This is a genomic window from Lactovum odontotermitis, assembly GCF_054658595.1.
Window position 1 is genome coordinate 57,672 of record NZ_BAAGGQ010000007.1, and the last position, 57,671, is coordinate 115,342.

Consider the following 57,671-nt stretch of genomic DNA (forward strand, 5'->3'; position numbering starts at 1 on the left):
TTCAGCAGAAAGTACAACCGACCATCCAGGCACGACAGGACCAACTGGTCCAACAGGCCCGACAGGCGCAACCGGACCTGCAGGACAAACCGGTTCAGACGGACACTCGCCAATCCTCAGCAACGGCCGCTGGTACGTTTGGGACAATAACAGCCACTCTTACATTGACAGCGGCAGCTCAACCGGAGCTCCCGGAAAGAACGGCACCGACGGTCTCAACGGAACCAATGGCAAAAACGGGACAAACGGCCTGACACCTTTCATCGGTGCTGACGGCTACTGGTGGATTGGCGGTAAAAACACCGGCGTACGCGCCTCTGTCGAACCTGTCACTACCAGCTATACACCGAACTCAACCCCTACTAAAGGAGCACCATCAGCCGCAAGAGGAGCCGTTCTCCCTCGCACCAGCGATTCGGAGAACAGCACAGCCCTTCTTGCAGGCAGCGCACTTCTCGCAGGAGCCGCCAGCCTAGCTGCTGTACGGCGCCGCAAGAGAAAATCTGAGTAAAATCAAGCAGTCAAACAAAGAGAGAGAATCAACAATTGATTCTCCCTCTTTTTTAGTCTTTAGTGACATAGCTCGATTTTAAATAATTATTTAGAAAAAAAGCCGACATTGGCTTTTTTATTAATCTTTCTTAGTCGCTACTTTAGCAACCTGTTTCACACCAACGTGATCGTAGTGCTTATGTCCGCCTGAACGGTGATTACGCTTACCTGATTTTTTTGACTTATAGGCCATGTCTGAACTCCCTTCCAACTAGAATTTCTAATCTATTATAACGTATTTTTCCCTAGCTTTCAAGTTACACGACGAGAAAAAATATCCGCCAAAAAACCCCAAGCAAAAATTGCTTGAGGCCAGTAAAAATTATATTTTGTCAGAAATCAATCCGCAAAAGAGAACTTCAGCGTCATATGCTTACTGCCAGAGATAACCATTTGCCCCAGCAGAGCAGTCTGCGCCTCCATCGCAACATCTGACAGCTTCTGGTTGACAGCCAGCAGGTCAGCAGAAGCACCCTCAGCATCTGCAGCATTCTGGATTTCATGGAATTTAGAGAAAGTCGCCAACTCAGAGTTACGGAAAGCATCCACATAGCGCTGGAAGTCAGTGTCGCCCAAAAGCCCGCAAGTCGCAGAAAGCCAGTAATACTTAGTCGCATCGTACTCAGTCGTCGTATCGCGGAAAGCAGCCGGCGTATCATCAACATTAGCATAGAACGGCACCACATAATTGAAAGTATTTGCACCCATACCCATCCAGTGAATACCAGCCAGCTCCTCCGGCACATCATTACGGATTTCCAGAATATGTGTGTTCATGTTGCGGTTCAGACCAATCGGACGAATCAAGTGCTTCTCCGCGTCAGTATTAGTCGTGCCATAAGGGTCAAATTCAGTATTCTCAAAGTGGCTTGACAAGACAAATTTCACATCTTCAACCGAAATCTTCCGGTTCGCCTGGCAGATGAAAGGCAAATCCTGGTCCATGAAATCATATTCAAACTCAGTTTCAGGCGTGAAGAATTTCTGACCGTACCAGGCGCGAGGATTGTTGTAAATCGTGTCCTTAATGGAACTTGAACCAAAAATATGACGCAGATTATAGCCCTCAAAATCAGGATTCAGATGATTTTCATTGATTAAAGTCTCCAAATCTTCCGAGCACATCGTGTCATCCGAGTCAAAGTCAAAATCATCAATATTCATACGGTTCGGCGCAACAACATAAGCATCGTCAGGAATACGCACAGCTGCCCAGTGATGACCGCCAATCGTCTCCAGCCACCAGACCTCATCATGGTCTGAAAAGGCAATCCCGTTCGGCTCATAAGTGCCGTAAGTCGTCAGCAAGTCGCCCAGACGCTGCACACCCTCACGTGCCGTATGAACATAAGGCAGCGTCACGGTCACAAGATCTTCTTCGCCGATACCGCCCTCGACATAAGGGTCCAGCCCCTGAATCCGCGGATTGGTCGTAATCGTCTCCGTCGCAGACATCGCCACATTACTGCTGTTGATGCCGGCCGCAGCCCAGATACCATTCTCAGTATTCGCATCAGGAATCGACGTATAACGCTGAGGAGTATCAGGCAGCTTGATTTCACAGCCGGAGATAACAGCCTTGTAGTCGCGCGGCTGCTCTTCAGGCTTAATCACGACAAAACGCTGCGGATTCAAAGTATCCGAGCCGTCTTCATTTCGGCTAATCAGCGTCGCACCGTTCAGGGTCGCAAGTTTGCCGGCAAGTATAGTAGTACACGAGCTAGCACGATAGTTTTTTGACATAATCCAAAATCTCCTTTTTATTATTCAGCAATTTATTGTTGACAATTTCATTTTCGATTTGGGACAAAACTAGCCCCAGACCAGGCCCCGGCTGAAAACCAAGAGCCAGCAGGTCAGCACCCTTTACGACAATCTCTGATTTATCGTGAATCTGGAGCCGCTTGTCCAAAAGCGTCGGCAGCAGCAAATCAAGCTTCACCCCTTCGCCCGTTTTCAAATCATCCGCAAGTTCTGCGACATCCAGACCATAAGAATAAATCTTCTCCAGGTCCCAGACATCCTCCCGATAGGCCGAAACAATATTCATCACTAACTTAGAAAAATCGTTAGAAACCTTCCAACTCTTCAAATCAAAATGCGGAAACTGCAGCATCAGCCAAGCCCAAGCCTGCGCCGAACACTTGAAGCTGAATCGCTCAATCAAGCCGCTGGCATCCACCTTCTCAAAACCAGGCAAATACCTCCAGACTTCAGTTTCATTCAAATAAAGCAGCCCTTTTCGCCAATTTTCAGCAACCAGCAGCCTATCAAGCTCCGTAAAAATCCGCTCAATCGAAATCTTTTCAAGTAGAAAAGCATGCGAAGCCATCGCCGCCAAAGTCGCCTCTTCAATCGTAAAGTCAAGCTCAGCCGCAAAACGCAGCCCCCGCATCACCCGCAGCGCATCCTCATTAAAACGCTCTTCTGCTTTGCCAACCGCCCGCAGCGTCCGATTTTCCAAATCCGACAAACCATCAAACCTGTCAATAATCTCGCCGTCAGCCAGCATCGCAAACGCATTAATCGTAAAATCGCGCCGCAGCAAATCCTCCGTCAAATCCGACACAAACTCAACCTTATCCGGCCGCCGAAAATCAGTATACTTACTCTCCGAGCGAAAAGTCGTCACCTCATACTGAGCGCCCTCAGCCAGGACCAGCACCGTTCCATGCTCAATTCCCACATCAATCGTCCGCTTAAAAATCTGCTTAATCTCCGCCGGATAGGCACTCGTTGCAATATCCACATCATGAATCGGCCGCTTAAGAAGCGCATCCCGGACCGAGCCGCCGACAAAATAAGCTTCAAAACCAGCTTGATGAATTTTCTCTAAAATTGGACGTGCTTCATTAAATTCCGTCGGCAGACTTTCAAGTTTCATTAAAACAATTATACCAAAAATCCGCCGAAGCGGATTCATTCAAAGATTAAAAATTACTCATTTACACACATTTACTAATGTTCTGTGCAAATATTATGCCTCAAGGCCTCTAAAAATTTCCGGACTCACTGCATAAGCCACAGAGCCAAGTCCCAGATGTGTGGCAATCACTGCGCCGAAATCAACAATTTCTACATTGGGATAGCCCTGCTCAATCGCATAATCATAGAGTTCCTGAGCCTTTTCATCTGCACGTACCTGAATGACAAAAATCTTATGCTTTTCCGGGTCTGAGTTTTCCAGCAATAACTCTTTCATACGCGCCATGGACTTTTTAACAGTGCGCACTTTTTCAAAAAGCTCGACCTTTCCGTTAGTGGAAAAAGTCAGGACAGGTTTTATATCAAGCCAAGTCCCAAGAACTGCGGAGCCATTTGACAAACGCCCGGACTTTGAAAGCCACTTCAAACTGTCAACCAGCATATAAGCCGCATCATTATCACGCTGCTTCTCAAAATTGGCATAGACGTCCTCAAAACTCAAATTGCGGACCGCCCCCTCCAAAGCCGTTTCTACCATATAACCCAGAGGACTGGAGGTAATGAAAGTCTCTGGAAAACAGACTTTCATCTTCTCAAATTCATCCTGCAGATAAAAAGCATTGTCGTGAAAGCCGGAGATCCCGGCAGACAAAAATAAGCCCAGAACATGGGTGTATCCTTGAACCTCAAGATGCTTCAGAAGCTCTTCCAGCTCAATCAGACTCGGCTGAGCGGACTTAGGCACATCCTTGGCACTTGCCATGAGGTCGTAAAAAACATCCGAGCTGAGCTCCTTAGATGAATAAGTCACGTCATCAATCGTCAGCGGAATATCCAAAATATGCAGATTATCAAAGCGCCTATACTTGTCTGAAATCGCGGCCGAACTATCTGTTATAACGGCTAACTTCATCCTAAAACTCCAATTTTAGCCCCGGCTCATCCAATGCAACCTCTGTGATTTCATAGGTCAGGCGCTTCAATAGCTCAAACAAGGGTGAAGCCAACTCCTGCATATCTTCCTGGCTCAAGTCTTCCTGACTCTCGATGAGACGGCCGTTGACCTGGCTGACTTGGCTTAAAGCACTTGAAAGAACAAACTTCTCAAGCACAATTAGTGCACTCAAATTAATCTGAACAAAAGACTTATTGGCAGCCTCATCTGTATTCAGAATATGCAGCTGAACATTAATCCGGGTCTCGGGAGTCCCGTGTTCACGCTCAAAGTCAAAGTTACGCGCGTCATAATGATAAAAACTTACAAGTTCTTTTTCTCGCAGAATGTCCATAATTTCCTCTATCCTATCTCTTGCTTCAGGCCGCCTCAATCAGACTCTTCAAACAAATCATCTGCGCAAAGCGCCCTTTTACACTTATAATCTATTATACCAGTTCTGAGAAAATTCTGCTAGTCTTGCGCAGGATTTTTCTGTATTTCACATAGAATTTTTTGCGCCTCGTCGCTTAATTCCTGGTTTTCCAGCATATCCGGCCGCCGCTGCCAGGTCTTCTTCAGACTTTCTGTCAAGCGCCACTTACGAATATTCTCGTGGTGGCCGCTCATCAGAACTTCCGGCACCTTCATGCCTCTGAAGTCCTCAGGCCGTGTGTACTGCGGATATTCCAGCAATCCGGAGCTAAACGAATCATCCAGATGACTTTCTTCACGTCCCAGCACCTCAGGAATCAGCCGCACCGCAGCATCAATCATGACGCTGGCGGCCAGTTCTCCGCCGGTCAGGACATAATCGCCCAGCGAGATTTCATCCGTTACCAGAGTCTTAATCCGCTCGTCAAAGCCCTCATAATGGCCGCAAATGAAAATCAGCTGCTCTTCCTGTGACAGCTCCTCTGCTTTAGCCTGGTCGAATTTAATACCGGCAGGGTCAAGCAGAATCACACGCGGCGGTTTTTTCCCGGACTGCGGAATCGATGCAAAACAGTCAAAAATAGGCTGCGCCATGAGGAGCATGCCTTGACCGCCGCCATAGGGCATATCGTCCACATGCCGCTGCTTATTGTCCGCAAACTCGCGAAAGTCGTGCGGATGAATCTCAACCAGACCGCGTTCCTGGGCCTTGCCAATCATCGACTGATTCAGCGGAGCAAACATTTCCGGAAAAATAGTTAAAATATCAATACGCATAAATATAAAAAATCTCCATCAAAATCAATCATCTAGTCCCTCAGGTATCTCAACATTCACACGCTTTCCAGCCAAATCAACCGACAGCACAACCAAAGGAATGTAGGGCAGCAGCAAGTCCGGCTTGTTCTCGCGCTTGACCACCCAGACATCATTGGCGCCCGGCTGCAGAATCTCAGAAATCACGCCGATTTTTTCAGCGGCTGTGACGTCATAGACATCAAGGCCGATAATGTCATGATAATAAAACTCATTCTCAGACAGGTCAGACAGGTTTTCTTCAGCGACTTTCAGCGTATAATCGCGGATTTTCTCGACTTGAGCGATGTTATCAAAGCCGGCGAACTTGATAATCCACAGATTTTTCGACGCCCGGGCGCGCGTGACCTTCAGATTTTCGACAAATTCTCCCGCTGTGTCAAACAAGGCCAGAATAGAGCCCTTTTTGAAGCGCTCTTCAGGAAAATCGGTAAATGACTTGACACGGACTTCTCCCTGCAAACCTTGTGTGTTCACGATGACGCCGACTCGGTAAAATCTGTTAAATTCACTTTCACTCATAACAGCCATTATATCATATCGCCCTGTTTTAAAAAGGCTGCGACTTTCGCAAGGAACTGCTCTCTCACATTGTCCGCATGCAAAAGATGATAGCCGTGCGGGATTTCCTCGTACTGAAGTTTCCCGCTTGCCTTGCCCGAAGCCGCAAATTCGCGGATGGCCGCAATCGAGACAATGTGGTCTTCCTGGGCACCCAGAAGCAGCGTAGGCACAGAAAGTTTATCCGCATTTGCCAGTGCAAATTCACCAGCGTCCGCAATTTGTCCGTAAAGGCGCATGGACAGGCGAGTATGGAACAATCCGTCATTGACCACCTGCTTGACCAGCTCCTGGTCATGGATGACGTACTGCATTTTCAGACCGGTCGGAACGGCGAGTTTAGCTGACAATCTTCCAAGAATTTTAGCAGCCGCAGTCACAATTTTTGCCGGCGGTTCTGCCAGACGCAGCCAGGGACTTTCAATGACAGCGCGTGAATACATCAGCTCAGCCGAATCAGCATTCCTCAGTAAAATGTTCAGTGCAATATTCCCGCCCATTGAATGGCCAAACAAGACAATCGGAAGTTCTGTGTATTTTTCTGCAATCAGTCCGCGAATTTCCAGCACATCGGAAATCCAGTTTTCATAGGAATCCGTCACACCCTGAAGCTTTTTATTTTTTGCAGCAAACTCGCCGAAGCCGCGCTGGTCATGAATGACACAGATACAGCCCATTTCTGTCAGGCTTGGAATCAGGGCCTGGTATTGGCCAATGTGCTCACCGAAGCCGTGGACGAGCTGAATCACACATTTTGCCTGGGCTTTCTCCGGCTGATAAACTGCGACACGGATTTTTTCTCCGTCTGACATGAGCTGCGTGAAAGTTTTCTCCTTCATTCGTCAATCCTCCTTAAAGCGCGCAACTGAGCCTGCAGCTCTGTATCTGCCGGATAATCGTGCGCCAGTTTTTCCAAAATCTCCGCCCGCCGTTCTTCTTTATCGGCCAAGCCAAGCACGGTCTCAAATTTCTCCAAGTTTTTCTCGGAGCGCCGCAGCAAATCTGAAACCGCTTGCTTGGTCGCACCGGTTGACTCGGCAATTTCCGTCAGCGAAAAATCCTCGGAATAATAGAGCTGGAGGGCTTCGCGCTGTTTGTCATTCAAGAGGCCGCCGTAAAAATCAATCAGAACATTGATGCGGTTCGTTTTTTCTATGGTCATATCCTTGATTATAGCAGATTTATGGTAAAATAAAACTAATGAAAAGACTTAAGCGCATTTGGAAGACTTTGCTGCTGCTGACTCTGTTTTATGCACTCGTCACTGTCTTCGTAGTTGTGTTCGCAAACCGGCAGACGCTGCAGCTTGACACCAGCCGTGTGCTTGCCCGCGCGCAAAACGTTGAGGAGGACCTGAAAACGAACCCTCAACTGACTTTTGACGATTCCGTGAAAGAAATTTCACTTTCCAGCGATTCAAAAGCTGCAAAGTCCATCAAGAAAGGCGCTTCCTATGTGCGCTCAGTTGACGGAGACCAGCTCACTGTCACGATTCCCGTTGTAACAAACGGGCAGATTGACTCTTTCTTATCAGTGACCGACAGTCTGACCTCTACTTCTCACACGACTTTTCTCGTCATCGGCATGGGTCTCCTCTTCTGGCTTTTCTCGATTTACCGCTTCATTCAGCGCTCTATCAGAATGCATACTTATACAAAAAATACAGTGGCAAAAATCAAGAACATTGAGCGCTCGCCTTTGACCCAGTCCTACCTGATAACGAGCGATGACGATGCTGTAAGCATTGCACTGAACCATCTGGGCGAAAACATCCAGCAGAGCATTTTGTCCAATCAGGAAGCCAAAGAAAATCTGTACGAATTCATCGAATTTTTCCAGTTTCCGATTTTCGTTTATGACGGCCGCGGCGCGATTCACCGGTCAAATGCCGCCTTTCAGAATGAGTTTTCAGACAGTAAGAGCATAGATGTCTTCAGCCTCTATCCAGAATTCCTGAATTTCCTGGTCGAGAAAATGGTTCGACCCGATATTCAGGACAAAACCTTCTACTTTGACCGGATTAATTCCTACTACCAGGTCCAGTTTAACCCGCTGGAAATGATTTCCAACCGTTATCTGGTAGCCATGAACGACGTCACGAGTTATCACCAGATTTCGCAGGCCCACGTTGACTTTACGGCGAACGTTTCCTTGGCAATAAAAGCTCCGCTTGAGCGAATTGAGCTACTCTCAGCCGAGATAAACCCGGACGAAATCAGACAAAAAATCACGCAAGAAACTGACTGGCTCGACGAGCTGGTCGACGACACGCTAGTCTTAACACAGCCAACGGTCAAAGTAACAAAAAGCCATATCCAGGCTGACCAGCTGATTCAGAGCATTTTACTCGACCTGCAGCCGACAATTATGCGCAAAAACCTGCAAATCGACCTGCAGCTTGAGGCCGTCAACTTCAAAAGTGATGAAAAGAAAATCCGCATCATCTTCAAGAAACTAATTGGTAATGCCCTCAGCTATACGCCAGCCGGCGGAAAAGTGTCAATTTTACTGAAAAACGGCCCGGAACATCTGACTTTCACAGTGACAGACTCAGGCCCAGGCCTAACTGACATTCAAAAGACACAGATTTTCGAGCGCTTCTATCGGACGGACGTTGATAAAACCACCGTCGCAGGTACCGGACTTGGCCTGGCTATTGTCAAGAAAAACGTCAAAGACCTCAAGGGACATGTCCATGTCAGCAGCCTGCTGGGACACGGCTCAACATTTACCGTAACATTTTAGAAGATATCAAAAAAGGGAACATTTGTCTCCCTTTTTACGTACAGCTTATCTCTCAAGATAGAATTCAAAGCGCTCGCCCGCATATGATGAAAGCACGAACTCAAAAGGTGTCTCATCTTTGAGGTAAGAAACCTGATTGACCGTCAGAATCGCTGCGCCGTGCTTGATTTCCAGATAGCGCGACAATTCCTGACTCGCATTCTTGCTGGAAATCGTCTGCTCGCTGCGGCCGATAACCTTGCCGTTCGCCTCTAACGTTGCAAAAAAGTGCTTTGTAATCTCGTCTTTCTTGAAACCTTCCACTAGCTCAGCCGGAACACAGGCAACCTCAAAGCAGATTGGAAGCCCGTCCGCATAACGAATACGCTCCATACGGATGATTCGAGCATTGTGCTCAAGATGCAGCTTCTCACGCTCCATCTCGTTGGCAAACACCTTCAGATAGCTGATAATCTTGCTGCTCGGCTTTTTCCCCTGGGATTTGGCAATCTCAGTGAATGAAATCGTCCCGCGCATGCGCTCGCGCACCCGCTGACCAACCACAAAAGTACCAGCGCCGACACGGCGCTCTAAAATCCCCTCATCACATAGGGCTGTCACAGCCTGACGAAGCGTGGTACGAGTGACATTAAACTTCTCGGCAAGCACACGTTCGCTCGGCAGTCGCTTCCCTACTTGATAGACTTTTTTTTCAATGTCTGCTTTTATCGCATCATGAATTTGGGTATAAAGCGGCGTTATCATAAGTCTTTCCTTTTAATTTTTTATAGCTCTTTCTCAAGCATAGATTTGACCGGTTCAAAGCTTTTCCGGTGAATCGGTGTCACACCCAGCTCTGCCAGCGCCGCCAAATGCTTCGCTGTCCCATAGCCGGCATTCTGAGCAAAATCATAACCCGGGTACTTCTTGTCATAGTCTGCCATCAGCCTATCCCGCGTGACCTTTGCCACAATAGAAGCCGCCGCAATACTGAGCGACTTCGCATCCCCTTTAATGATTGAGCTTTGGGCAATAGGCAAATCCAGTTTCATCGCGTCAATCAGCAAGTACTCCGGGCTGATTTCAAGCAGTGCGACAGCCTGCATCATTGCCTGTCGAGAAGCCTGATAAATATTGATATCGTCAATCGTTTCCGTACTACAAGAACCGATGCCAATCGCCAGAGCCTGCTGCTGCACCGCTTCAAAAATTTCCTGGTGATGTTTCTTGGGAATCTGCTTGCTGTCATTCAAGTGCGGAATTTTGCAGTTTTCAGGGAGAATCACTGCTGCTGCAACAACAGGACCTGCCAGCGGACCGCGCCCGACCTCGTCAATTCCGGCAATGTAATGGACACCCTGTGCATAAAGAGATTTTTCATAGCTCAGCATCTGCTCAAGCCGGGCATCTTCAGCAATTTCAGCTCGCAGCTGCTTCTGCCGCTGTTTTACGGCTGTCTGCACGCCGACACGTTCATCCTGCGCAAGCTCTGTGAATCTGGGTGAAGTCAGATTGGTCAGCTGAGCCAGTTCTGCTTTGATATTCTTAATTGTCTGCGTCATTTGTTTTTGCTTCTTCAATCTGGTCTAAACAGAATCGTCCGAGCTTGCCATTGCGGACGTCGTTGATAAATCGTGTGTAAAAACGCTCGTAGGCGTCACGGAAGCCCATTTTAGCTGTGAGTTCTACAATGTAGTCGGGAATAGACGTATCTGGCAGCTGTCCATAAAGCTTCTCTAAACGCTCAGGATGGTGCTTTGCGAAAAACTCTAAGCCGAAAATTGTCACGTCGTCCTGCGGGTAGATGTCGTCTTTGATTGCGCCCGTCAGCGCCAGCTTCAGCCCGACCGTCTGGTCTTCGAACTTCGGCCAGAGAATTCCCGGCGTGTCAATGATTTCGAGCTCCTTGTTCGAGCGAATCCACTGCTGAGCCCGCGTCACGCCTGCCTTGTTGCCGGTTTTAGCCGAACTTTTTCCGGCCAGCGTATTCAGCAGCGTCGACTTGCCGGAGTTGGGAATGCCGATGACCATGGTCCTGAGCACAGTGTTTTGAATGCCGCGCTCAGTGTTGCGCTTGATTTTGTCAGCCAAGAGCTCCTTGGCAGCTTTCAGTACGCGCTTTGACGTGATTTGCTCTTTGCTGTTGGCAGCCAGCGCATGGCCGAAATAGCTGAGCCAGTCGGTAGTATTCTCAGCCAAATCTGATTTATTCAAAATGAGCAGACGAGGTTTGTCGCCCACAATTTTTTCCAGCATCGGATTACGCGAAGACAGCGGCAGACGTGCGTCTACGACTTCAATCACAAAATCGACAAATTTGAGCTTTTCCTGAACTTGAGTGCGGGCTTTGGCCATGTGGCCCGGGAACCATTGGATTGTCGGCAAATTGAAACTCCTTTCGCTAAATTAAATAGTATTTGCACCAGATTTCATGTTTTGTCCATTATACCATAATCGAAAAGCAATCTTTTTAAACAATTATTCATTTTTGTGCTGAAACATTTCCCGATTTTCTGCGTATTAATATATAAGGCAGAAAAATCCCGCTGTAAATGAAAGCTCTAGCCCCGAAGACTAGAGCTCAGCTCCACAAGATGAATCATTCAATCCACAGACTTCAGCGCTCCCAGCATATCCACATGCTTCAGCTGGAAATGCACCAGAATACTCAGCAGGAAAGTGGTCGCAAGCGTGATTGCAGCGGACAGCAGATAGTTGCTCCAGAGCAGATTCGGATTACACATAACATTATCGGGCATCAAGCTGGTAATGATGAAATGGTGCAGATAAGCGCCCAGAGCGTAGCCGCAAAGTATCCCAATAAAGGACAGGAAAATCGTCTCACGGTAAATATAGAAGGTCACCTCCCGGTCGTAGAAGCCCAGCACCTTGATTGTCGAAAGTTCGCGGATTCTTTCGGAAATGTTAATGTTTGTCAGATTATAAATAACCACAACTGCAAGCATAATAGCGCAGAAAATCAAAATAACCATGACAGAGTTAATGCCGTGTAAGAACGTGTCAACCGTGCTTTTCAGCTCATTGTTCTGGACAATTCCGACCACCGTGTCGTTTTTCATCAGTTTGGCCGACATTTTCTGAACGTTTTGTTTGCTATCGTCCTTAAGCTCAACCAGATGCGCATTCACCTTGGAGTTCTGTTTGAAGTCCTGGCGGTAAGTGCTATGATTCATGAAGACGTAATGTCCCATATACATTTCTGTGATTCCAGAGATCTTCAAGCGAACACTCTTCTTTTCACTGCTTTTTAGCGTGATACTGCTTCCGACCTTGGCATGAAGCAGATTGGCCAGTTTTTCCGAGATGATGACTGCATGCTTAGCAAGACTTAGTTTTTTGCCGGAAGCTCTTTCACGCAGACTGATATAATCGCTAAAAGCCGCGTCATTCTGCGGCACAATCAAGCTAATATCTTGTGTATCTTTGTCCTGCCCTGCAACCTTAGTCAGCTGCTCAAAATAAACCGGCTCCTGCCTGTTAATTTCACTCGAATCAAGCAGCTTATTTAGTTCATTTTGCTCATTATTGTCCAGATTTGTTTTATTCACCGCAATCAGGTCATAATGCAAAATGCTGGTAAATTGGCGTGAAGCAAGGTCTGAGATGGAATCACGAATACCAAAGCCCATAATTAAGAGAGCTGTACAGCCGGCAATGCCGAAAATTGTCATCAGCATGCGTTTTTTGTAACGGAAAAGATTTCGCGCAGTGACCTTGTAAGTAAAGCTTAAATGCCGCCAAATCGGCCGAATCCGCTCTAACAGAATGCGTGAGCCCGCTTTGGGCGGTTTTGCCAGAAACAGACTGGCCGGCGATTCTTTGAGCTCGACATTGGAAATAAAATAAGAGGACAAGACTGTACAGATAATCGCAACCAGAAATGCCGCAACTGTCCAGAAGAGTGAAAAAGTCAAACGCAGATTTGACAGCGTCGAGGAAGCCGTATAAGCGTCAAAAACCGCATAAGGCAGAAAAGTATGGCCTAAAATTGTCCCGATGACGGCGCCTGCAAAAGCCGAGGTAAAGCCGTAAACCAGAAATTTCCGGCGGATTTGACGATTGGTATAACCCAGCGCTTTCAGCAGTCCGAGGTTAGAGCGGTCCTCTTCAACAAAGCGCGTCATTGTCGTCAAACAGACAAGTGCAGCAATTGTGAACAAAACAACCGGGAAAACATTAGACAGTGTGTCAATTCTCAGTGAATCTTCAATGTAACTCTGATAACCTGGGTTGCCGTCTTTTCGATTATTGACGGTATAGACAGGCAGTTCAAGCTTTTTAAGTGTTTCTTCCTGCTGATTAAGCTGCTCGGCAGCATCCGTTATTTTTTTCTGAGCTGCTGTGAGCTGTTCCTGGGCAGACTGGACTTGGCTGAGTTGCGAAGAATCAGGCGTTAATCCTGCCGCTTCTGCCTGCTGCAGTTGACTAAGCTGCTGATTGAGCTGATTTTGCTGCGCAGTAAGCTTTTCCTGCTCGGAGTCCAATTGGGCCCGTGCATCGGAAATTTGCTGCTGCGGCTGATTTTTCAGAACCTCCAGGCGCTCCTCAGGCTGTTTTTTCAGACGTTTTTCAAGAGCAGTACGATAATTATCCGATAGTGTCTGATATTGTTTATCATAAGGAGACATGCCGTCCATTTTCTGGTAACTGAGTCTGGCAATCATGTAGACATCCGACTGAAAAACGTCTTTTGCAGCCACAGCATAGCCGTTAAGCTGGCCGGTTCCGATATTTGTCTGGCCGAAGCTGTTTTTGTCGACATATTCACTTGATTTGACGAATCCGCTAATTTTAAAGCGATGATTTTTCAACAAATCTTCGCCGTCTGTCTTAGTTTCAGTGAAAGTGATACTTCCGCCGAGTTTATATTTTCCCTGGAGTTGATATTCCAGCGCGATTTCCTGATTATTCTGCGGCATTTTACCGCTTACAAGCTGATAAGTCGACAACGTCTGAGGCTCAGAAAGAACGCGCAGGCTCGTGTCCGTGCCTTTAATCAGAATGTCCTCAAAATAGCCGTATTCGACCTTTTTAAGCCCACTAGCACTACTGATAAGTTCCTGGTCGCTTTTATCCAAGCCGTAGGTTGAAATCACGCTCAAATCAGCCAAATGATGCGTCTCATAAAAATGCTCGGCGGTAGCACGCATGTCCGGACCCGAAACTTTTAGTCCAGTGAACGCAAAAACGCCCAGTCCCATCAATAGAAAAATTGATAAGAAACGGCCGAATGAACCCGTAATTGAGCGTCGAATATTTTTATTTAGAATTCTCGTTTTCATGTCATCGTCTCTAGTTCTACTTAAATCTTACCATTCAATCCTCTCAATGTCCAGCGGTTCTGCATTAACTTTTATTTCCTTTATTTTTCCGTCATGCATCTGTATCACGCGGTCGGCAATCTGGCTGATAGCCACATTGTGCGTAACAATAATGACCGTGGTGCCCTGCAGACGCGACATATCCTGCAGAATCTTCAAAACCTGCTTGCCAGTTTCATAGTCCAGTGCACCCGTAGGTTCATCGCAAAGTAAAATCTTAGGGTTTTTAGCCACCGCCCGGGCAATTGCCACCCGCTGCTGCTCACCGCCTGACAGCTGCGAGGGAAAATTATCAATGCGTGCGCCCAGGCCGACATTTTTCAGAACCTCGACTGGGTCTAGCGCCTCAGTCACAATCTCAGAAGCCAGCTCAACATTTTCCTTGGCGGTCAGATTGTTAATCAGATTATAAAACTGAAAAACAAAGCCGACATCGTACCTGCGGTAGCGAATCAAATCACGCGGACTAAGCTTGGCAATGTCTGTTTTGTCAACGACAACACTGCCGCTGTCGCAAGTGTCCATGCCGCCCAAAATATTGAGCAAGGTGGATTTGCCTGCCCCGGAAGAACCCAGAATAACTGCCAACTCTCCTTTTTCAATGGAGAAGCTGACATTGTCATTGGCTGCAATGATGCTGTCGCCGGTTTGATACTTTTTAGTTTCATCCTTGATTTCAATAAAAGACATATTTTCTCTCCAGAAATCTAGCAGATAGTAGTAAAATCACAAAATCTGCCAACACTACAAACGATGTATTTTTTCTACCCTAATCATAACACTTTTTTTCTTAAATAATAAGACAATTTGTCTTATTTGTAAAAAAACGGACTTAAAAGACGTTATTATTTTTTTTGTCTATTATCTTTAACTGGCGCTCAGCTTAACAAAAAAAGCTGCCAGTCTTATTAAACTGACAACTTTTAATTTAAAAGATAATAGACAAGCTGAACTAAATCAGTGAATCCCGTCAAGTCTCTGCTCGTTCCACGATATTATAGTAAACACGGCTGGTCAGTTTATAAATCAGCCAGTAAATCAGCGCAACCATGATAATCGTCACTGCACTGAGGCCAAGCATGAGCGCCGCTTCGCGGATACCGAAGGCTTCCTCAATTTTAGAAATCATGTTGAAAGCAAAGCCGAAATGGACAATTGTCACCACAATGGGCAGGAAGAAAATCATACGCACTTGAGATTTAATCGTCTTGCGCACCTCGATTTTAGACAGTCCAACCTCTTGAAGAATCTTGAAGGAACGCTTGTCCTGAGTGGCTTCTGACAGCTGCTTGTAGTAGATAATCAGTGCGGCGCCAAGGATAAAGGCAATTCCCAGGATAAATCCGATGAAGATAAATCCGCCGAATTGCATGCGCTGATTGCTGATTTCATCACTCTTGAAACTGACTGTGATATCGTCGAATGTTCTGGGCTGGTATTCTCCTCTAGGAAGAGCTTTCATGAAGGCCGCTTCGTCTGATTTGTTAATCTCAAAGTTGGCATTCGCCATAACGATGATTTCGTTTCCTTCACCACTATTCCCCTGGTTGTATGCCGCAACAGCACTGTCAAGCTGCACGTCTGACGGGAAGATAATCAAGACTTCATCTGCACCTGTGCTCTGATTCATCGGGAAGTTTTTCAGCGTTTTCAGATGCGATTTGACCTGATAGCTCGTACCGCCGATGTTGAGCTGGTCAATCTTCTTGGTCGAATTTGTCAAGTCATAGAGATAAATCTGATTGTCAGCCAGACTCGGAAGTTTATTTTTTAGCGTGTTTAAATCTTGTACCGTGCTGATGGTTGCATTTACGGCATTTTTCGTTTTCTTATAAACTAGGAACTTTTTAGCCGCATCTGTGAGGTTCAGGCTTGAGCCGGAAGCTTCCAGCATCACGTTGTTTCCAGTTCTAACAGGATAAATTGAATCTTTAGGCAGCGTGATATTCGCTTTTCCTGCGGCCTGCTCCAGCCCGTCAACCAGCTCAGAGCGCGTCATGCCGACCCGTATGCTGTAGGCTTGCCCTTCGGTCGGGTATTGCTTCGCAATCACATTCCCTGTTCCGAAATAAAGCACGACGGTTGTGGCAATCGTGACCACGGCCATGGACAGCAGAATCGTGATGTTGCCGAGACCCACAGCATTGGCTTTCATCCGGTAAAGGAGGCTTGAGATTTTGATGAAATTACGCGGCTGGTAGTAGGAATTGCGTTTCTTGCGCCATTTCAGATACCAGACGGTTGAGGAAATGTAGAACAAATATGTTCCAAAGATGACTAGGAGCACTGCGATAAAGAACTGTGTCAGAGCCGCTATGGGATCCGTCACACGTATCGCGATAAAATAACCTGCACCAATCAGCAATACGCCCAGAACCGCAACGACGATGTTGGACTTCGGTTCTTTCTCGCCTTTCGTATCCTGGCGCAATAAATCTAGACTGGAAGATTTCCCGATAATAACGCAGCCTATCAGGAAAAGTACAAGGAAGATGACGAGGAAAATGGCTGCGACAAGGGCGATAGACAGCGGATTAATCGCCAGATTGAAGCTTGACGCCTGTATCAGGTTGATATAAATCAGGAACAGGAACTTGGCCAGCGCAATGCCGACCACCGTGCCGAGAACGACTGTCAGTATGAAGCTGAAGAGCAGTTCAAAGAAGGCCACACCGGCGATTTTGCGCTTACCGAAGCCGAGGATGTCATAAAGCCCGAATTCTTTTGAGCGCTGATTCTGCAGGAAACGGTAGCTGTAAATCAGAATGATTGTACCGAAAATCATCAGAACGAAGAGCGCGAAAGTCATCATGGAAATTATGGCAATGCTTCCGGGCATCTTCGTCAGCGACTTAGAAAGACTGATGGACGCCGTCACAAAAATCAGCGCAAACATCGTAATCGTCGACATGAGAAAAGGTGCAAAACTCCGGAAGCCCTTCCTAAGATTGGATAAAGCTAGTTTTAAAGTCAGCATTTGAGTACCTCCTTTAATTCACGTTCGCATGAGCAGACGATTTCTCGGCCTCACTTAAGAAAGCCGTCAGCGACAAAGTAATGTCTTTGGCAAATTCTGTCGCACTGCGCTCGCCGCGGTAAAGCTGGTGATAAAGGACACCATCCTTGATAAAGAGCACCCGTTTCGCATGACTGGCCGCAAGACTCGAGTGCGTCACCATAATAATCGTCTGACCGCTGGCATTAATTCCCTCAAACAGATTCAGCAAATTCTCTGAGTTATTGAAATCAAGCGCCGCCGTCGGCTCATCGGCCAAGACCAGGTCAGGCTGAGAAATCAGGGCACGCGCCACAGCCACACGCTGCTTCTGCCCGCCTGACAGCTCGAAGGGCTGCTTATCCAGCATGTCTTCAATATGGAGCTTCGGCGCTAAATCCGCGATTCGCGCGCGCATCAGTTTTACATCCTGCTTGCCTAAAACCAGCGGCAGATAAATATTGTCACGCACATTCAGCGTGTCCAGCAGATTGAAATCCTGAAAGACGAAGCCTAGATGGTCACGACGGAATTTTGAAATATTCTCATTCTTTATCGCTGTGATATCCTGGCCATTCAGCAGGACTGAGCCTGCGGTAGGCTTTTCAAGTGTGGACAAAATATTGAGCAATGTCGTTTTTCCTGAACCGGATTCGCCCATGATAGCGATATATTCGCCGTTGTCCACGGAGAAATCTATATCTTCCAGCGCAGTTGTCTCCTGCTTTGAAAAGCGTGTTTTGAAAACTTTTTTGAGGTGTTTTACTTCTAGTAACATTTTGGTACTCCTTTTGGAATAGCGTTCACGCAAGCGCTCGGCTTTTTCCTCTTTCTATTTTATTACAATGGCTACTATTTGCGACTTTTTCATTTGTCTTGTCGCTCCTTTATCGTTCACAAACGATTTGTCTCATTTGCTTCGATTTTAGCCAATGCTGCGGCCGAAATTTCTGATTTCTGGACTTCTCTCCAGTCCGTGACGCCCTTTGACTTGTTGTAAGTGATCTTAAGATAAGCGTCTTTGCGCAGCGAATGGTCAGCTGTGAAGTTGAGAACCTTTTCGCTTCCATCTTTCTGATAGGCTTTTTGGCCATAATTGTAGAGATAAAACGTCTCGCCGTTGTCAAATTTTTCTTCGGATTTCTTCCCGTCATCAACGACACGTGAATAGTAAGTCGTACCTCCGTATACAAGAGTTTTCCAGCCGTAAATTCCGCCTGCAATCAGGAGCACAACAGCTGAAAGAGAAAAAAATAACTTTTTCATTGAAAATTTCCTTTCTTTTCTGAACATGTGTGCGGTGCTGCAGCATCCCGCGCACAACGTTTTATTTTTCCAACATCATCAGTTTATCAGAAATTTCGCCCATGAAACTTACAATTTTGTCATATAAAAAAACAAGCTCCAATCAGAACTTGTTCTTAAATTCCGCAACCGCGGCTAAAAACTCCTCTCCGTACTTCTCCAGCTTCATCGGCCCCACGCCAGAAACCTCAAGAAAATCCTCATCCGTCGCAGGCATCACGCGCGTCATGTCCTGCAGTGTAGCATCCGAGAAAATCATGAAGGGCGGCAGCTTTGCTTCACGGGCAATGTTAAGACGCAAAGCACGCAGCACTTCAAAAAGGTCTATATTGAACGCGCCATTATGCTCAGTATTCTCAGAAGACTTGGCAGCTGACCTGCCGGAGCGGACAACTTCAGGCCTCAAAGTCTCCCGCCGGAAGACCTTATCCTCTCCCCGCAGCACTTGCTTTCCAGCAGCTGAAACAAACAGCAGCGGGAATTCACCCGTACTGACACCCAGGAAACCCTCACTAGTCAGAAAGTCGATTAAAGCGGCAATTGATTTCTGGCTGTTGGATTTCATAATGCCGTAGGTTGAGAGACGCTCAAAATTCCAGCGGGCTAAGTTTTTATTTTTTGAACCTGCTAGTACACCGGCGACAGCCGTTTTCCCAAAACGCTCACCCATGCGGATGACACAGGACAGGACTTTCTGGGCATCGGTCGTAATATCTGTCAGAATTCGCTCATCTGCACAGTTACTGCATTTTCCGCAGTCTTCGCCCTCATCGCCGAAATAGCGCAGAATAAAGCGCTGCAGACAAGTTTCTGTATTGGCATAAGCCTGCATCTGACGCAGTTTTTCATACTCATTTGTCTTCAGCTCGTCATCAGCCTCTGACTGCTCAATCAGGTAATTTCGGACACGCAGGTCATTAAGCGCCCAGAGCAGAATGGCATCCGACTCCAGCCCGTCACGTCCCGCACGTCCCGCTTCCTGATAATAAGACTCAAGATTTGCCGGTGTTGAATAATGGATGACATAACGGACGTTGGACTTGTTGATGCCCATGCCGAAAGCATTTGTTGCCACCATAATCTGCACCCGGTCATAAAGGAAATCTTCCTGATTTTGTGTTCTTTCCTTTTCGCTCAGGCCCGCATGATACCGGCCGGCAGAAAATCGGCTGTGATTCAGCCAGTCTGTCAGCTCTTCCACTTCTTTTCTGGTCGAGCAGTAGATAATGCCAGAATCAGATTTGTCGCGGCCGCGCAGATAGTTCCTCAGCCAAGTGCGTTTATCAACATTTTTCACGACCTCGAAGCGAAGATTTTCACGCAGGAAGCCGGTTTTAACCGTATTTTCCGGAGAAATTCCCAGAACTTGCTGAATATCTGCTGCAACACGCGGCGTTGCTGTGGCAGTCAAGGCCAGAACAGTCGGCTTCTCCGGCAGCGCCTTGAGACGCTCCGCAAAAGCCAGATAACTCGGCCGAAAATCATGCCCCCACTGTGAAATACAGTGCGCTTCATCAATAGCGACCAAATCAATCTTCAGATTCTGAATGAAAAAATTGAAATAATCCAGTTCAAAACGCTCCGGCGCAACGAACAAGAGCTTAATTTCTCCCGCCGAAACTTGCTGCATGCGCAGAGAAACTTCCTCCATGTCAACACTGCTGTTCAAAAAAGTTGCAGGAATTCCAGCCGCTTCGAGCTGATCCACCTGATCTTTCATCAGTGAAATCAGCGGTGAAACAACTATAGTCACACCCGGCAGCAGCATTGCCGGCAGCTGATAACAGACCGACTTTCCCGCGCCCGTCGGTAAGATTCCCAGTGTATCCTTTCCGTCCAAAACCTGCTGGACAATCTGTTTCTGGCCGGCACGAAAACTGTCAAAGCCGAAATATTTTTTCAGTGATTCTTCTAAATTCATATAGCTGTATAATTCCCTCTTACTATATAATACGTAAAAAGAAACAAAAAGTTTCAAAAAGTTACAGGATTTCAGCTCACAACTTTAAAATTATTGTCCGCCGTCGCTTCAATCACAGGATGCTTCTTCAAATACTCGCCAATCAGTTCTGTCATGTCCACTGTAATTTCAGAGATAATCTTTGAGGCATCGAACATCGGATAATTTCCGCCGCCCACACCGCGATACTGATTCACTACAATCTCAAGTTCGTCGCTATCCTGAACGGACTTTCCGTCAAAATCCAGTTGAGTGATACGCTGTCCCTCCGGCTGTGTCAAATCAATTGTGTAATCAACGCCTTCGTACATGTCATAGTTATAATACTGCGGCTTCGGATTGACAAATCTCGGATTAAAGACAATTTTCCCATTTTCGTCCAAAGATAGATGCGTTGCTGTCAATTCCAGCGCTGCGCGCAAATCCGCACCAGACACACGCAAAACAGCCAACGTATTCGGATAAATATAATTCGTCAGAATATCGCGCATCGTGATAATTTCGCCAAAACCTTGCGCTTCGTTATTAAACAGGGCCGTGCCTGAAATTTTCGCACCACTGGCCGCCATTTGTACTTTATTAATAAATTCAATGTAAGGATGCTCATGAATCCGCGCCTCCATCGGGTCCTTGATGGTCATATCGCCTGTAACACTGCCCATCGGCGTGTCCAGCCAGTCTTCTGTCTGATTATTAATCGGCGTGATGAGTGAAATCACCTCTTCTGAAACTTCGCTTTCTTCAACGGAGTGAAGCTCAGCTGAGGAGCTGATGACATGCTTATTATCATCCAGTTCCAGCGTGATTTCGGCCACATTGGCCCCGCGGTATCCTGGCTGGACAACGGGCACACCAAGCACTTTCTGTGCGATTTCCCGGTGCTGATGTCCTGTGACAAAGGCGTCAATGAGCTCACTGCATTCTGTAAGCAGCTGGTAGCCTTCATTTTCGCCTGTCAGCGCTTCTTCGGGCAAGCCTGTATCAAGTCCGCGCTCAAAACCGCCGTGATAGGCAACCACGACAATATCGGCCATTTCATGCAGCATCGGCAGATATTCTTTGGCCGTCTCTACGATTGACTTGAAAATCAAGCCTTCAATCGTCGCAGGTTGCTCCCAGTGCGGGACATACTGCGTCAAAAGGCCTAGCACTGCTATTTTAACGCCCTTCTTTTCAACAATCTGATAGGCCTGACCAAAGGCCGGCTCGCCAGTTTCTTCATCCAAAACATTGGCACAGAGAATCGGATAATCTGTCAGAGCGACATAATTATTTACATAATCACGGCCGTAATTGAACTCGTGATTGCCCAAGAGGCCCGCGTCATAACCGAAAGAGTTCGTAACTGAAGTCAAATGAGTCAGCCCGTCCTCGGCTTGTTTCGCCAGATAATAAGCCAAAGCTGAGCCTTGAATAATATCGCCGTTTTCAATTTTTAGGACAATGTCTCCATCAACTTCAGCCGCAGCTGTCAGGCTGTCCATCATCTCGCGGGCTTTTGCCATGCCGAAAGGCAGATTCATGTTTCGAGCCGTATAGTTTGACGGCAGGATGTAGCCGTGCATGTCACTGGTTTCAAAAATCTTGATTTTCATTTTCAACTTTCCTTAAAATTGCAAATAATAGCAGTTCTCACTGCTATTATTTTACTATATTTTACTCGGTTTTGTCCATTTCCGTCAAATGATTATTGATTCCAGGCACCGTCAAGCTCTGTTTTGCCTTTCTTGAGCAGGTCATCAATATTGCCGTTCTTGTCTGTCAGAATCTCCTGCATGGTGGCAGTCAGCTGGGTGTAGGCAGCATCTGAGTTCTTCTCAATCGGATTTGTAAAGAGTTTCGTCGTTGTTGCTGCAATGATGGCTGGGACTTTGCTGGTCTTATTGCCTGTGTAAGCAGTATCCTTCATGCCGGCGACTGTTACAGGCATGTAGCCTGTTGCATTTGCCCATTCAACCTGTTCTTTTGTTGAAACCAGGAACTTCTCAAAGAGATAAGCCGCTGTCTGCTGATTCTTCGTGGCATTTGAGAACATGTAGATGTCAGTGCCCTGCTGAATATTATTTTCCGAAGGACGGGCAGCTACACCATATTCAAACTTCGCGTCCTGAGCAACAAAAGTTTCACCGGCTGTTGTGCCGATGAACATGGCAACTTTTCCATTCGCGAATGGGCCGGACAAGTATTTGTCAGAGCCTGCAATACGGAAGTAACCGGCTTTCACACCGTCAAGATAGTAGCTCACGACAGCCTTTGAAGCTTTTGAAGTGAAGTTTGTCTTGCTGTCAAACTGGCTGCCTTCGTCACGCATCCCGATTGAATAATAGTTGTTCAGCGCATCAAAGCCGCCGCCGACAAGCTCGCCATTTGACTTTTCATAAATCGTCTGAGCAGCTGTTTTGAACTCGTCCATGGTCGTTGGAACTTTGATGTCGTATTGTTTCAGCACATCCGCATTGTAGAACAAGGCCTCGGTTGACTTGTTAAATGGAATGCCTGCCTGGATGCCGTCAAACTTTGCGCCTTTAAGCAGGGCCGGCTGAATCTTTTCGTCGCCGGTAATTCCAATCTTACTATTTGAGATAAATGAGCCCTGGTCGACCAGCATGTCATTCTGAGCGGCGTTGTAAAGCCAGCCTGGATAAGCCTGCGTGATGGTCGGCAAATCTTTCGGCGACTGCATAGTGGACGTCAGCTTCGCCTGCAAGTCTTGATAGGATGATTGATTCTGCAAAGTCACATGGATTTTCGGATTGGCTTTTTCAAAATCAGCTGTCATCTTCTCAAGCTCAGCTCCTTGAGCCCCTGTCATTGCATGCCAGAATGTAATTGTCGTATCTTTTGATACAGAAGTCTGGATATCGTCTGATTTCTTTGACGATGAAGAGCCTGTGTCTTTTGATGACGAACATGCGGCAAGCGATACAGCGGCAGTCAGTACGACGGCTGACAGAGCCATTTTTTTGAAATTCATTGAATTTCTCCTCCTAAATTTTGATTGTACTTTTCATAATTGAGTTCAGCATGCCTGAAGCCAGGAAATTAGATGAAATTGGAAGCTGCCTACGGCAGAACCACAATTTCCCTAAATTTCTACGCTTCAAAACGGGCATGCTTCACATCTTAAAAAAAGCACAAAGGTTTTTTGATGTGAGTTTTTCGTCTCACAGTGCAATGACCTGCCCGCGTTCGGGCAGTATTCTGTCACCATAGGGATTCTCCAGACGCTCTGGATGATAGCTATGGATTGGAACCAAGAGTTTAGGCTCGATAAGCTGGACAATCTTCTTCAAATCGTCCGGTACGGCATGGCCCGAGCAAGCCAGACGTACAAATTCTATGCCGTTTTCTGACAGCATGTCAAGAAATGGCTGATAATGCGGGTCAAAATCTCCTAAAGGTGACGCATCTGAGTGGATGTAAAGTCCGCCCCGCTGCAGTTTATCAAAGTCAGACTCCACCTGCCAGAGATAGTCAGATTTATCAGCTAATAACGTCGAATAATCAATTTCAAGCGCAGGATTCAAGGCTTCACGGCGCTCAGCTCCGGGCATGACATAATACAGCGTCTCCTGACCAAAGATTTTCTTCAAAAGCAGTGCCATATCCTGCGTCAGGACAACCTTGCGAGGCGAAGCTTTCACCAGCTGGCTGAAACGCTTGACGTTGGCCGGATAACCGTTAAATGTAATCTGACGCTCAGAATTCTCTTTCTGCAGGCGGACAAATTCATCAATCAAATCCTGCTCAGAATAAATCGGATGTTCCACAGGCTCATTCTCTTCTGCTTCACGCTCGGGGAAGCTGATGGATACGCCTTCCATGATGAGCATGTCGGCCTGTCGGGCCAATTGAGTGAACTTGAGAGTATCATCAGGGTCATAACCATGCAGGCGCAAGTCACCGGTATAAGCAATTTTCCTGCCGGCGACGCGAATAATCATGCCGCAGGCACCGTAGGCATCATGGTCTACCGGCGCCAGCTCAACTTCAATGTCACCGACTTTGACAGTGCCGTAAGGCGCAATGCCGATGATTTCTCTGGTAAAAGCCTTATCGTCTTCAAAGGGCTGTGGAATCAGGAAATCCCCATTTTGATTGAGTACGGGCAGCACTTCTGCTGTTGCTTTCAGCGCATACATGGGAATGCTGGGGTCTAGGTAGTTGACCATGCGCGTGTGGTCCAGATGCGCGTGACTCAGAAAGACGGCTGTGTGCGTAAAATCAGGTCGGGGCAGTCCTTTATACTCATTTTCAAAACGAAAGTCGTAAATGTCTTTGAGCTCCGGAATCAGGCGGTTCTCGAGCAAAGTTTGGAGGCTCTCGTCCGGCAGGTCCAGCTCGGGGCGGAACTCGGTGCCGAAGTCGAAGAAAATATGCGAGTCCTGGTAGGCAATCTCGACGACTGTTCCGCCGATGGTCAAGACACCCGCATGAAAAATGATTTCAATTTTATCCTTTGATGCCATTACGTGCCACCCCTCTGATGATTTGTTTGCGGAAAATAAAGTAGAGCACCAGCACCGGCACGACGGTCAATGTGGCTGCCGCCATCTGCAGCTGCGTCTGTGCGCCGGCCTCTGTCGCAAATGAAGCAAGACCATTGTTCAGCAGGCGCATCGTATCCGTATCCGTCACCAGTAAAGGCCAGAGGAAGGAATTCCAGCTCATGATGAAGCTTAGAATGCCCACTGTCACAAGGGCCGGTGAAATCATCGGCACCAGGATGCGGCGGATGTACTCCAGGTCGCTCGCGCCGTCGACTTTGGCCGCCTTGTAGAGACTGTCTGGAATCGCGGCCATGTAATTATTCAGGAAATAGATATAGAAAATACTGGTCAGAAAGGGGATAATCAGCGCCGCATAGGTGTTTTTGATGCCCAGCTGCAGAATTGTATTGTAGTTTGTGAAAATAATCGATTCGTAAGGCACCATCAAGAGTCCAATCAGGAGCGCGAAGATGACTTTTTTGAATTTGAACTCCAGGCTGGTCAGCGCAAAGGCTGCCAGTGTACAGGTGACCAGCGTTGCAAATGTTGTCGCAAGCGAGACGACCAGCGTGTTGATAAAGTACTGCAAGAAAGGGACTTGTTTGAAGACCTGCACGTAATTGGTAAACTGGAAGTGCGCCGGAATCAGCGTCGGCGGCATGCTTGCCATTTCCCGGTGTGTCATCAGCCCAGCGAGAATCATGTAGATAAATGGGAAGAGCGTGATAATACTGAACATAATTAATATTATGTAAACTACCGCTGTCGAAATTTTTATTTTCATTCTTTCAAACTCCTTCTATGACCGATGACTTCTTGTAATCAGCCGCTGCAGGATTGTCATGATAATGATAATCGCAAAGAGCACAACCGAAGCCGCCATGGCCGGACCCGACTGCCCCAAATTATAGAATTTGGTATAGACGTAGAAGACTGCGGTCACTGCCGAATTCGCAATGCCTGCCTGCCCGCCGAAGAGCGCGTAAACTTCTGTATAAACTTTGAAAGCGCCAATCAGATTCACCGTCAGGAGAAAACTGATGGTCGGCATCAGCTGCGGCAGCGTGATTCTGCGGAACTGCTCCCACTTGGAGGCGCCGAACAAGTCGGCAATCGTGTAGTAATCCTGACTGATGTTGCGGAAACCGGACAGCAGGATAATAATATTAAAAGCCAGAGCGCTCCAAATTCCGAAAATAATCAGCGTCGGCATGGACATGCTCGGGTCGTCCAGCCAGTTGACCGACGGAATGCCGATAAGACCCAGAATAAAGTTAATCACGCCGTAATCCCGATTGAAGAAATAACGGAAAACCATGCCGATGGCAATCACTGACGTGACATAAGGCATGAAGAAAATTGCCTCAAAGACAGATTTAAACTTGACTTTTTCAAAAATCGCCCAGGAAATAAAAAGTGCGATAATCAAAGCCAAAGGCACTACGATAATGGCGAAAATTGCTGTGTTGATTAACGAGCGGATGAAAATCGGGTCGGAAAATATCTTCTGATAATTCTCAAGTCCGGCAAAATGCTGATTCAGTATGAATCCCGACTGGAAACTCATGTAAAAGGAGCGAAAGAGCGGATAAATACTGAAAATAAGGATAAGAATCAAAGCGGGCGCCAGAAAAATCCAGGCCTTTTTTTGATTCTCAGGATTATGACCTTGTCTAAATTTAAACATCAGTAGACCCGCTCTCCAGCCTCATTGAAGACAAAGGCTTTATTGAAATTAAAGACTAAACTTCGAGTTTCATTTTTGACGGCCTTCTCAAGACTGACAACCGACTTAATCACCAGCCCGTTTTTCTCAAAACGGAGAATGCAGTCGCGGCCGATGACTTCGTTGTCGTCTGTTTCCATTTCCACTACGCCGCCGGACAACTCTGGGCTGACATCTTCTGAGCGGATGGCAAAAGTATAGCTGCCGTCAGTGATTTCAGCTTTTTTGCGTGATTCTACCAGTGTGGACAAGGGAAGCTGAAAATCGCCGAAATCCATTTGGCCATTTTTCACTGTGATTTTCATGGAGTTGATAATCGGCGAGCCGATAAAATTTGCCACGAAAAGATTAGCCGGCTCTAGATAAAGCTCCTGAGGCAGTGCATACTGCTGCACTACGCCCTCATTCATCAGGATGATTTTATCAGAAATAGACAGGGCTTCTTCCTGGTCGTGGGTGACAAAAATTGCGGTGATGCCGACTTCCTTGACCAGGCGACGAATTTCTTCGCGAATGCGTAAACGCAAACGAGCGTCCAGATTCGACAAAGGCTCGTCCAAGAGCAGAATATCAGGTTTTTGAACAAGCGCCCGTGTAATGGCCACACGCTGTTGCTGACCACCTGAGAGCGTCCCGGGTTTCTTTCCGGACAATTCTTCGATATTTGTCAACTTCATGTATTCTTCGGCGATTTTCTGAGCTTCGCTTTTGGCCATTTTATTTTTGCCGACTGTCAGCGGGAACATGATGTTCTCAAGCACCGTCATGTGCGGATAAAGCGCATAGTTCTGAAAAACGAAACCGATATTGCGGTCTTTCGGCGCCGTTTTGACCACGGATTGACCATCAAATTTAATATCTCCGCCAGTCGGCGTTAAAAGGCCGGCAATTAAATTGAGAATCGTTGATTTACCACAGCCAGACGGTCCCAGCAGACAAACCAAATCTCCTTTTTCAATCGTGAAACTGACAGATTCAAGCGCTGTGAATCCATTTTCAAAACGCTTGTTCAAATTGATAATATCAATCATTTAAGTGAACTCCTTGAGAAGTGATAAGTAACCTATACGCAATTACTCGGCAAAAATTTCAATTGTGTTACTTTTATTTTACACTATTTAACAGAATTCTGCTACATGAATTTACGTTTTTAAAGCAAAAAAATGTAAATATACGGAAAATTCTATCCTTTGACAGAAAAAAGAGGCTTCTCAGCCTCTTATCATCTTCTTATGAATTATCCGCGCATCAAAGCCTTCCGAATCTGCGAAGAAATCAGCTCCACCACCACAATCAGCACAAAGAGCGCAATTAAAATTGAACCGACTTTCGGCCACATCTGCCCGTTCATGGCAAAAATCAGCGGCGCACCAATACCGCCGGCACCGACCAGACCGAGAATTGACGCATTACGCAAATTCATGTCCAGACGATAAAGCAGATTGGAGAACAAGTCCGGCATCAGCTGAGGAAGCACGCCGAAACGGATTTTCTGCATGGTCGTTGAGCCGGCAGCATCCATTGATTCGAGAATTCCGGTGTCTAAGTCCTCAATCGATTCTATAAAGAGCTTCGCAATCATGCCGATTGACTCAAGTCCCAGCGCCAGCACGCCCGCCGAGGGCGACATTCCCACCACGCCGACGAAAAACAGGGCATAAACAAAGGAAGGAATTGTCCGAATCGCCATGATGACCAGCCGGAAGAAATAGGCCAGCGGCCGCGGCATGATATTCGTCGCTGACAAAAATGACAGCGGAATGGCAATAATCGCCCCTACAATGGTTCCCAGAATCGCAATGGCAATGGTCTGCAGCAGCAGATACGGCACACCCTGAGTGCCCATTTCAAACAATAGTTTCGTGTCCGGGTGAATGATGCCGTCAAGCACAGATTGCGCCATACGCACACCCTGACTTGTCATATGAATGCCGCTCAACGACGAGCTTGACCACCAGCAAAGTCCCAGGACAATGACGACAATCAGCGAAATATACGCCATTCGGCGCGGACGACTTTCATAAAAGTCAAGAATTTTTTTAGTTGTATCAGTCATATTCTATTCTCCACTTCATTTAAGCCAATTTCGCGCGAATCAGCGTGCTGGTCAATTCAATGATAATCACCGTCACAAGAATAGCCACCAGAATCATGCCCACATCCTTGTACATCAGGAAGCCCATGCGGTCATTCAGAATCGTCCCAATACCGCCCGCGCCCACATAGCCGAGAATCGTCGAATACCGGACATTTCCCTCAAAAGCGTACAAAGATGTCGACAAATACGACGGCGCAACCTGCGGCGCAATTGCAACCACAAAGGCCTTGAAACGTCCCACGCCAAGCGCTTCCGTCGCCTCAAAAGCGCCCATATCCACCGTTTCAATATTTTCAAACATCTGCTTGCCGACAAAGGAAAAAGTGAAAATAAAGATGGCTACAAGCCCGGCGAAAGTGCCCAGACCAAAGACATGAGTTGCAATCAAGGCAATCACCAGCGTCGGAAAAGTTCGCGTAATCGTCAGCAGAATACGCACCAGCTGATTGACAAATCGGTTCCGGACAATATTATGCGAAGCCAGCACCGCAAAAGGAATCGCCACCAGAGCACCCAGAATGGAGCCCAGAAAACTCATTTTAATCGTATCAAACAAAGGCGTCGCCACATGGGAAAAATAAGCCCAGTCCGGCGGGAATAAGTCAGCAATCATGGCAAAGAACGAATGCCCGCGCCGTGCCAGCCCCACAAAGTCAAACTCCGTCAAGCGAATCGAGGCAAAAATAATGGCCAGCACAATCAGCCAGTAAAGCCAGGCTAGCGAGCGCTTCTCCTTGACAACTTGACCGTCGGACAGAATGTAAGTTTTTGGCTGAAAAAAGTTTTTCATTTTTCACTCCCTGCTTCTTCCGTTTCCTTGCGGTAGACTTCATCAAGAATTTCCTGCGTCACCTCGCTTGAAGGACCATCATAGACAATCCGGCCTTTTTTGATGGCAACAATCCGGCTGGCATACTGCAGCGCCAGCTCAACATGGTGAATATTAATCAGAACTGTTTTATTCAAATCCTCATTGATACGCTTGAAATCGTCCATGACCTCTTTGGCAGTCACCGGGTCCAGCGCAGAAACCGGCTCGTCCGCCAGCAGAATATCTGAATCCTGAGCCAATGCCCGCGCCAGAGAAACACGCTGCTGCTGACCGCCCGAAAGCTGGTCGGCACGTGTATAAGCCTTGTCCAGAATCCCCACGCGGTCCAGCGCCTCCAGCGCCTTAATCTTATCTTCTTTAGAAAAGAGACCAAACAGCACCTTGCCGAAAGACATGTCCGGCACAAAAGCCGTCAAAACATTGCGCAGCACTGAAATCCGCGGTACTAGGTTATAGGACTGGAAAATCATACCGACCTTGCGGCGGAATCTCCGCAATTCTTTGCCTCTGAGTTTGGCAACATCTGTCCCATTGACAATCAGCTTGCCGGAAGTGACATTGTTTAAACCATTGATTGTTCTAACCAAGGTTGATTTGCCGGCACCTGAAGTACCAATAATCCCGACAAATTCACCGTCCTGAATCTCCAGATTCACATCGGTCAATCCTGGAAAACCATTGGGATAAATCTTGCCTACGCTCTCAAATTTTATCATTTGAACTCCGTTTATATAAATATTTGTAGTTACAACTCTTATTGTATCAAAATGTTATAAAAAATAAAATGAATAATGGCAGAAAAAAAGCCGAAATTACAGGAATAATTTCGGCTAATTTTTCATGAAACTTAACCTAACTGAGCTCAACACACCTGAAGCTATGAAATTAGATAAATTGAGAACCTGCCTTTCAGGCAGAACCTCAATTTCCTAAGCAGACTCTTACCGCTTTAGCGGTTTAGAGGTCGCTTTCCCCTTTAGGGGTAAATTTCTACGCTTCAAAGCGGCGTGTTTCGCATCTTAACCTAACTGAGCTCAACACGCCTGAAGCTAGGAAATTAGATAAATTGAGAACCTGCCTTTCAGGCAGAACCTCAATTTCCTAAGCAGACTCTTACCGCTTTAGCGGTTTAGAGGTCGCTTTCCCCTTTAGGGGTAAATTTCTACACTTCAAAGCGGGCGTGTTTCGCATCTTAACCTTCGTTGGCAACATCCTGCAAAATCTTGAAGAATGGCTTGTAGTTGCTGGCTTTAGAAACCTTGTAGCCGTCATGTGCATAAACTTTGATGATTTCTTTGCCCTTTTCAGTTTTAGACAGACTGACAATTGCTTTCTGCAGCGCCTTCTTGAGACCTGGGTATTTCTTGAGGTTATCAGAAGTCTTAGACACAAGAATGGCATCGTTGTAGATTTCATCGGTCACACCGATGACATTGGTCTGGTTCCAGATTGTATCTGTTGCGTGATAAGTGGTTGTCCAGTCCTCGGCGAAGTCCATACGGAGGTCCGCGTAGCCGGCAATGACGTCAACTGTGCCTGAAGCAAGGTCGGCTGCGGCTGTCCCGTAATCAAGTCCTGTGACTACATTCGGCAGGTCACGCACTGAAATCTTGTATTTCTTCGTCAGCCATTCTGAAGGGTAAAGATAACCTGAAGCTGATGTTGTTGAAGACAAGCCCCATTTTGCTTTCTTAATCAGCGCAACTGGAATTTTCTTGCCTTTTTTCACGTAATCCGCCATTTGCTTGCCGACTTCTGAATTTCCGGCAATAAGCAGCCCGCGGTAGGCTGTCACTTCATCTTTTGAATATGTCGTTGGTTTATGGTCGTTCCAATACTGAGGATTTACGGCATTTTTAGTGTTCTTCAAATCGTCGTTGCTCAAACCTTTACGAGTCGCCGTCAGGATAACTTCTGCGCCCTTGGAATAAGCCGCATAAGTACCGCCGGAAACGCCCCAGCCGATATCAACAGTGCCCGCATCCAGTGCCTTGCCAACTGCATTGTAGTCTGTACCGGTTGAAGTATCAACCTTGCTCACAGTGTAGCCCTGCTTCTTCAGCTCTTTAATCAGCAAAGTATCAAGTCCCTTTGTGGCAGTTGTGATGTCACTCGGATTCTTTGAAGGGATGAAAGAAATTTTCAATTCCTTGATTTTTTTCGTTGCTGCATCAGCACTTGTGCCGACGGCCAATACTGCAGCGCTGAGGACAGCCACAGCTGAGACTGCAATAATACGTTTGAGACTTTTTTTCATTTTGAAAATGAACTCCCTTAAAATTTTTTCCGCAATTTTACTCGCAACTCTAGAATATCAAAATATAGTGTTTTTGTCACTTAATATGTCAGAGATTTACCGAATATTTACTTAAAACGTTCGTGTTTTCCAAAAAGCTGAAAGTCCGCGTCTGTCAACCCAATCAACGGGTCGATATCCTCAGATTCAACCAAAATCCGGCTGAGAATCGACGGCTTCGGCTCAAAATCGGACACTACATCTAGTATTTGTCCATTTTCTGCCTCTTCTCCCTCATCTGGCGCGAAATCCGAATCCCCGGAGAACTTTTTCATCTGCTGCAGCAGAAAAGTCGCCCGATTTGTCCCCTCTTTGGCAATGGCCTGCCCGAAAGCCTCCACCTCGCCCAGCAGAATCAGCGAAGACTTGGCGCGCGTCACCGCCGTATAAAGCAGATTACGCTGCAGCATGCGCGAATAACCGGAAACCATCGGCACAATCACACTTTCAAACTCCGAGCCCTGTGACTTATGGATGGACATAGCATAGGCCAGACGAACATTTGCCCAGTCCGCACGGACATAACTCAGCTCCTGTCCATCGAAATCGATCAGAATTTCGTCCTGCTTACTGTCAGAATATTTGGCCGGAATCAGCTCAGTAATCTTGCCCAAATCACCGTTAAAGACATTATTCTCAGCATTGTTCACCAGCTGCAGCACCTTGTCTCCCTCGCGGAAAACACTGTCCAGAAAGGCAAACTCCAGATTTTCATTCTTCGGGTTGAAAATATTCTGGAGAATCCGGTTAATCGCCGTGATGCCGGCAGCGCCTTTGTACATGGGAATCAGCACCTGCAGCGCAAAAGGGTCGTTGCCTCTTTTTAGCCAGGAGCCCGCAATTTGTGCAATCAGATTGGCCACTTGATAAGAAGTCGCCGGAAAGAAATTCCGATCGGCCTTTTTCTCAGTGAAATCCGCCGGCAGTACGCCGTTTTTGATGTCATGCGCTAAATCCGTAATGGTAGAATCGTCAGACTGTCTATAAATTTTGTCCAGTCGCACCGACGGCATATTGGACATCTGAAGCAAATCTGTCAGAACCTGACCAGGTCCGACCGAGGCCAGCTGGTCCGCATCGCCCACAATCAGAATTTTCATGTTTGAGGGCACGCCTGCAAAAAGCTTGTTGGCCAGCCAGGTATCAACCATTGAGAACTCATCGACAATCAGGAGCTGTCCGGACAGGTCATTGGCCAGGTCGTCGACTTCGTCGTCTGTGGTGATTCCGAGGGCTCTGTGAAGCGTTGAAGCCGAGAGCCCCGTCAATTCTGACAGGCGCCGGCTCGCGCGCCCGGTGGGCGCTGTCAGCAGAATTGGAAAGAGCGTATCTTTGTAGTCCAATTCATTGAGACTGATTTTATTCAGCCGAGCATAAACTTCTAAAAAACCGTTGACAATGGTTGTCTTGCCTGTTCCCGGGCCGCCCGTCAAGATAAAGACAGGATTTTCCAGCGCCTGGACAATGGCTGATTTCTGCAGTTTATCATACTTGATGTCCAAATCGCGCTCGACATCACTCAGCGTTTTGTCCACTTTCTCATGATTCAGCACTTCCTTCGGACGCTTCAAAAGCCGCGTCAGATTGGCCGCAATCGCTTCTTCTGCCCGGTAAAGGCTGATTTCAAAGACTTTGCTATTAAGTCTATCGCCGACAAGCATCAGCTTTTTGTCCGCCGCCAGTTCGTCAATCTGCGCAGTCAGAACTGCCGGATTTATCAGAATCTGAGCCGGACGCGAGCTTTCAAGCAGATAAGCCGCCATCGACAGCAAATGCTCGCGCTCAATGTAAGTATCACCAGTCTGAAAAGGCTGCTGCCGCAGCACATGCAGCAAAGCCGCACGAAAACGGGCCGGACTGTCAGCGCCGATACCCTGCTCAGCCGCAATCTTATCCGCCGTGGCAAAACCGATGCCCTCAATATCCTCAACCAGCTGATAGGGATTTTCTTTCAGCATGTCCAGACTTTTCTCTTTGTATTGGTTGAAAATCTGGGCCGCCACACGCCCTGTCAGTCCAAGAGAATAGAGCCGCGACAGCACCGTTTCCATGCCGTGGTTTTCGGACAAATGCTGAAGAAATGCATTTTTTTTGCTCTGCGGCAGGATTTTGTCCAGTTTTTCCGGACTGTCCAAAATCGCATCCACCGTATTCTTCGGATAAAGCTTGACAATCTTCTTGGCCGTCTCCTTGCCGATGCCTGGGAATTTACTCGACGACAGATACTTAATCAGACCGTCGCCCGTTGCAGGCGCAGCCTTTTCATAAGTCTCAACCGCCAGCTGCTCGCCGTACTTCGGGTGACTCGTCAGATGGCCGTGAAACACATAGCGGTCGCCCTCGACAATATCGCCAATCGTCCCCGTCACGACAATCTCGCTGTCTTCGTAGCCCTCGTCGTTGCTGTCATCAATCTCCAGCAGCAGCACCTTATAAAGATTCGACGGATTGCTGAAAAAGATAGCCCCGACCTTTCCGCTAAAATAAATTTTCTCATTCATAAATTAAATTACGTAAATTCTCAATATAGACAACATTCGCCTGCGCCAGCATATCGTTGGGATGCGTACCCGGCTGGCCTTCCGGAATGTCAATACCCAGCTCATCATAATATCCCTGCCAGAAATCCCCCTCAAAATGCATCGGCGCTGCAGGAAAGACATTCTCCGGGAAAGAACGGGCAATCAAATCCGAGCAATAATAACTCTGCTCAGCCTTTACAAAACTGAAATTATAAGGCAAACCCGCCAGCGGACGCATTTTCTCCAGGACTTCGTCAAAATTAACTGCCGCAGTCACGCGAAAAACATCAAAAACCTTTCTGACCCTGGCTTCTTCACGCACCGTGAAGACATCCAGCGGCTCAGCAATCACACCGTCCGTAGGATTCGCATTCCAGACAAAAACTTGGCCGTCAGGCAAAACCTCTACCATACCGATGTGGTCATAAATGCTGTCAGCTCTCGAACTGGCAGCAATCGCCGCACTCCATTCAGACTCTGGCAGCAGCGCATTTGCCACGCCAATCAAATCACCTGTTTTCAGAAACTTTTCACTCATTTCAGCTTATCTTTTTCATAAGTATGCACCGCCTCAAGCCCCGCAAAACCCTGCTGCCGCAGCGCCTCGTAAATAACCAGAGCCGCGCAGTTCGACAAGTTCAGCGAGCGCACATGCTCATCATTCATCGGAATCCTCAGACATTTATCAGAGTTTTGCCGCATAAATTCCTCCGGCAAGCCCGTGTCCTCGCGGCCGAACATAAAATACATATTTTTCGAAGTGTCCGAAAAATCCGCCTCCGAATAGGTCCGCTCCGCAAACTTCGTAATCAGAAATAAATCCCCATCTACCGTCGCCGTAAAATCCGCCAGACTCTCATGATAGCGAATATCCACCTTATCCCAGTAGTCCAGACCTGCGCGTTTCAAATGCTTATCCGTGATTTCAAAACCAAACGGCTTAATCAAATCCAGCACAGCATTCGTCCCCGCAGCTGTACGCGCAATATTCCCCGTATTAAAATGAATCCGCGGCTCAAAAAGTACAATGTGATTTGTCATGCCTCTATTTTACCAAAAAAGCCCAGATTGGGCTAAGCTAAAAGAGGAAAAAATTTTAGTATGATAACGCATTTTCTGTTTTACAATAAACCGGTCAAATCTTGCGCTCCTCGCGCACATATCCAATCGGCAGCCACTCAAGAACCGTATCAATCTTCTGCGTCCAGTAATACCAGTCGTGGATGCCGTCCGAAGTCTCGTAGGTCACGTCATAGCCCAGAGTTTTCAATTCCTCAATAAACACATTATTGCCCGCGTAGAGCTCATCCTGCGCCCCGCACCAGGCATAAATCTTCGGACGCTCGTCCGAATGCTGAATCAAATTAGACAAGTTATCATCAGATGTCTTAAACTCTTCTTCCGAGCCGAAAATCCCCTGCCAATATTCCGAATTTTCGGTCACATGTCCAGGCAATTTTAAAGCGCCAGAGAGGGAGGCCACATAGCTGAACTTGTTCGTCGCAAGCCCTAGCTTGACAGCACCATAGCCGCCCATAGACAAACCTGCAATAAAGGTCTTCTCCCGCTTTTCTGATAGGTTCGGGAAGAATTCATGAATCACACGGGGCAGCTCATGCGCCGTAGCCTCGAAATAATCCATGCCGTACTTTGTCTTCGTATACCAGCCTAAATCAGTTGAGGGCATGACCACGGCCACATTGGTGTGGCGCACCAGCCGGTCAATACCTGCGCGAATCAGCCAGGAATTTTCATTGCCTGACATGCCGTGGAGCAGGTAGAGGACCGGGATGTCTTTTCCCGTATAGTTTTCAACCTTGCTGGCTTCTGGATAAATGACATTGACCGGGCGGTTCATGCCGAGAACTTCGGAGTAATACTCGATTTTTAAGATGGCCATTTTATCTGCTTTCTAGCATTTCTGCAATAATTTCGTGAGATTTTAACACATTTTTCTGATGAAGTCTGTCCATCAACTCTGCGCGGTTTGTCCCGTCAAAGTCTGCGACTGCATCAATCGAGCCTCTCACAACGCTGTCAAAGCCGCGGGCATACGGTGTTGATTCCCAGCCATGGAAATGTCCTGTTTCCACCTTCAAGCCCTGATATCTGGTAAGCTCGTTCAAATCCACTGTCCGGGCTGTCTCGCCCTTGGCTTCAACGGTGAATTCTTCCGTGAAAGCACCTGATTCCAGGTTCATACTCGCAATACCTGTGCATGTGGGGGTCTGTAAAAAGATCACGGCCCGCTGCAGGCGGGCATTTTCCGCCACCAGCTGAGTGTGATAATCCGTGATTTCGTCGTCCAGCAGGTAAATCAGCGTGTCCAGCGGATGAATGAACATGTCGTACATATTGAAAGTCAGCGACTTGTCATTCGGCGAGACATTCTTTGTGACTTTGACGAAAGTTTTGTCCGGAATCGCCTTGAGCTGCTGCGTCGCGGGTACGAAGCGCCGGTTAAAGGCAATGACAAAAAGTACGTTTTGAGCCGCTGCCAAATCCAGCAGTTCCTTCGTCTCAGCCAGATTTTGAGTAATCGGCTTATCCAGCACGACATGGACGCCCGCCGCCAAGAAATGCTTGACAATCTCAAAATGCGCCGACGTCGCCGCATGGATAAAGACCAAATCCGACGCATCCAGGTTTGACAAGACCTGCGTCGCTTTGGCAAAATTATACTTTGCACGAGTTGCCTCGGCTTTGGCCAATTCACGCGAATAAATCGTGAATTCGTGCTGATTCTGCAGTGCTGCATAGACAGGTAGATAGGCTTTCGCCGCGATACCGCCCGTGCCGCCGATAATTCCTATTTTCATGCTTCTATTTTAACACTTTTCCGCCCGAAAAACGACAAGTAAATCAGGGCAAACAGGGCAAGAATTGACAGGAATATCAGCGTCGGCTGCACACCGGTAATATTGGCCATGGCTATGAAGACGATGGTGCCGATGGAGCTGCAGGATGCAAAGAGGGTCGTGATGCTGCCGGAGATTTTGGCGAGATTTTCAGAAGAGACAACTTCCATCATGTAACTGCCGAATTTCGGATTTACTTTTGAAAAGGTATAGCCGCAGATGAAAAATATGATGACGGCAATCTGGCCAAAGCTGGTCAGTGTCAGGGCGAATGGTATGATGAGGACAAATTCAATGAGCAAGATAGTTCGGATGGATGTGTTTTTGAGAAAATCGTTCATCAGCAGTGAGCCTAGCAGTATTCCCAGTGAAAATATCAGATTGAAGAGCATCACGGCAAAGCCGTAATTATTCCCGAAGGGATTGTAGTGCTTCATTGCCAGTTCAATCATGGCCAGGACGCCGTTGGCAATGAAGTTCATGAGTAAAACGCCGACAAGCAATGAGACAGCATTGCCGCTGCCGTCTTTTTCGAAAACGGATAAGACATTTTTCCAGATTTCTTTAAAATTAAACTGGAAGTTTTCTTCTGACGGCTGATAATCAATGTCCAGATATTTTCTTGAACTTAGCAGGACAAGACCGGAGATAAAATAGCTCACGGCATTGATGAGGCTCAGGCCTGCATATGAGTTGTGAAAAACGGCTAAGAGTGCGACGCCAAGCGGTTGTCCAACAAGTTGAAAAACAGAGCCTAGTCCTTGAAATGTGCCTAAGGCCAATTGGGTATCTTCAGCTGCCACATGCGCCTGAATAATCGGCATTTGCAGGCCGTTTTTGTAAGAGGCCAGTAAATCTGATACAAAGTTAATCAGGCAGCAGATGAGAAAGACCGGCATTGAGCGGAATCCGATTAGAAGCGCCATCAGCAGGAAAAGTGCAGTCTGCAGCCATGAACCTAGAAAAAGGCCTCGCTTTTTGTCTCGTGTTTTGTCGGCCAGAAATCCGGTGAAGGCAGGCAGGAAATTCGGCAGGGCTGCTGTCAGTGCGGCCAGTGAGATGTAAAAGGTTGCATTGGGATAGCCCGCAGCATAGACCAGGAAAACGATATTGAAGAGGCTGGCGCCGAATTCGTTGAAAGTCCGTGATAAGAAAAGGCTGCGGAAGGTTTTGTTTGCTCTGATTAGTTTCATATAAGTAAGCTCCTTTTTAATATGAACAGTGTTCAGCTATTTTTTTTAGATTTTATCAGTTGAACAGAGCAAATTAAAAATCGTTGCAAATTTACAACGATTAAAACTCTTCATTTTTCAAATCTTCAAGATTTTTGGGATTTGTTCCCAGGAGTTCATAAGCAGAAATCAGCTGTTTCCAGAGCTTTTTTGCTTCCTCAACCTCTCCTTTTTCTTTAAGCATACGAATTTCGATAAGCGGCGCCGCAATCAGTCTTACCCAATCATTGTCACCGCGCAGCTCAAGAAAGCCCTTTAAGAATCTTTCAGCATTTTCAACATCGTGATTCTGAATTGCAACAAATGCCAATATTCTCATGAGATGGCAGATAAGTTCGCGATTGTCCGGCACTTTCCGGTAAAATAACGTCCGATTTGACATCTCTTTGGCAAACTCAAGACAGAGAGGATACGGCAACTGCTGCGAAGTGGCTAGAAAAATCCAAATTTCATAGTGGCTCCACTCTAAAATGCTGAAAAGATAGTCCACGACGTCTGAAATTTCTTTTTCCGTCAAATTCTCTGCTTCGCCATGCATCGCGATAATCGACTGCAGGGCGTAAGCATTGAATCGATGGATATCACCGGCTTTGGCTAGTTCTTTTTGTCTGAGCAGTTCAATTTTGTCAAATCGGCCTTTCTCTTCGTAGTTTGCGGCTTCGGAGAAAAGTCGCTCAAAATCTGTCAGGTCGAAATTTCTAATCTGATAAATAAACTCTTCATAAGTCACATTGATTGCATCTAACAGCTGGAAAAGTTTTTCAGCACCGATGTCATTTTCGCCGTTTTCAAAGCGGGAAAGCTGTGATTTTGAGCAAATTCCCTCTACCACTTGACTCAGTGAGAGGTTCTTCATTTCGCGCAGCTGACGAAAAACTGCACCCAGTTTTCTATTTTTTATCATTTGAATAAATCACAATCACACAGCCCGACGTGAAGCTCACAGTCATGGTTTCGGCAATAAACTCATTGCTGGCGTAAATCTCGGCGAAATTGTCCTCGACTTTCAGCGGATATTTGGCGTTTGAAATGCTGAAGTTCGCGGCATTTACTTTGACAAAGCCGATGTATTTCATACCCTCGAGCCGTGGCAGAATATGCTCGCCGGCTGTTGTCAGATATTGTACATAATTCTGTGAATTGACCAGTTTAATCTGCTCAGCAAACTTAATAAATTTCTCCGTTATTGGCAGATAAATATTGGTCAGTTCATGGTCCAAGCGCCCGCCTAATGCGCCTGTCACCGTGATTTCAGCTTCTGGATATTTTCTCAGAGCCAGCGCTAAAGCAAGTTCCAGGTCTGTCTCATCTTTTTCAGGCTTGAATTTAAGAAGCTCTGTGCCGGTCTCTGAAAGGAGCCGGAAATCTTCAGGGCCGATTGAGTCAAAATCGCCCACTGCTGCATCCAGCGCCAAGCCCTGATTCAGCGCCCACAATGCACCTGCGTCTACACCAATCACGGCATCAAAATCAGCGGCATTGAACAGTTTGAAATCTGCATTTTCTGCCAATCCAGCTGCAATCAGAACTTTCATCATCTGTTGTCTCCGGAGCCGACGATTTTCCCGCGCTCAAGGCGTGATTCCAGCTTAGACAAATTGCCGGCGGCCACGTCTTCCAGCGTCAAGCCTAGATAGCGCGCACAGGTTGCCAGATACCAGAGCAAGTCACCCAATTCCAGAGCGAGCGCCTTCTGTTCCTCCGCGGAAATTTTCCCGTCTCTGTCACGAATCAATTTCTTGACCTTGTCAGCCACTTCGCCGGATTCACCTGCCAGGCCCAGCACCTTATCAAGAAAGGGCATATCAATTTGTACAGTTTCAGTGCGATTGTCAAATAAATCAAATTTGATGATTTTTTCCTGATATTCATTAAGTTCCATGCATTTATTATACCATTTATTACTATTACCTATTTAGCCGTAACACATTAACTCATTATTTCGCAGGTGGAACTGGCAAGCCGATGATTCCTGCGGCACTCAGAATAATTGTCGCAATCAGTATAATCCAGATTACCCGTGTTGAATTCAGCTTCTTTTTGCCAAGCATCCAGAAAGTCAAAAGTGTCAGCAATACGGGAATTAGGGCCGGCATGATACCGTCAAGTGTTGTCTGCATTGAAAGGTTAACCCCGTGATGCTTATAAACCAATGGTGTCGCAACCTTTATAACCGACGGAATCAGTGCTCCAATCACGGTCACGCCGAGAACGGTGGCTGCGTTTGTAAAGGCAGAAAGCTTATCTTTCAAGGTCGTTACCAGCTTCACTCCCTGCTGATAGCCCAGGGGCAGCAGATAAGCCCGGCCGAACAAAAGTACAATATTAGCAGCAATCCAGATGAAGCAGCCGGCAACTGAGCCTTTCTGAGCTAAGGCAGCTGCAATTGAGCCGAAAATTGTCCCCCAAATCACGTGAAAAAGTGAATCTCCGACACCTGCAAGTGAGCCCATCAAAGCTGTTTTTAAGGCTGCGACCGTGCTTTTGGCCTTATAACCTTCTGTTTCCTCAATAGCAACATCAATGCCCAAAATCAAGTTGCCGAAATTTGCATTGGTGTTGAAAAACTGATTGTGCGTTTTTGCCATGTCCATGAGCTGTGCTTTGTCATGTCCGTAAAGCTTTTTCAGAACAGGCAGAATGGCGTATAAATAACCGGAGCTCATCATTCGCTCGTAGTTCCAATTCAGCTGACTGGCTAAAATATAGCGCCAGCTCATTCTATTCAAATCTTTTTTGGTAATTTTGGACGTTTCAATTCCATTTGTATTCTTTATTTCACTCATCACTGTCAATCCCTCCTTCAAATCTCTGATTTACTGTTGCAGCGGTTCCCATCTGATCTGCTGTTTTTTCACTGTCACGCTTAAACACGAGCAGCGCTGCAACTAAGCCCAAAATTGCAATTCCCATCATTGGCACATTGAGGTAAGCTGCAAGAAAGAAACCGATAAACAAAAACGGCAGATACTGCTTGGTAGGGAGATAGCGCAGGAGAATCCCGACACCGACAACTGGAAGCACGCCACCAGCAACCTTTAATCCGTTCATTAGCCAAAGCGGCATGGCATCTGTAATTGTGGTCACCGCAACGTCGCCGATAATCAGCATGAGTAAAATCGGGATTGCCCGCGATAAGCCCCACAGCAGACTTCCGGAAAGCACCAGCCTGGAAATGCTGCCGTACCGTTCTTTCTCAATGGCCTTGTCAATTCGATGAAGCAGAAAAACATTGAGGAAACGCGCCACTACGTCAAGCTGGAGCATTAAAAGTGCGACAGGCACCGCGAGTCCAATCCCGTAAGTCGCCCCCTTACCAGAAATGATTGCAAAAGCAGTTCCAAGCACTGCACCCGTAAAGTAATCCGGGATAGAGGCGCCGCCGAAGGCGGCAATGCCCAAGCGCATGAGCTGCAGCGTCCCGCCGACCATTAGCCCGGTCTTTAAGTCTCCCATAATAGCCCCTGAAACCATACCGGCAATAACGGGCTGCTGCAGAGTATTGGAAATCAGTGAATCATTAATCGCAATGAATGAGTAGACTGTGATTAAAATGATTTCTATAACTGTTAAATGCATTTTATTTTCTCCTATAAATATTTTCTAAATCAAGAATTCAACTTGTCCATCAAGTCAATGACCGGATCATTCGGAACGAGTTGTGCAGTGATTTTAACGCCGCTGCTGAAAATTTCTTTAAAAATTTCTTCTTCCTGAGGCATGACTTTAATGCTTCTAGTGATTTCTTTTGCGCCTTCTTTGTAACTCATATTTCCGACATTCACTGTTGTGAGCCGGCCGCCTGCTTTGATAAACTTTAAGACATCTGCCGGATTTTTGAACAATAGAAAAATACGCTGCATGCCATACTTCCCGCTGTTAATATTTTGTGCTGCTGCTTCAACCGGAAGAACTGACAGACGTATACTGGCCGGTGCCGCCATTCTCAGCGATGACTTCTGCAATTCATCCGCTGCTGCTTCGTCATTTGCGACAATGATACGCTGAGTGTTTAAACTCGCTGCCCAGATGCCTGCGACTTGGCCGTGAATCAGACGCTCATCAATTCTGACATTGACAAGATCGGCTTTTCCTTTATAATCTAAAAATTCTGCAAGGTCAACTTTTTCCTCTGTCTTTGCGCTCTCTACGGCCTGCAGCTGTTCTTTCACATCAACAATTGAGCTTCTTCCTACTTCGATTAGCTCATTCGCGCGGACTCCATCATTCATCACTACTTCAAGAACCATCGGCAAGGTCATTCCGGCTATCACTGAAATTTCTTTATCCTCAGCATAGTTTTTCAGTGCCGTATTACAAGGGCTTCCTCCAAGCAGGTCGGCAATAATTAGTTTTTCTCCCTCAAGTGTTCGTATTTTTTCTTTTAAGTCATGTTCAAACTGGAGGTTATCACCGTAGGCGGGCATTGTTACCGCATGAACATGGTCCTGCCGCCCGACAATCATTTCCAGGCTGGTCTTGACAGCTTCTGCCATGGGGCCATGACTAATTAGTACGATATTCTTCATTCGACTCCTTTTTATTCGCATTCGCGCAAGCGCTCGCGCTAATGTTTAGTTTATGATTTAATATGTTATATGCATGCAATGATAATATATCATATGTTAACATAATATTCAAATAAAATGTGTGCGTTTTCATTCACATTCTATCTTATTGTCATAAAACTCACTTATTACTTAGACAATTAGCTTGAAGTGTACATTTATCTATACAAATATGGGACGGTTGAATGTAGCGTTTTAATATGTTATCATATTATATATTGATATTATAAAGAATAGGATTTTTTACTTTGATTCCAAAATATGAAAAAATCAAGCTGGACTTGCTTGATGAAATAAAAACGCATAAATTTCTTCCTGGAGACAGGTTTTACACTGAAGCTGATGTTAAACAAAACTATGGCGTCAGCTCTATCACGGCAGTAAAGGCCTTGAATGAGCTCACCGCCGCGGGTTACCTTTATCGCGTTCAGGGAAAGGGAACTTTTGTTTCTAAGTCGAAAGTTTCACAAATCGTAAAATTCACGGATCAGGAACTTGAATCACATGCCTATGAGACTGTCAAGGTCTTGTCAATTGAAAAGGGAAACGACTCTGAAATCCTGAAAGAGCTGGGCCTAACGCCTGCTGATTCATATTATCGTTTCGTCCGTATTCGCTTTTTCAAAAATATTCCTTTTCTTGTCCATATCAGCCATCTGCCGCAGAAGCTTGTTAAGAAGCCGATTTCCCGCAATAAGTCCTTTTACTCCAGCATTTATGAAAGGGTGAGAAAGGATTTTAATGTTGATCTTTTTTCGATGGCCTCTATGGAAACAAATGAAGTTGATTTCCCGGAGAATGCAAAAATCCTGAGTCTACTTGACTTAAGCTTCCGTGAACCCGCTGTCAAGCAGATTAAACATACTTATTTTCCGGACAAAAGCGTGGCTGAATACACAGTGAGCTATAAGCACTGGAAATACTTCAAAATAAAAATTGAAGTAGAGGGCGAATAGCTTCTACTTCAATTTTATTTCACTCCTGATTTTCTCACCAGTATTTCTGCCAATTGGGGTTTTTCAGGCGCATCAGGCTTTCAAAATAGAAATAGTCCCCCCAGAGATTAGGCTCATCGATGCCTTTGCCTTCAGCAAAGGCATAGACACCGTGTTGTAATAGCCCCTCATTAGCGGGCATATCTTTCGTAGAATAATTTTTAGCCAATTGGTATATCAAGCCTTTGGCTATTTTTTGTGCCTGAGGGAAAGCTTTTTCTCTCTCCGCCTCAAGTAAGCCGCAGGCCGCTATTGCCGCCGAAGAACTGTCTTTTGCCGAAGGATTCTCATCGCTGTAATCGAAATCCCAGTAAGGAATCAGGTCTTCAGGGAGGTGCTCCAGAAAGACATCGACAATCGCTGTATAGTTGGCTGGGAAAGGGCTTGAGTGCACATAGCTTTCGTTCAGCGGAATGCCCAAAATCGCCCAGGCCTGTCCTCGAGCCCAAGTTGAAGTGTCGCTGCGGCCCTGATGCGTGGCGCCGTATAGCGGCTCTCCTGTCTTAGAATCAAAATAATAAGTATGGTAGGTCGTTGCATCCTCTCGTATCACTGTGCTCAGCAAAGTCCGATAATGCTTCTCAGCCACCTCCGCATAGACTTTTTTTCCAGAACATTGGCTGGCCAAAAAAAGTAAAGGAAGATTGATTAGCGAATCAATAATCAGACGATATTCTTTCGGATCACCATACTTTCCCCAGGCCTGGAGGAAATTTCCCTGCTCATGGAAGCGTGAAACGAGGACATCAGCGGCCTGGATAATCTCCGTTTTACAGTTCTCATCACCTGTAATTCTGTAGCCGGCTCCTGCGGACAAGCTATAAAGAAAACCGATGTCATGATGGTCAAGGATAAAATGTCTATCTAGTCTATCCTGAAAGCTTTTAATGTTTTCGGCCGCCTGATTCAGAAATTCATCTTTTCCAGTTAACTCATAAGCCAGCCAAAGCATGCCTGTCCAAAATCCGTTTGTCCAGTCATCATTTGCCTTGATTCGATAGACACCATTCGTTGCACAGGCTGATGGAAAATTTGAATTGTATCTTTTCATGTTTTTCTCGAGTTTCATCACAACCGCATCTATCTGACTGTCTATCCATTCGAGAGTTATATTTTCTCCTGCTTCAATTAACTTTTTCTTTGTACTCATCTTCTCTCCAATTAATATGTTAATATGATATATTATAACTGTTTTTCTTTCTTATATCAAGAAAAAATCCGAGCCATTATTGGGCCGAATTCGGCCTAATGATAGTTCAGATTTTAGAGTTTTATATTATTAAAAGGAAAAAACAATTCTTACATATTCCCGCGCATGACCACGAAGAATGCCCCTTCCGAGTCGCGCAGCATGGCAAAATCACCGTACGGTGTGTCTTTTTGAATACTCTCGATTGTCCCGCCGAGCGCTTCTGCATTTTTCGCCACCGCTTCAACGTCTTCTACGCCAAAGGTGACTGACCATTGTGACTGATTTTTGAAATACTCCGGGAAATCCTTTTTCGTATAATAAACGCCAAGGACTTGCCCAACGGTTGCGTAGGTCATTTCATCGTTATCGTATTCTGTTTTTGGCTGCCAGTCGAAGACTTTTTCATAAAAATTAAGCGTAGCTTCAAGTTCTTTGCTGACTTCGAGCTCATACCAGAGAAGCCCGTTTTCCTCGGCATAGCTGCTGTTCATCTGAGTCGACTGTACAACTCCGAGCGGTGCGCCTGCCGGGTCCGAAGCAATCGTGAAAAGCCCGCCGGGCATCGGCATAGCGGCCATATAGGTCATCCCGCCGTTGGCTTTAATGTCGGCAATGGTTTTTTCGATGTCATCCGTTTCAAAATAGGTCAGCCACTGTGAAGGCTGATATTCGTTCATTTTTCCGGAAAGACCGCCGATTGTCTTGTCGCCGTTCATGAGGACGTGATACTCAAAATTCTCATCTCCAGTGGCCTGGCTCTTCCAGCCGAAAAGTTCCGTGTAAAACTTAAGCGCTGCAGCTGTATCATTCGCCGAGACCTCTACCCAGGCTGGGAGCCCTTTGCCGTGTGGTGCTATGGTCATATTACATGACCTCCTTGTTCATTTTTCTAACAAATTAATTTTACCATTTTACTTACGAAAAAACGCCTTGCGGCGTTCAGAAATGTTAAGGTTTAATCCGCGAAATCATTCGGGGGAATGGGATTGCCTCACGAATGTGTTCATTGCCAGCAATGAAAGTCACCATGCGCTCAAGCCCCAGCCCGAAGCCGCAGTGCGGCACAGAGCCGTATCTACGCAGGTCAAGGTACCAGTCATAATCTTCTGCCTGCAGGCCTTTTTCTTCAATCTTCTTCAGGAGAACGTCATAATCCGTTTCACGCTCAGAGCCGCCGACGATTTCACCGTAGCCCTCAGGCGCCAGAAGGTCGGCACAGAGCACTCGCTCAGGATTCCCTGGCACTGACTTCATATAAAAGGCTTTGAAACTGGCAGGATAATTGATGACAAAAGTCGGAATTCCGAAATAGTTGGAAACCCAGGTCTCATGCGGGCTGCCGAAGTCATCTCCATGCTCGACATGCTCATAATCTGTGTCTTCGTCATTTTCATGTGCCTGCAGAAGGTCAATCACTTCGTCGTAGGAAATGCGCTTGAACGGCGTCTCCACGTACTTCTTCAGCACTTCCTTATCTCGCTCAAGAATGTCCAAAGCACCGTCTGCCTTGTCCAAAACACCTTGAATCAGCGCTTTGATATAAGCTTCCTGCAAATCCAGCGACTCGTCGTGGCTGAGGAATGGGTATTCCGCGTCCATCATCCAGAATTCAGTCAAATGACGGCGCGTCTTTGATTTCTCCGCACGGAAAACAGGACCGAAGTCAAAGACACGGCCAAGCGCCATGGCACCAGCTTCCAGATAAAGCTGACCGGACTGGCTGAGAAAGGCTGGACTGCCGAAATAATCCGTCTCAAAGAGCTCTGTCGTATTTTCTGCCGCATTGCCGGACAAAATTGGAGAATCAAACTTGATAAAGCCGTTCTTGTCAAAGAAGTCATAAGTCGCATAGATTAAAGCATTACGCACCTGCATGACAGCCATCTGCTTCTTGGAGCGCAGCCAGAGATGGCGGTGGTCCATCAGAAAGTCTGTGCCGTGGTCTTTCGGTGTAATCGGGTAATCCTCAGAATGCCCGATGACTTCAAGATCCGTCACATCCATTTCGTAGCCGAACTTGCTGCGGGCGTCTTCTTTGATTTCGCCTGTCACATAGACAGAAGATTCCTGTGCCAAATGCTTGATTTCGTCAAATTTGGCCGTGCCTGCTTCTTCACCGTATTTTTCAATGAAGCTTGGTTTGAAGACAACCGCCTGGAAAAAGGCCGTGCCGTCACGCAGCTGCAGAAACTGAAGTTTACCCTTGCCGGATTTATCTGCCAGCCAGGCGCCAATCTTGACTGTCTCGCCGACATGATTTTTTACATCGCTGATATTCACTAAGTTTTTCATATCATTTATTATAGCAAAAACTGGCTGAGAAGTGGTTTTTTAAAGGATTTTTCAGAGAAATTTTTAAATAATATGACTTTCCACCCAGTCTTTAATTCGCTTGACACCGTCCAGCAGGCTCTCCAAGTCTGTCGCATAACTCAGACGCAGGTGGTCCGCCGAGCCGAATCCGGAGCCGGAAACTGTTGCGACACCTGCTTCTTCTAAAATGGCACCGCTGAAAGCGTCAATGGAGGTGAAACCTGTCAAGCGCATGGCTTCTGAAACTTTCGGGAAGAAATAGAATGCACCGTCGGGCTGAATCACCTGAAATCCTGGGATACTCTCAAGCTCCGGCAGTGCCGTATCACGGCGTTTTTCAAATTCAAGACGCATGTCTTCTGCCAATCTGCCGTCTTCGTCAGAAAAAGCTTCAATAGCAGCATATTGGCTAACAGCCGTCGGATTTGACGTCGTCTGACTGGCAATTTTGGTCATTGCAGCAATGATTTCTGAATCACCCACTGCCAAGCCGATTCGCCAGCCGGTCATGGAGAAAGTTTTGGAAACACCGTTGATGACCACTGTGCGTGCGCGCAATTCATCCGACAGACTCGGAATCGGCGCAAATTCAGTCTCGCCGTAAACCAGACGATGATAAATGTCATCCGACAAAATCAGAACATCATTGTCAATCGCCCACTGGCCAATCACTGACAGCTCGTCGCGTGAATAAACCATGCCGGTCGGATTTGACGGTGAATTAATCAGCAGGACCTTGGTTTTATCCGATTTGGCTTGATTAAGCTGCTTAATTGTAATTTTAAAATCGTCTTCCAGCTGTGTTTCAATTACCACAGGGCAGCCGCCGGCCATCTTGACCTGGTCAAAATAGCTGACCCAGTAAGGCGCTGGAATAATCACCTCATCGTCCGGATTCAGAACGGACAGAAAATACGCATAAAGCGCAAATTTTGCGCCGCTTGTAATCAGAATCTGTTTTGCCTCTGGCTCATAGCCGTAAAAGCGTGTCCAGTAACCGGCAACTGCTTTTTTTAACTCTGGCAGACCGCCGGCCTGCGTGTAAAAACTGGCCTTACCCGACTTGATAGAAGCAATTGCTGCTTCGTCAATGAACTCAGCCGTGACAAAATCCGGCTGCCCCAGCGACAAGTCAATGATGTCGCGCCCGGCTGCTTTTAATTCTTTCGCGCGATTTGCCGAAGCCAGTGTAGCTGACTCTGCAATATTTTGTACAAAATCTGAAAGTTTGTTCATGGAATATCCTTTCTATTAACTGAGTTCATCTCAAAGCTGCTGACCCGTTTTGAAGTCATAGATTTTGAAGTCAGTTTTGGTGTTGACTTCCCAGACAGGGTCGCCCTTGAAGAGCGCAATGTCAATTGTCACGGCGCCTTTTTGCGGAAGACTGGATTCAGCCACGCCTCCGGCGAGTTTCAAGACTGTGATTTTTCCGGATTTCTTGGGAATAATGACGGCGATTTTTTCACCTTTGGCATCAGTTCCTGTCAGGCTGTAATAGCTTTTATCGGTGGTGACCAAATTGTAAGTGCTGACTTTTGCAAGTCCAGCCTTATCCTTGGCCACATTGATGATTTCGGTCCGATTCTTGGCAATTGGATGCCCCATTGTGCCCGCATAGACAAGGTATGACAAAAAGCCGGCTGCAACGACAGACAGCAGGCCAATCATAATTTGATCCAGAAGTGAGATTTTCCGCCTTTTCATTTGTTACATTATAGCAGAATATTGCCAACTGTGTGAAAAGGAAGTTATTTTTTTATTTCAAAAATTCCCGAACGTTCGGTAAAATGTCCGCGTGTTCAACAATTTCCACTGGCAAAATTTCTGTCAGGTTTTTCTGCAGGCGTTTGGCGTATTTGGCGTTGCTCAGGCGATTGTCCAGAATCACCACGACGGAGCGCTGTGAGGGCTTGCGGTTGACGCGGCCGATTGCCTGGCGCAGTTTCATCGCTGCCATCGGCAGGTTGAAGTCAAAGAATGGGTTCTTGAATTTGGCCGCAAATTTTTTGGTCAAAATGTCATCGGGTGTCGCAAATGGCAGGCGCGCAATTACTAAAATAATGCGCTTCTGTTTGTCAAAGTCGACGCCTTCCCAGAATGCACCGGTTGCCAGCATCAGCTGGAATTTTTCAGCGTCAAACTGCTTTTTCAGGAGTTCATGCTGGTCTTTCTGCTGTGCGGAAAATGACACGTCTGTCGCTGCTAGGTGCTCGGCTGTTGCCTCCATCATTTCCCGGGAATTGAAAAGCGAGACAATCGGCAGTTTCAGCTGACAGAGCTCGGTCAGCTCCTCTGCAATGTAGCGTGAATAATTTGTAACAGTGCTGTTGTTGACCGCCGGGCCGTCATTTACGGCTAGGAGCTGTTGATTTTTCTTCTGTTTGAAGGGCAGCTTGTAAAAGTTATAATCAGAAAAGCCCAAAAGTTCAGGCAGAAGCGGGTGTTTTTCACTGAAGGCAATGTTTGCGCTGATGAAAATCAGTTTGGCCTGCTCCTCCACTGAAAACTGCTGAAAATTGTAAAAGTCCTGGGGGCTTGATTTTACTTGATTTCCCTCAGACCAGTATATTTTTTCTTCGCTGCTCAAAAAGCTGCTCAGATTTGACAGGCCCAGATTTTCTGCGATTTGCAGGATTCGTTTCCTGTCAATGCTGCTGCTATCCAAGAGCTGCAGGAGCTCATGAAGCTGAGCTTTTCGCCCGGCTGGGCCCGACAGTTCAACTTTCAGGATTTCGTCAATCGTATTCAGGCTCTGCTGCTGAGAATTCTCCAGGACTGTGAACATGCGCTGAGCCTCGTCAATAATCAGTACGGCGTTGACCAGATTTGGAGAATTTGACTTGATTTGCTCAATCAGGTAGGCGTGATTGGTAACAATCAAATCTGCCTTTGCGGCCTTGTCCTGGGCCTTCAGCCAGAAATCCTGCGCCGCAAAAATCGAGTTTTGAGACAGAGTGTCTTCGTGTGACAGCGAATCAAACATTTCCTGATTGGTCACATTGCGCGATAATTCGGACAGTTCACCTGTGTTTGTCTCTGTGAGCCAGACTAGAACTTTCATTTTGAAAATTTCAGTGTTTTTGCCGGCATCGGTGCGCTGGAGCTGCTTTTTCAGCTTTTCAAGCGAAATATAATTGCGCGGACTACTTAATTTAACGGATTTGACAGCGAATTTTTCGTGCAGATTACCTGCCAACTCTGTCATAATCTGGTTCTGCAGAACTTTGGTCGGCGTTGAAACGACAACTTTCCGTCCGCTCGAAAGGGCGGGAAGCAGATAGGCCAGTGTTTTGCCGGTTCCTGCCTGGGCTTCAATAAAGGCCGGTTTCGGCTTTTCCAAGTCTTCGCCGATAATTTTTGCCAGTAAAACCTGTTCTTTGCGCTTCTTCTTAAAGCCCAGTGCTTTGAGATTTATCGTGAAATCAGGTGAAAGCCTGACTTCATGTGCGTTTTCAGACTTCTTAAGCGTGGCAATCGGGCCTGTCACATCAAAACGGTCAAACTGATTCTGACAGTCCCAAATCAGCTCGTCAAGCAGATAACGCGTTTCGTAGAGGAAATTATCCGCATGGCGCAGGATTTCCTGCAGGGTTGCTATAGGCAAATCCAGTACGCGCTGCTGGATTTTCAGGAGCAGCTCAGCCGTTTCTTCGGCATCGGCCAATGCCGCGTGAGGGTGGGCATTCGTGAGCTGCAGGCTGCTTGACAGCGAAGCTAGGCCATATTTGTCAAAAGTGGGGAAGAAAACTCTGGCCAGCTCAACTGTGTCAATGCGCGGCATGTCCAGCTTCACCCCCAGTTTTGCAAAGTGCTCACTGAGTAAGCCCCAGTCAAACTTGACGTTGTGCGCCACGAAAATTGCGCCGTCAAGGATTTTCAGCACTTGCGGCATGATTTCGGCCAAGTCCGGCGCCTGGCGCAGCTCGCGGTTTTTCAGACCGGTCAGTTTTGCGATATTTTCCGACAGTTTTTCATGCGGGTTGACGTTCGACGCGAAAGAATCGGCAATCTTGCCGTTTTCCAGGACAACAATGCCGATTTGAATAATTTTTTTGACTTTATCTTTTGAGTTGGAGGCGTCTGTTGCCTCTAAATCCACAATTGCGTAGCGTGTCATCTCATTTATTCTACCAGAAAACTGGAAATTTGGTGCAAATTAAGTGAGCCGAAACGACGCATTTTTTAACTCAGCCCTGTAACTTTTCCCTGGTCGTCCATGTGCATGTCAAGCGCTGCCGGATGCTTCGGCAGACCTGGCATAGCAATGATACTTCCCAGATAAACCACGATGAAGCCTGCACCAAGTCTTGGCGCCAGCTCCCGCACGGTCACTTCAAAATCAGACGGGGCGCCGAGCAGTTTGGGATTGTCGCTGAAAGAATACTGAGTCTTGGCGATGCAAACCGGCAGGTCGGACCAGCCGTTCTGCTCGATGACAGACAGCTGCTCACGGGATTCTTCGCTGAAATTAACTTTCTTCCCGTGATAAATTTTCTGTACAATTCGGGTGATTTTGTCGGAAATGGGCAGATTCAAATCATAAAGCGGCTGAAATTCTGACGAATTTCCAATTAGCGCCAGCAGCTCTTCAGCAAGACCGGCAGCACCCGCCCCCCCGTCTGTATGGACAGTCACCAGACTTGACGCCACACCAAGGTCAGAAATTAATTTGGACAAAAGCTCCAGCTCTGCCTCAGTATCTGACGGGAAGCGATTAATTGCGACGACGACCGGCAGAACGTACTGGTGCAGGTTATCAACATGACGGGCTAAATTGGCGAAGCCGGACTCAAGTGCTGTCAGATTTTCGTCATTTAAGTCCTTTTTGTCTACACCGCCATTGTATTTAAGGGCACGGACAGTCGCGACAATGACCACTGCGTCTGGCGCCTTGCCTAATTGACGGCTCTTAATATCAAGGAATTTTTCGGCGCCCAAATCCGCACCGAAGCCGGCTTCTGTCACGGCAATGTCGCCGTAAGTCAGCGCCGCTTGAGTCGCAAGAACCGAATTACAGCCGTGGGCGATATTTGCAAATGGGCCGCCGTGGACAAATGCTGGTGTTCCCTCCAGAGTCTGGACTAGATTCGGTTTCAGAGCGTCTTTCAAAATCAGGGCCACAGCATCTGTGATGCCTAAATCTGCGATTGTCACGGGCTGGCCGGAAAAGTTAAAAGCCACGACAATCCGGGCCAGACGCTGTTTCAGGTCGGCCAGCGACACTGCAAGACAGAAGACCGCCATAATCTCGGAGGCCACGGTAATGTCAAAGTGGTCGGCACGGGGGACTGAGCGCTTCAGCCCGTCCTGGGCAATTGTGATGTCCCGCAGGGCGCGGTCATTCATATCCATCGCACGATGCCAGCTCACGCGCTTCGGGTTAATGTCCAGTTCATTGCCTTGAAAAATATGGTTGTCCAGAATCGCTGAAATCAGGTTGTTAGCGGTAGTCATGGCGTGGATGTCGCCTGTGAAATGCAGATTAATCTCTTCCATGGGTGCAACCTGCGCATAACCGCCTCCGGCTGCGCCGCCTTTCATGCCGAAGACGGGGCCCATTGACGGTTCGCGTAGTGCTAGGACCGCGTTTTTATTCATACGATTGAAGGCATCTGCCAAGCCTATGGACACTGTTGTTTTGCCTTCGCCGGCCGGCGTGGGATTAATTGCAGTGACTAAGACAAGTTTGCCTGATTTGTCCAGATTAAAGTCGACGAATGGTATTTTGGCTTTGTATTTGCCATATTGCTCGATTTTCTCCCCTGAAAGGCCGAGCTTTTCAGCTATTTCTGTGATGGGACGCAGTGTTGCGGCTTTTTCGATTTCGATGTCTGTTTTCATGTATATTCACCTTTTTGTATCAAAAAATAAGGTTTTCACCTTATTTTGCAATAAGCGTCTCGAGACCGACCTTCATCATGTCGGTGAAAGTCAGCTGGCGCTCTTCTGAAGTGGTGGCTTTGCCGGTCAGGATTTCGTCTGAAATGGTCATGATGGCCAATGTCTGCACATGGAATTTCAGGCCAAGGTAAAACAGGGCTGCCGCTTCCATCTCGATTGCCATGACACCGTATTTTCCGAGTTCTGCACCGTTTGGTCCGCCGTAAAAGAGGTCGCTTGACAGCACATTGCCCACATGGGCGTCCAGCTGCAGGTCTTTTGAGATGTGATAAGCCTTGTTCAGCAGGTCAAAGTCAGAAATCATCGGGAAGTCAAATGCCGGGAAATCATTGCGGATAATGCCGGAGGTTGTTGCTGCGGCCTGCGCAATCACTAAATCGCGGATATGGACATCCGGATTAATGGATCCCGCCGTCCCCACGCGAATCAGCTTCTTCACGCCGTAGACTTCAATCAGCTCGTTGGCATAAATCGAGATTGACGGCATGCCCATGCCTGTGCCCATGACTGACACAGGCTCTCCTTTGTAGCTGCCTGTGTAGCCGAGCATTCCGCGGACGCTGTTAAACTGCACCGGATTCTCTAAAAAATTCTCCGCAATAAATTTCGCGCGCAGCGGGTCGCCCGGCAGCAGAATTTTGTCGGCAATTTCACCTGGCTGTGCTTCAATGTGTGGTGTTGGCAATTGTGTTTCCTCCTGGTTCTTGTTTGAATTTATTATAGCATATAACTTGGAAAATTTTTCTGCTGCCTGTATCAGCTCCAGTATTTACTTATCTATAGTTCGGAATTTGTTTTTTACAAAAATTTCCAAAAATAGTGTAAAATATAACACATGAGAAATAACATCAAAAGACTAATGTCATCTTTCAACACGCGACTCGGGTTGGTATGGTGGCTTGCTATTTTCTTGTGGATTAAAACCTTGATTGCTTATTTTACCGTCCTTAATCTCGGCGGTGTCGGCTTCATTGACAATCTGATGATTTTCATTAATCCTTTTGCTTTTACTATCACGGTCTTCAGTCTGACGCTTTTCATTAAACGAACTGGAATTTTCTATACTGCCATCGGAGTGCTTTCGTTCATCGCGACGCTGCTTCTTTTTGGAAATATTAATTATTACCGGGAATTCACGGACTTTTTAACGCTCAATACGATTATCGGCGGTGTGAAGATGTTCGGCACTGGCGGAATTGGTGCAAACTCAGTGCCGACTAATTTTTGGGATTTTGTTTACTGGATTGACTTTCTGATTATTGTTGTTTTATTTATTGCCAGACGTCTGCGCTTCGATAAGCGTCCTGTGGGGACTCGACGTGCTTTCACTGTATTTTCATTTGCACTGATGCTGTTCGGGCTGAATTTCTGGGCGGCTGAAATTATCAAGCCTCAAATGGTGCTTAAGAAGGCTCAGTCTGATAAGACTTATGTTGTGCGTTATCTGGGCCTTGGGCCGTGGATTTTGACGGACAGCTACTACACGCATGTGGCGAACAAACAGCGCTCCAGCGCGAAGCTTCAGACTTTCCAGCAGGTTCAGAAATATGTCAAGGAGAACCGTTATCTGGCGCCGAATGTCAGCTTTGACCAGTCACAGAGTTTGACGAAAAAAAATGTCATCGTGATTCATCTGGAAAGTTTTCAGCAGTTTCTGATTGGTCTGAAAATCCCCGGAAAAGACGGCCAGCAGCACGAAGTAACGCCTTTCCTGAATTCTATCTACAACTCAAAAGAAACTTACAGTTTTGACAATTTCTTCAGCCAAATCGGCAGCGGCAAGACTTCGGATGCTGAAACCATGCTTGAGACGTCGACTTTCGGTCTTCCAAATGCGAATTTCCTGTATACTTTCGGCTCGACTCAGACTTTTCAGGCGATGCCTGGGATTCTGAATCGGACGCAAGGTTATTCAACCGCTGCTTTTCACGGCAACCGCGGCTCTTTCTATAACCGTATCAACAGCTATAAGTCAATGGGCTACCAGAATTTCTTTGACCAGTCCTACTTCGATGTTAATGCGGATACAAAGACCGAATATGGTTTCAAAGATAAGCTGTTTTTCCGTGATTCAGTTCCTTATCTGGAGCAGCTCCAGCAGCCCTTCTATGTTAAGTTTCTGACAGTCTCAAATCACTTGCCCTACGAAATTTCTGAAGAAGATGACGACCCGAACTTCGCAACGACTGATACCGGTAATAAGCTCGTGGACGGCTACTTTATCACAGCCCATTATCTCGACCAGGCCATCAAGCAGTTCTATGACTATTTAAAGGCATCTGGTCTGTACAATAAATCCGTGATTGTTCTTTACGGCGACCATTACGGCATCTCAAGCGAGAACAGCCCTGACTTGTCGACTGTTTTCCAAGATAATCCGACTTCTTATCTTCATTTCACCAAAGATGACTATAATAATAGTAAATTTTACTGGACACAACTTCAGAAGACACCGTTCATGATTAATATTCCGGGGAACACGGATGGTCATGTCATCAGTACTTACACCGGTGAAATCGACGTGATGCCGACGCTTGAGCACTTGCTCGGCATTGAAACGAGCAACTACATTCAGTTCGGTCAGGACATGTTTGCCTCTGGCCGCCAGGAATGGGTGGCGCTGCGCAACGGCGGCTTCATCTCACCAAGCATCACGCTGCCTGCTGTCAACTCTGAGGAGATTTATGACACAAATACGGGGCTTCCAATTGCAGCGCTGACCGAAGAGCAGAAGAAATATATTGAGGACACTAAGGCAAAAGTTGCTGAAATGCTGAAGATGTCGGATGAACTGAACAATCAGAATCTGCTGCAGTTCTATACGCCGCCTGGCTTCACACCGATTAAGGCAGATGATTACGACTATAATTTCGCCAATACCCTGGAGCGCCTGGCAGCCCAGCAGAAATCGCTCGGTGCTGGTTCTACCTCGCTCTGGTCACAGCGCAACGATAAAACCTCATTAGACCTTTATACAAAAGATATTCCAGAAGTCAAAAACGGCGAAGACGAGCCGAAATACGTCCCTAAGCAATAAAGGAGGACAAGATGCAGTCCGGATATTTTATACATTTTTCGACCTATTACCGCACCTCATGGATATGGGCAATCATTCTTCTTTGCCTGTACAACATTTTAGTGCTTGAAACCAGGCGTCCGCACAATATCTTTCTGAGCGGACTACTATGGATTGTCGTCCTGTTCGTCCTCTACCTCCTCTGGCCGCGCCGCTTCATGTTTTCAGGCGACAACTTCTTCTTCACCAAAATCTTCAGCGCCCGGCTCGTGCAGGTCGACCTCAAATACGTCACTGCCGTCCGCTTCAGCAAATTCCGCTTCGAGTTCAGCTATGCCGGCAAACGCTACCGCTTCCTGTCTGCCGGGAAAGGCCTGAGCCTGCTCAAGGAGAAGTTTAAAACTGCCGAGCTCAAAGAGAGCCTCGCAGCAAATGACCAGTACACAACTCAACCTTAAAACAGCAAAAATCCCCAGTTCGTCGGAACTTTGGGGATTTTTTGCTGCTTATCACATAAAGAATTTATTTTACTCAGCCTTAGCAGCTGCCTTTTCCTCGCGGGCAATGAATTTATCGTAATCACCGGACATCCGCGCATAGCGCAGGAAACGCCTGCGGGAATCCTTCGCCGCCTTCGCATAAAGTGCTTCCGCATGCTCTGCATTGACCTTCTTCAAGCTGCCGAAACGCGCCTGTGTCAGCAGAAAATCGTGAACCTGCGAGAAATCAGGCCGCTTAAAATCAAGCGTCATCGGATTCTTGCCGGCCTCTTCAAGGTCCGGATTGTAGCGGTAAAGCTGCCAGTAGCCGGAATTCACCGCTGCCTTCGCCTCTTCCAGCACATGATTCATGCCGGCGTAGAGACCGTGCGTGATACAAGGCGTATAGGCAATAATCACCGACGGGCCTTTGTGTGCCTCGGCTTCTGCAAATGTCTTGATGGTCTGCATCATATTGGCACCGCTGGCGATTTGAGCAACGTAAACATTGCCGTAGGTCATGGCCATGGCGCCCAGGTCTTTCTTGGCGCTGACTTTACCGCCTGCTGCAAACTGGGCGATGGCAGAGGCCGGAGTGGCC

General features: G+C 46.9%; 53 protein-coding genes (2 of these 53 cut by a window edge). 5 read left to right on the forward strand and 48 right to left on the reverse strand.

Translation table 11 applies throughout. The features are described 5' to 3' along the window. Positions 1 to 511, forward strand: the final stretch of a protein-coding gene (locus tag ACYQ2E_RS05380; RefSeq protein WP_460017050.1) for an LPXTG cell wall anchor domain-containing protein. Its footprint begins 9,101 nt before the window's first position; the window shows 511 of its 9,612 coding nt (coding positions 9,102–9,612); its start codon lies off the left edge, out of view; it ends in the stop codon at positions 509 to 511. 380 nt (positions 512 to 891) lie between these two features. Here the strand turns inward: ACYQ2E_RS05380 and ACYQ2E_RS05385 are convergent, their stop codons facing one another. From ACYQ2E_RS05385 to ylxM, 8 genes are all read right to left on the reverse strand, one after another. Beyond that, positions 892 to 2,295 carry a C69 family dipeptidase gene (locus tag ACYQ2E_RS05385; RefSeq protein ID WP_460017051.1) on the reverse strand — a complete coding sequence of 468 codons (1,404 nt, stop codon included), beginning with the start codon at positions 2,293 to 2,295 and terminating at the stop codon, positions 892 to 894. Further along, entirely contained in the window at positions 2,273 to 3,436 is a 1,164-nt protein-coding gene (locus ACYQ2E_RS05390) for a CCA tRNA nucleotidyltransferase (protein ID WP_460017052.1), read from the reverse strand. Before ACYQ2E_RS05390 ends, ACYQ2E_RS05385 begins: the two co-directional genes overlap by 23 nt. Positions 3,437 to 3,529: 93 nt before the next feature. Further along, positions 3,530 to 4,390, reverse strand: coding sequence for a DegV family protein (locus tag ACYQ2E_RS05395; RefSeq protein WP_460017053.1), 861 nt, complete (start codon positions 4,388 to 4,390; stop codon positions 3,530 to 3,532). A gap of 1 nt (position 4,391) precedes the next feature. Then, a complete protein-coding gene (locus ACYQ2E_RS05400) occupies positions 4,392 to 4,766 on the reverse strand; it encodes a DUF1149 family protein (RefSeq protein WP_460017054.1) in 375 nt (124 codons plus the stop codon). A 119-nt stretch (positions 4,767 to 4,885) separates the two neighbouring features. After that, positions 4,886 to 5,623 carry a tRNA (guanosine(37)-N1)-methyltransferase TrmD gene (gene trmD, locus ACYQ2E_RS05405; protein WP_460017055.1) on the reverse strand — a complete coding sequence of 246 codons (738 nt, stop codon included), beginning with the start codon at positions 5,621 to 5,623 and terminating at the stop codon, positions 4,886 to 4,888. Between the two features lie 24 nt (positions 5,624 to 5,647). Next, positions 5,648 to 6,184 carry a ribosome maturation factor RimM gene (gene rimM, locus ACYQ2E_RS05410; RefSeq protein ID WP_460017056.1) on the reverse strand — a complete coding sequence of 179 codons (537 nt, stop codon included), beginning with the start codon at positions 6,182 to 6,184 and terminating at the stop codon, positions 5,648 to 5,650. An 8-nt stretch (positions 6,185 to 6,192) separates the two neighbouring features. Next, positions 6,193 to 7,062, reverse strand: coding sequence for an alpha/beta fold hydrolase (locus ACYQ2E_RS05415; protein ID WP_460017057.1), 870 nt, complete (start codon positions 7,060 to 7,062; stop codon positions 6,193 to 6,195). Then, a complete protein-coding gene (ylxM, locus tag ACYQ2E_RS05420; RefSeq protein ID WP_460017058.1) occupies positions 7,059 to 7,385 on the reverse strand; it encodes a YlxM family DNA-binding protein in 327 nt (108 codons plus the stop codon). Before ylxM ends, ACYQ2E_RS05415 begins: the two co-directional genes overlap by 4 nt. A 38-nt stretch (positions 7,386 to 7,423) precedes the next feature. Here ylxM and ACYQ2E_RS05425 point away from each other — a divergent pair, with 38 nt between their 5' ends. Beyond that, the gene (locus ACYQ2E_RS05425; RefSeq protein WP_460017059.1) at positions 7,424 to 8,968 is read left to right on the forward strand and encodes a sensor histidine kinase; all 1,545 of its coding nucleotides are present in this window, start codon (positions 7,424 to 7,426) and stop codon (positions 8,966 to 8,968) included. Positions 8,969 to 9,013: 45 nt separating this feature from the next. Here ACYQ2E_RS05425 and ACYQ2E_RS05430 read toward each other — a convergent pair whose 3' ends face one another. The 31 genes from ACYQ2E_RS05430 to ACYQ2E_RS05580 all read right to left on the reverse strand — a co-directional run bounded on the left by ACYQ2E_RS05430 (position 9,014) and on the right by ACYQ2E_RS05580 (position 43,132). Next, positions 9,014 to 9,709 (reverse strand): GntR family transcriptional regulator, encoded by a 696-nt coding sequence (locus ACYQ2E_RS05430; protein WP_460017104.1) that lies wholly within the window; start codon positions 9,707 to 9,709, stop codon positions 9,014 to 9,016. 23 nt (positions 9,710 to 9,732) lie between these two features. Beyond that, a complete protein-coding gene (locus tag ACYQ2E_RS05435; RefSeq protein WP_460017060.1) occupies positions 9,733 to 10,509 on the reverse strand; it encodes a ribonuclease HII in 777 nt (258 codons plus the stop codon). Next, a complete protein-coding gene (ylqF, locus tag ACYQ2E_RS05440) occupies positions 10,493 to 11,332 on the reverse strand; it encodes a ribosome biogenesis GTPase YlqF (RefSeq protein ID WP_460017061.1) in 840 nt (279 codons plus the stop codon). Before ylqF ends, ACYQ2E_RS05435 begins: the two co-directional genes overlap by 17 nt. Positions 11,333 to 11,550: 218 nt before the next feature. Further along, positions 11,551 to 14,250, reverse strand: coding sequence for an ABC transporter permease (locus ACYQ2E_RS05445; protein ID WP_460017062.1), 2,700 nt, complete (start codon positions 14,248 to 14,250; stop codon positions 11,551 to 11,553). 27 nt (positions 14,251 to 14,277) lie between these two features. Then, positions 14,278 to 14,979 (reverse strand): ABC transporter ATP-binding protein, encoded by a 702-nt coding sequence (locus ACYQ2E_RS05450; protein WP_460017063.1) that lies wholly within the window; start codon positions 14,977 to 14,979, stop codon positions 14,278 to 14,280. Positions 14,980 to 15,259: 280 nt separating this feature from the next. Then, positions 15,260 to 17,266 (reverse strand): FtsX-like permease family protein, encoded by a 2,007-nt coding sequence (locus ACYQ2E_RS05455; RefSeq protein WP_460017064.1) that lies wholly within the window; start codon positions 17,264 to 17,266, stop codon positions 15,260 to 15,262. Positions 17,267 to 17,279: 13 nt separating this feature from the next. After that, a complete protein-coding gene (locus ACYQ2E_RS05460; protein WP_460017065.1) occupies positions 17,280 to 18,062 on the reverse strand; it encodes an ABC transporter ATP-binding protein in 783 nt (260 codons plus the stop codon). Between the two features lie 116 nt (positions 18,063 to 18,178). After that, positions 18,179 to 18,550, reverse strand: coding sequence for a YxeA family protein (locus tag ACYQ2E_RS05465; RefSeq protein WP_460017066.1), 372 nt, complete (start codon positions 18,548 to 18,550; stop codon positions 18,179 to 18,181). A 142-nt stretch (positions 18,551 to 18,692) separates the two neighbouring features. Then, positions 18,693 to 20,510, reverse strand: a complete 1,818-nt coding sequence (gene recQ / locus ACYQ2E_RS05470) for a DNA helicase RecQ (RefSeq protein WP_460017067.1) — start codon at positions 20,508 to 20,510, stop codon at positions 18,693 to 18,695. Positions 20,511 to 20,581: 71 nt separating this feature from the next. Further along, positions 20,582 to 22,144 (reverse strand): bifunctional metallophosphatase/5'-nucleotidase, encoded by a 1,563-nt coding sequence (locus ACYQ2E_RS05475; RefSeq protein ID WP_460017068.1) that lies wholly within the window; start codon positions 22,142 to 22,144, stop codon positions 20,582 to 20,584. Between the two features lie 92 nt (positions 22,145 to 22,236). Next, entirely contained in the window at positions 22,237 to 23,523 is a 1,287-nt protein-coding gene (locus ACYQ2E_RS05480; protein WP_460017069.1) for an extracellular solute-binding protein, read from the reverse strand. Between the two features lie 190 nt (positions 23,524 to 23,713). After that, positions 23,714 to 25,018 carry an MBL fold metallo-hydrolase gene (locus ACYQ2E_RS05485; protein ID WP_460017070.1) on the reverse strand — a complete coding sequence of 435 codons (1,305 nt, stop codon included), beginning with the start codon at positions 25,016 to 25,018 and terminating at the stop codon, positions 23,714 to 23,716. Further along, positions 25,002 to 25,823 (reverse strand): carbohydrate ABC transporter permease, encoded by an 822-nt coding sequence (locus tag ACYQ2E_RS05490; protein ID WP_460017071.1) that lies wholly within the window; start codon positions 25,821 to 25,823, stop codon positions 25,002 to 25,004. Before ACYQ2E_RS05490 ends, ACYQ2E_RS05485 begins: the two co-directional genes overlap by 17 nt. Before the next feature lie 15 nt (positions 25,824 to 25,838). Continuing rightward, positions 25,839 to 26,726, reverse strand: a complete 888-nt coding sequence (locus ACYQ2E_RS05495; RefSeq protein ID WP_460017072.1) for a carbohydrate ABC transporter permease — start codon at positions 26,724 to 26,726, stop codon at positions 25,839 to 25,841. Then, positions 26,726 to 27,796 carry an ABC transporter ATP-binding protein gene (locus tag ACYQ2E_RS05500; protein WP_460017073.1) on the reverse strand — a complete coding sequence of 357 codons (1,071 nt, stop codon included), beginning with the start codon at positions 27,794 to 27,796 and terminating at the stop codon, positions 26,726 to 26,728. Before ACYQ2E_RS05500 ends, ACYQ2E_RS05495 begins: the two co-directional genes overlap by 1 nt. 206 nt (positions 27,797 to 28,002) lie before the next feature. Next, the gene (gene phnE, locus ACYQ2E_RS05505) at positions 28,003 to 28,821 is read right to left on the reverse strand and encodes a phosphonate ABC transporter, permease protein PhnE (RefSeq protein WP_460017074.1); all 819 of its coding nucleotides are present in this window, start codon (positions 28,819 to 28,821) and stop codon (positions 28,003 to 28,005) included. A 19-nt stretch (positions 28,822 to 28,840) separates the two neighbouring features. Continuing rightward, entirely contained in the window at positions 28,841 to 29,653 is an 813-nt protein-coding gene (gene phnE / locus ACYQ2E_RS05510; protein ID WP_460017075.1) for a phosphonate ABC transporter, permease protein PhnE, read from the reverse strand. Beyond that, on the reverse strand, positions 29,650 to 30,411 hold the full coding sequence (gene phnC, locus ACYQ2E_RS05515) for a phosphonate ABC transporter ATP-binding protein (RefSeq protein ID WP_460017076.1): 762 nt from the start codon (positions 30,409 to 30,411) through the stop codon (positions 29,650 to 29,652). Before phnC ends, phnE (ACYQ2E_RS05510) begins: the two co-directional genes overlap by 4 nt. A gap of 476 nt (positions 30,412 to 30,887) precedes the next feature. Then, positions 30,888 to 31,952 carry a PhnD/SsuA/transferrin family substrate-binding protein gene (locus ACYQ2E_RS05520; RefSeq protein WP_460017077.1) on the reverse strand — a complete coding sequence of 355 codons (1,065 nt, stop codon included), beginning with the start codon at positions 31,950 to 31,952 and terminating at the stop codon, positions 30,888 to 30,890. A gap of 107 nt (positions 31,953 to 32,059) precedes the next feature. Beyond that, positions 32,060 to 34,492: an SF1B family DNA helicase RecD2 gene (recD2, locus tag ACYQ2E_RS05525; protein ID WP_460017078.1), complete on the reverse strand. Its 2,433-nt coding sequence runs from the start codon at positions 34,490 to 34,492 to the stop codon at positions 32,060 to 32,062. Beyond that, positions 34,485 to 35,051, reverse strand: coding sequence for a YiiX/YebB-like N1pC/P60 family cysteine hydrolase (locus tag ACYQ2E_RS05530; RefSeq protein ID WP_460017079.1), 567 nt, complete (start codon positions 35,049 to 35,051; stop codon positions 34,485 to 34,487). The genes recD2 and ACYQ2E_RS05530 overlap by 8 nt, the downstream gene beginning before the upstream one ends. After that, positions 35,048 to 35,554, reverse strand: coding sequence for a tRNA (cytidine(34)-2'-O)-methyltransferase (locus ACYQ2E_RS05535; RefSeq protein WP_460017080.1), 507 nt, complete (start codon positions 35,552 to 35,554; stop codon positions 35,048 to 35,050). Before ACYQ2E_RS05535 ends, ACYQ2E_RS05530 begins: the two co-directional genes overlap by 4 nt. Before the next feature lie 94 nt (positions 35,555 to 35,648). After that, a complete protein-coding gene (locus ACYQ2E_RS05540) occupies positions 35,649 to 36,413 on the reverse strand; it encodes an alpha/beta hydrolase (protein WP_460017081.1) in 765 nt (254 codons plus the stop codon). Position 36,414: 1 nt separating this feature from the next. Further along, positions 36,415 to 37,332 carry a Gfo/Idh/MocA family protein gene (locus tag ACYQ2E_RS05545; protein ID WP_460017082.1) on the reverse strand — a complete coding sequence of 306 codons (918 nt, stop codon included), beginning with the start codon at positions 37,330 to 37,332 and terminating at the stop codon, positions 36,415 to 36,417. Continuing rightward, the gene (locus tag ACYQ2E_RS05550) at positions 37,329 to 38,564 is read right to left on the reverse strand and encodes an MFS transporter (RefSeq protein WP_460017083.1); all 1,236 of its coding nucleotides are present in this window, start codon (positions 38,562 to 38,564) and stop codon (positions 37,329 to 37,331) included. Before ACYQ2E_RS05550 ends, ACYQ2E_RS05545 begins: the two co-directional genes overlap by 4 nt. A 100-nt stretch (positions 38,565 to 38,664) precedes the next feature. Then, positions 38,665 to 39,507 (reverse strand): helix-turn-helix domain-containing protein, encoded by an 843-nt coding sequence (locus ACYQ2E_RS05555; protein ID WP_460017084.1) that lies wholly within the window; start codon positions 39,505 to 39,507, stop codon positions 38,665 to 38,667. Further along, a complete protein-coding gene (locus tag ACYQ2E_RS05560; RefSeq protein WP_460017085.1) occupies positions 39,494 to 40,141 on the reverse strand; it encodes a thiamine diphosphokinase in 648 nt (215 codons plus the stop codon). The genes ACYQ2E_RS05555 and ACYQ2E_RS05560 overlap by 14 nt, the downstream gene beginning before the upstream one ends. Continuing rightward, on the reverse strand, positions 40,138 to 40,485 hold the full coding sequence (locus ACYQ2E_RS05565) for a nucleoside triphosphate pyrophosphohydrolase family protein (protein ID WP_460017086.1): 348 nt from the start codon (positions 40,483 to 40,485) through the stop codon (positions 40,138 to 40,140). Before ACYQ2E_RS05565 ends, ACYQ2E_RS05560 begins: the two co-directional genes overlap by 4 nt. Positions 40,486 to 40,540: 55 nt before the next feature. Next, positions 40,541 to 41,389 carry a PTS system mannose/fructose/sorbose family transporter subunit IID gene (locus ACYQ2E_RS05570; protein WP_460017087.1) on the reverse strand — a complete coding sequence of 283 codons (849 nt, stop codon included), beginning with the start codon at positions 41,387 to 41,389 and terminating at the stop codon, positions 40,541 to 40,543. Then, entirely contained in the window at positions 41,382 to 42,182 is an 801-nt protein-coding gene (locus ACYQ2E_RS05575; protein WP_460017088.1) for a PTS mannose/fructose/sorbose/N-acetylgalactosamine transporter subunit IIC, read from the reverse strand. The genes ACYQ2E_RS05570 and ACYQ2E_RS05575 overlap by 8 nt, the downstream gene beginning before the upstream one ends. 29 nt (positions 42,183 to 42,211) lie before the next feature. Then, positions 42,212 to 43,132: a PTS mannose/fructose/sorbose transporter subunit IIAB gene (locus ACYQ2E_RS05580; RefSeq protein ID WP_460017089.1), complete on the reverse strand. Its 921-nt coding sequence runs from the start codon at positions 43,130 to 43,132 to the stop codon at positions 42,212 to 42,214. Between the two features lie 287 nt (positions 43,133 to 43,419). On the opposite strand from ACYQ2E_RS05580, the gene ACYQ2E_RS05585 reads away from it, so the two are divergent. Beyond that, positions 43,420 to 44,127 (forward strand): GntR family transcriptional regulator, encoded by a 708-nt coding sequence (locus ACYQ2E_RS05585; protein ID WP_460017090.1) that lies wholly within the window; start codon positions 43,420 to 43,422, stop codon positions 44,125 to 44,127. A 34-nt stretch (positions 44,128 to 44,161) separates the two neighbouring features. Here ACYQ2E_RS05585 and ACYQ2E_RS05590 read toward each other — a convergent pair whose 3' ends face one another. From ACYQ2E_RS05590 to deoD, 8 genes are all read right to left on the reverse strand, one after another. Further along, a complete protein-coding gene (locus ACYQ2E_RS05590; protein ID WP_460017091.1) occupies positions 44,162 to 45,316 on the reverse strand; it encodes a glycoside hydrolase family 88 protein in 1,155 nt (384 codons plus the stop codon). Positions 45,317 to 45,465: 149 nt separating this feature from the next. After that, a complete protein-coding gene (locus tag ACYQ2E_RS05595) occupies positions 45,466 to 46,221 on the reverse strand; it encodes a VOC family protein (RefSeq protein WP_460017092.1) in 756 nt (251 codons plus the stop codon). An 85-nt stretch (positions 46,222 to 46,306) separates the two neighbouring features. Continuing rightward, positions 46,307 to 47,650 carry an asparagine--tRNA ligase gene (asnS, locus tag ACYQ2E_RS05600; RefSeq protein WP_460017093.1) on the reverse strand — a complete coding sequence of 448 codons (1,344 nt, stop codon included), beginning with the start codon at positions 47,648 to 47,650 and terminating at the stop codon, positions 46,307 to 46,309. Positions 47,651 to 47,713: 63 nt separating this feature from the next. Next, entirely contained in the window at positions 47,714 to 48,907 is a 1,194-nt protein-coding gene (locus ACYQ2E_RS05605) for a pyridoxal phosphate-dependent aminotransferase (protein WP_460017094.1), read from the reverse strand. 30 nt (positions 48,908 to 48,937) lie between these two features. Then, the gene (locus tag ACYQ2E_RS05610) at positions 48,938 to 49,378 is read right to left on the reverse strand and encodes a cell wall elongation regulator TseB-like domain-containing protein (RefSeq protein ID WP_460017095.1); all 441 of its coding nucleotides are present in this window, start codon (positions 49,376 to 49,378) and stop codon (positions 48,938 to 48,940) included. Between the two features lie 52 nt (positions 49,379 to 49,430). Next, complete coding sequence (locus ACYQ2E_RS05615; protein ID WP_460017096.1) at positions 49,431 to 51,791, reverse strand: helicase C-terminal domain-containing protein; 2,361 nt, start codon at positions 51,789 to 51,791, stop codon at positions 49,431 to 49,433. A gap of 65 nt (positions 51,792 to 51,856) precedes the next feature. Then, entirely contained in the window at positions 51,857 to 53,515 is a 1,659-nt protein-coding gene (locus tag ACYQ2E_RS05620; RefSeq protein WP_460017097.1) for a formate--tetrahydrofolate ligase, read from the reverse strand. Positions 53,516 to 53,555: 40 nt separating this feature from the next. Next, positions 53,556 to 54,260 (reverse strand): purine-nucleoside phosphorylase, encoded by a 705-nt coding sequence (deoD, locus tag ACYQ2E_RS05625; RefSeq protein WP_460017098.1) that lies wholly within the window; start codon positions 54,258 to 54,260, stop codon positions 53,556 to 53,558. Between the two features lie 225 nt (positions 54,261 to 54,485). On the opposite strand from deoD, the gene ACYQ2E_RS05630 reads away from it, so the two are divergent. Together ACYQ2E_RS05630 and ACYQ2E_RS05635 are read left to right on the forward strand one after the other, a co-directional pair. Beyond that, complete coding sequence (locus tag ACYQ2E_RS05630; protein ID WP_460017099.1) at positions 54,486 to 56,612, forward strand: LTA synthase family protein; 2,127 nt, start codon at positions 54,486 to 54,488, stop codon at positions 56,610 to 56,612. A gap of 11 nt (positions 56,613 to 56,623) precedes the next feature. Continuing rightward, the gene (locus ACYQ2E_RS05635) at positions 56,624 to 57,049 is read left to right on the forward strand and encodes an EbsA family protein (protein ID WP_460017100.1); all 426 of its coding nucleotides are present in this window, start codon (positions 56,624 to 56,626) and stop codon (positions 57,047 to 57,049) included. Positions 57,050 to 57,118: 69 nt separating this feature from the next. On the opposite strand, the gene nifJ is transcribed toward ACYQ2E_RS05635, so the two are convergent. Then, positions 57,119 to 57,671, reverse strand: partial view of a pyruvate:ferredoxin (flavodoxin) oxidoreductase gene (gene nifJ / locus ACYQ2E_RS05640; protein ID WP_460017101.1) — the end only. The gene runs 3,023 nt beyond the window's last position; the window shows 553 of its 3,576 coding nt (coding positions 3,024–3,576); the start codon falls outside the window, past its right edge — the gene reads right to left on this strand; the stop codon is at positions 57,119 to 57,121.

Coding starts and splice junctions, on each gene's coding strand:
- ACYQ2E_RS05385 (WP_460017051.1), bottom strand. CDS start 2,295: ATGTCAAAAAACTATCGTGCTAGCTCGTGTACTACTATACTTGCCGGC.
- ACYQ2E_RS05390 (WP_460017052.1), bottom strand. CDS start 3,436: ATGAAACTTGAAAGTCTGCCGACGGAATTTAATGAAGCACGTCCAATT.
- ACYQ2E_RS05395 (WP_460017053.1), bottom strand. CDS start 4,390: ATGAAGTTAGCCGTTATAACAGATAGTTCGGCCGCGATTTCAGACAAG.
- ACYQ2E_RS05400 (WP_460017054.1), bottom strand. CDS start 4,766: ATGGACATTCTGCGAGAAAAAGAACTTGTAAGTTTTTATCATTATGAC.
- trmD (WP_460017055.1), bottom strand. CDS start 5,623: ATGCGTATTGATATTTTAACTATTTTTCCGGAAATGTTTGCTCCGCTG.
- rimM (WP_460017056.1), bottom strand. CDS start 6,184: ATGAGTGAAAGTGAATTTAACAGATTTTACCGAGTCGGCGTCATCGTG.
- ACYQ2E_RS05415 (WP_460017057.1), bottom strand. CDS start 7,062: ATGAAGGAGAAAACTTTCACGCAGCTCATGTCAGACGGAGAAAAAATC.
- ylxM (WP_460017058.1), bottom strand. CDS start 7,385: ATGACCATAGAAAAAACGAACCGCATCAATGTTCTGATTGATTTTTAC.
- ACYQ2E_RS05425 (WP_460017059.1), top strand. CDS start 7,424: ATGAAAAGACTTAAGCGCATTTGGAAGACTTTGCTGCTGCTGACTCTG.
- ACYQ2E_RS05435 (WP_460017060.1), bottom strand. CDS start 10,509: ATGACGCAGACAATTAAGAATATCAAAGCAGAACTGGCTCAGCTGACC.
- ACYQ2E_RS05445 (WP_460017062.1), bottom strand. CDS start 14,250: ATGAAAACGAGAATTCTAAATAAAAATATTCGACGCTCAATTACGGGT.
- ACYQ2E_RS05450 (WP_460017063.1), bottom strand. CDS start 14,979: ATGTCTTTTATTGAAATCAAGGATGAAACTAAAAAGTATCAAACCGGC.
- ACYQ2E_RS05455 (WP_460017064.1), bottom strand. CDS start 17,266: ATGCTGACTTTAAAACTAGCTTTATCCAATCTTAGGAAGGGCTTCCGG.
- ACYQ2E_RS05460 (WP_460017065.1), bottom strand. CDS start 18,062: ATGTTACTAGAAGTAAAACACCTCAAAAAAGTTTTCAAAACACGCTTT.
- ACYQ2E_RS05465 (WP_460017066.1), bottom strand. CDS start 18,550: ATGAAAAAGTTATTTTTTTCTCTTTCAGCTGTTGTGCTCCTGATTGCA.
- recQ (WP_460017067.1), bottom strand. CDS start 20,510: ATGAATTTAGAAGAATCACTGAAAAAATATTTCGGCTTTGACAGTTTT.
- ACYQ2E_RS05475 (WP_460017068.1), bottom strand. CDS start 22,144: ATGAAAATCAAGATTTTTGAAACCAGTGACATGCACGGCTACATCCTG.
- ACYQ2E_RS05480 (WP_460017069.1), bottom strand. CDS start 23,523: ATGAATTTCAAAAAAATGGCTCTGTCAGCCGTCGTACTGACTGCCGCT.
- ACYQ2E_RS05485 (WP_460017070.1), bottom strand. CDS start 25,018: ATGGCATCAAAGGATAAAATTGAAATCATTTTTCATGCGGGTGTCTTG.
- ACYQ2E_RS05490 (WP_460017071.1), bottom strand. CDS start 25,823: ATGAAAATAAAAATTTCGACAGCGGTAGTTTACATAATATTAATTATG.
- ACYQ2E_RS05495 (WP_460017072.1), bottom strand. CDS start 26,726: ATGTTTAAATTTAGACAAGGTCATAATCCTGAGAATCAAAAAAAGGCC.
- ACYQ2E_RS05500 (WP_460017073.1), bottom strand. CDS start 27,796: ATGATTGATATTATCAATTTGAACAAGCGTTTTGAAAATGGATTCACA.
- phnE (WP_460017074.1), bottom strand. CDS start 28,821: ATGACTGATACAACTAAAAAAATTCTTGACTTTTATGAAAGTCGTCCG.
- phnE (WP_460017075.1), bottom strand. CDS start 29,653: ATGAAAAACTTTTTTCAGCCAAAAACTTACATTCTGTCCGACGGTCAA.
- phnC (WP_460017076.1), bottom strand. CDS start 30,411: ATGATAAAATTTGAGAGCGTAGGCAAGATTTATCCCAATGGTTTTCCA.
- ACYQ2E_RS05520 (WP_460017077.1), bottom strand. CDS start 31,952: ATGAAAAAAAGTCTCAAACGTATTATTGCAGTCTCAGCTGTGGCTGTC.
- recD2 (WP_460017078.1), bottom strand. CDS start 34,492: ATGAATGAGAAAATTTATTTTAGCGGAAAGGTCGGGGCTATCTTTTTC.
- ACYQ2E_RS05530 (WP_460017079.1), bottom strand. CDS start 35,051: ATGAGTGAAAAGTTTCTGAAAACAGGTGATTTGATTGGCGTGGCAAAT.
- ACYQ2E_RS05535 (WP_460017080.1), bottom strand. CDS start 35,554: ATGACAAATCACATTGTACTTTTTGAGCCGCGGATTCATTTTAATACG.
- ACYQ2E_RS05540 (WP_460017081.1), bottom strand. CDS start 36,413: ATGGCCATCTTAAAAATCGAGTATTACTCCGAAGTTCTCGGCATGAAC.
- ACYQ2E_RS05545 (WP_460017082.1), bottom strand. CDS start 37,332: ATGAAAATAGGAATTATCGGCGGCACGGGCGGTATCGCGGCGAAAGCC.
- ACYQ2E_RS05550 (WP_460017083.1), bottom strand. CDS start 38,564: ATGAAACTAATCAGAGCAAACAAAACCTTCCGCAGCCTTTTCTTATCA.
- ACYQ2E_RS05555 (WP_460017084.1), bottom strand. CDS start 39,507: ATGATAAAAAATAGAAAACTGGGTGCAGTTTTTCGTCAGCTGCGCGAA.
- ACYQ2E_RS05560 (WP_460017085.1), bottom strand. CDS start 40,141: ATGATGAAAGTTCTGATTGCAGCTGGATTGGCAGAAAATGCAGATTTC.
- ACYQ2E_RS05565 (WP_460017086.1), bottom strand. CDS start 40,485: ATGGAACTTAATGAATATCAGGAAAAAATCATCAAATTTGATTTATTT.
- ACYQ2E_RS05570 (WP_460017087.1), bottom strand. CDS start 41,389: ATGAGTGAAATAAAGAATACAAATGGAATTGAAACGTCCAAAATTACC.
- ACYQ2E_RS05575 (WP_460017088.1), bottom strand. CDS start 42,182: ATGCATTTAACAGTTATAGAAATCATTTTAATCACAGTCTACTCATTC.
- ACYQ2E_RS05580 (WP_460017089.1), bottom strand. CDS start 43,132: ATGAAGAATATCGTACTAATTAGTCATGGCCCCATGGCAGAAGCTGTC.
- ACYQ2E_RS05590 (WP_460017091.1), bottom strand. CDS start 45,316: ATGAGTACAAAGAAAAAGTTAATTGAAGCAGGAGAAAATATAACTCTC.
- ACYQ2E_RS05595 (WP_460017092.1), bottom strand. CDS start 46,221: ATGACCATAGCACCACACGGCAAAGGGCTCCCAGCCTGGGTAGAGGTC.
- asnS (WP_460017093.1), bottom strand. CDS start 47,650: ATGAAAAACTTAGTGAATATCAGCGATGTAAAAAATCATGTCGGCGAG.
- ACYQ2E_RS05605 (WP_460017094.1), bottom strand. CDS start 48,907: ATGAACAAACTTTCAGATTTTGTACAAAATATTGCAGAGTCAGCTACA.
- ACYQ2E_RS05610 (WP_460017095.1), bottom strand. CDS start 49,378: ATGAAAAGGCGGAAAATCTCACTTCTGGATCAAATTATGATTGGCCTG.
- ACYQ2E_RS05615 (WP_460017096.1), bottom strand. CDS start 51,791: ATGACACGCTACGCAATTGTGGATTTAGAGGCAACAGACGCCTCCAAC.
- ACYQ2E_RS05620 (WP_460017097.1), bottom strand. CDS start 53,515: ATGAAAACAGACATCGAAATCGAAAAAGCCGCAACACTGCGTCCCATC.
- ACYQ2E_RS05635 (WP_460017100.1), top strand. CDS start 56,624: ATGCAGTCCGGATATTTTATACATTTTTCGACCTATTACCGCACCTCA.